This window comes from Mycobacterium sp. 4858 (genome assembly GCF_900240975.1).
Classification (GTDB): domain Bacteria; phylum Actinomycetota; class Actinomycetes; order Mycobacteriales; family Mycobacteriaceae; genus Mycobacterium.
This window is the reverse complement of sequence record NZ_LT968776.1, coordinates 2311498-2369168: the sequence shown is the minus strand read 5'-3', so window position 1 is coordinate 2369168 and position 57671 is coordinate 2311498. Positions and strand designations below refer to the sequence as shown.

The 57671-nt window shown below is 65.6% G+C and carries 54 protein-coding genes and 1 pseudogene (2 of these 55 only partly in view); 29 read left to right on the top strand and 26 right to left on the bottom strand.

Going from position 1 to position 57671, the window contains the following annotated elements; genetic code table 11:
* The 4 genes from C1737_RS19630 to C1737_RS19615 all read right to left on the bottom strand — a co-directional run.
* Positions 1–1906, bottom strand: the 5' portion of a protein-coding gene (locus C1737_RS19630) for a hydantoinase B/oxoprolinase family protein (protein ID WP_102419236.1). The gene continues 134 nt to the left of window position 1, outside the view; the window shows 1906 of its 2040 coding nt (coding positions 1–1906); the start codon lies at positions 1904–1906; its stop codon lies beyond the left edge, outside the window.
* Entirely contained in the window at positions 1903–4020 is a 2118-nt protein-coding gene (locus C1737_RS19625; RefSeq protein WP_102419235.1) for a hydantoinase/oxoprolinase family protein, read from the bottom strand. Before C1737_RS19625 ends, C1737_RS19630 begins: the two co-directional genes overlap by 4 nt.
* Before the next feature lie 118 nt (positions 4021–4138).
* Positions 4139–5296: an acyl-CoA dehydrogenase family protein gene (locus tag C1737_RS19620; RefSeq protein ID WP_067926219.1), complete on the bottom strand. Its 1158-nt coding sequence runs from the start codon at positions 5294–5296 to the stop codon at positions 4139–4141.
* A 44-nt stretch (positions 5297–5340) separates the two neighbouring features.
* Positions 5341–6909 (bottom strand): AMP-binding protein, encoded by a 1569-nt coding sequence (locus C1737_RS19615; RefSeq protein ID WP_102419234.1) that lies wholly within the window; start codon positions 6907–6909, stop codon positions 5341–5343.
* 145 nt (positions 6910–7054) lie between these two features.
* On the opposite strand from C1737_RS19615, the gene C1737_RS19610 reads away from it, so the two are divergent.
* The 7 genes from C1737_RS19610 to C1737_RS19580 all read left to right on the top strand — a co-directional run bounded on the left by C1737_RS19610 (position 7055) and on the right by C1737_RS19580 (position 14681).
* Positions 7055–8239, top strand: a complete 1185-nt coding sequence (locus C1737_RS19610; protein ID WP_102419233.1) for a thiolase family protein — start codon at positions 7055–7057, stop codon at positions 8237–8239.
* Between the two features lies 1 nt (position 8240).
* Positions 8241–9050, top strand: coding sequence for an enoyl-CoA hydratase/isomerase family protein (locus C1737_RS19605; RefSeq protein WP_068098123.1), 810 nt, complete (start codon positions 8241–8243; stop codon positions 9048–9050).
* An 18-nt stretch (positions 9051–9068) separates the two neighbouring features.
* The gene (locus tag C1737_RS19600; protein WP_067926206.1) at positions 9069–9863 is read left to right on the top strand and encodes an SDR family NAD(P)-dependent oxidoreductase; all 795 of its coding nucleotides are present in this window, start codon (positions 9069–9071) and stop codon (positions 9861–9863) included.
* Positions 9860–10993, top strand: coding sequence for a CaiB/BaiF CoA-transferase family protein (locus tag C1737_RS19595; RefSeq protein ID WP_067926204.1), 1134 nt, complete (start codon positions 9860–9862; stop codon positions 10991–10993). The genes C1737_RS19600 and C1737_RS19595 overlap by 4 nt, the downstream gene beginning before the upstream one ends.
* Positions 10994–11090: 97 nt before the next feature.
* Positions 11091–11645 carry a TetR/AcrR family transcriptional regulator gene (locus C1737_RS19590; RefSeq protein ID WP_158243983.1) on the top strand — a complete coding sequence of 185 codons (555 nt, stop codon included), beginning with the start codon at positions 11091–11093 and terminating at the stop codon, positions 11643–11645.
* 62 nt (positions 11646–11707) lie between these two features.
* Positions 11708–12928 carry an HNH endonuclease signature motif containing protein gene (locus tag C1737_RS19585; RefSeq protein WP_102419232.1) on the top strand — a complete coding sequence of 407 codons (1221 nt, stop codon included), beginning with the start codon at positions 11708–11710 and terminating at the stop codon, positions 12926–12928.
* A gap of 568 nt (positions 12929–13496) precedes the next feature.
* Positions 13497–14681, top strand: a complete 1185-nt coding sequence (locus C1737_RS19580) for an iron-containing alcohol dehydrogenase (protein ID WP_067926196.1) — start codon at positions 13497–13499, stop codon at positions 14679–14681.
* A gap of 595 nt (positions 14682–15276) precedes the next feature.
* Here C1737_RS19580 and C1737_RS19575 read toward each other — a convergent pair.
* The 14 genes and pseudogenes from C1737_RS19575 to C1737_RS19510 form a co-directional block, all read right to left on the bottom strand.
* Positions 15277–16548 (bottom strand): amidohydrolase family protein, encoded by a 1272-nt coding sequence (locus tag C1737_RS19575; RefSeq protein ID WP_199182879.1) that lies wholly within the window; start codon positions 16546–16548, stop codon positions 15277–15279.
* Between the two features lie 114 nt (positions 16549–16662).
* Positions 16663–17199 (bottom strand): twin-arginine translocation pathway signal, encoded by a 537-nt coding sequence (locus tag C1737_RS19570; protein WP_068098355.1) that lies wholly within the window; start codon positions 17197–17199, stop codon positions 16663–16665.
* Positions 17200–17294: 95 nt separating this feature from the next.
* Positions 17295–18113 carry a hypothetical protein gene (locus tag C1737_RS19565; protein WP_068098353.1) on the bottom strand — a complete coding sequence of 273 codons (819 nt, stop codon included), beginning with the start codon at positions 18111–18113 and terminating at the stop codon, positions 17295–17297.
* Between the two features lie 159 nt (positions 18114–18272).
* Positions 18273–18698 (bottom strand): hypothetical protein, encoded by a 426-nt coding sequence (locus C1737_RS19560; RefSeq protein WP_067926356.1) that lies wholly within the window; start codon positions 18696–18698, stop codon positions 18273–18275.
* Between the two features lie 28 nt (positions 18699–18726).
* Complete coding sequence (locus C1737_RS27255; RefSeq protein WP_067926187.1) at positions 18727–19077, bottom strand: hypothetical protein; 351 nt, start codon at positions 19075–19077, stop codon at positions 18727–18729.
* A gap of 100 nt (positions 19078–19177) precedes the next feature.
* A complete protein-coding gene (locus C1737_RS19550; RefSeq protein ID WP_067926184.1) occupies positions 19178–19699 on the bottom strand; it encodes a hypothetical protein in 522 nt (173 codons plus the stop codon).
* Positions 19696–21193, bottom strand: a pseudogene (locus C1737_RS19545) (MCE family protein). The gene C1737_RS19550 and the pseudogene C1737_RS19545 overlap by 4 nt, the downstream one beginning before the upstream one ends.
* Positions 21193–22440, bottom strand: coding sequence for an MCE family protein (locus C1737_RS19540; protein ID WP_067926178.1), 1248 nt, complete (start codon positions 22438–22440; stop codon positions 21193–21195). Before C1737_RS19540 ends, C1737_RS19545 begins: the two are co-directional and overlap by 1 nt.
* Positions 22437–23924 (bottom strand): MCE family protein, encoded by a 1488-nt coding sequence (locus C1737_RS19535; protein WP_102419229.1) that lies wholly within the window; start codon positions 23922–23924, stop codon positions 22437–22439. Before C1737_RS19535 ends, C1737_RS19540 begins: the two co-directional genes overlap by 4 nt.
* Positions 23924–25003, bottom strand: a complete 1080-nt coding sequence (locus tag C1737_RS19530; RefSeq protein WP_067926353.1) for an MCE family protein — start codon at positions 25001–25003, stop codon at positions 23924–23926. Before C1737_RS19530 ends, C1737_RS19535 begins: the two co-directional genes overlap by 1 nt.
* Positions 25003–26028, bottom strand: coding sequence for an MCE family protein (locus C1737_RS19525; protein ID WP_102419228.1), 1026 nt, complete (start codon positions 26026–26028; stop codon positions 25003–25005). The genes C1737_RS19530 and C1737_RS19525 overlap by 1 nt, the downstream gene beginning before the upstream one ends.
* The gene (locus C1737_RS19520) at positions 26025–27212 is read right to left on the bottom strand and encodes an MCE family protein (protein ID WP_068098580.1); all 1188 of its coding nucleotides are present in this window, start codon (positions 27210–27212) and stop codon (positions 26025–26027) included. The genes C1737_RS19525 and C1737_RS19520 overlap by 4 nt, the downstream gene beginning before the upstream one ends.
* 13 nt (positions 27213–27225) lie before the next feature.
* Complete coding sequence (locus C1737_RS19515; protein WP_067926167.1) at positions 27226–28071, bottom strand: ABC transporter permease; 846 nt, start codon at positions 28069–28071, stop codon at positions 27226–27228.
* A gap of 7 nt (positions 28072–28078) precedes the next feature.
* Entirely contained in the window at positions 28079–28927 is an 849-nt protein-coding gene (locus C1737_RS19510; RefSeq protein WP_067926164.1) for an ABC transporter permease, read from the bottom strand.
* A 237-nt stretch (positions 28928–29164) separates the two neighbouring features.
* On the opposite strand from C1737_RS19510, the gene C1737_RS19505 reads away from it, so the two are divergent.
* Positions 29165–29971, top strand: a complete 807-nt coding sequence (locus C1737_RS19505) for an SDR family NAD(P)-dependent oxidoreductase (RefSeq protein ID WP_067926161.1) — start codon at positions 29165–29167, stop codon at positions 29969–29971.
* A gap of 93 nt (positions 29972–30064) precedes the next feature.
* Positions 30065–30499 (top strand): hypothetical protein, encoded by a 435-nt coding sequence (locus C1737_RS19500; protein WP_233214794.1) that lies wholly within the window; start codon positions 30065–30067, stop codon positions 30497–30499.
* A 253-nt stretch (positions 30500–30752) separates the two neighbouring features.
* Here the strand turns inward: C1737_RS19500 and C1737_RS19495 are convergent, their stop codons facing one another.
* The gene (locus C1737_RS19495) at positions 30753–31190 is read right to left on the bottom strand and encodes an SRPBCC family protein (RefSeq protein ID WP_067926158.1); all 438 of its coding nucleotides are present in this window, start codon (positions 31188–31190) and stop codon (positions 30753–30755) included.
* A 219-nt stretch (positions 31191–31409) separates the two neighbouring features.
* Here C1737_RS19495 and C1737_RS19490 point away from each other — a divergent pair, with 219 nt between their 5' ends.
* From C1737_RS19490 to C1737_RS19470, 5 genes are all read left to right on the top strand, one after another.
* A complete protein-coding gene (locus tag C1737_RS19490) occupies positions 31410–32285 on the top strand; it encodes an enoyl-CoA hydratase (RefSeq protein WP_067926347.1) in 876 nt (291 codons plus the stop codon).
* Complete coding sequence (locus C1737_RS19485) at positions 32257–33063, top strand: 2-keto-4-pentenoate hydratase (protein WP_197509350.1); 807 nt, start codon at positions 32257–32259, stop codon at positions 33061–33063. Before C1737_RS19490 ends, C1737_RS19485 begins: the two co-directional genes overlap by 29 nt.
* A gap of 10 nt (positions 33064–33073) precedes the next feature.
* Positions 33074–34006: an acetaldehyde dehydrogenase (acetylating) gene (locus C1737_RS19480; protein ID WP_102419227.1), complete on the top strand. Its 933-nt coding sequence runs from the start codon at positions 33074–33076 to the stop codon at positions 34004–34006.
* Complete coding sequence (gene dmpG / locus C1737_RS19475) at positions 34003–35049, top strand: 4-hydroxy-2-oxovalerate aldolase (protein WP_102419226.1); 1047 nt, start codon at positions 34003–34005, stop codon at positions 35047–35049. Before C1737_RS19480 ends, dmpG begins: the two co-directional genes overlap by 4 nt.
* A 165-nt stretch (positions 35050–35214) precedes the next feature.
* Positions 35215–36105: an alpha/beta fold hydrolase gene (locus C1737_RS19470; protein WP_068094683.1), complete on the top strand. Its 891-nt coding sequence runs from the start codon at positions 35215–35217 to the stop codon at positions 36103–36105.
* Between the two features lie 21 nt (positions 36106–36126).
* Here C1737_RS19470 and C1737_RS19465 read toward each other — a convergent pair whose 3' ends face one another.
* The 3 genes from C1737_RS19465 to C1737_RS19455 are packed head-to-tail and all read right to left on the bottom strand — an operon-like array spanning position 36127 to position 37674.
* On the bottom strand, positions 36127–36450 hold the full coding sequence (locus tag C1737_RS19465) for a hypothetical protein (RefSeq protein ID WP_068094681.1): 324 nt from the start codon (positions 36448–36450) through the stop codon (positions 36127–36129).
* A gap of 12 nt (positions 36451–36462) precedes the next feature.
* On the bottom strand, positions 36463–37296 hold the full coding sequence (locus C1737_RS19460) for a mycofactocin-coupled SDR family oxidoreductase (RefSeq protein ID WP_067928430.1): 834 nt from the start codon (positions 37294–37296) through the stop codon (positions 36463–36465).
* 60 nt (positions 37297–37356) lie between these two features.
* On the bottom strand, positions 37357–37674 hold the full coding sequence (locus C1737_RS19455) for a 2Fe-2S iron-sulfur cluster binding domain-containing protein (protein ID WP_082972854.1): 318 nt from the start codon (positions 37672–37674) through the stop codon (positions 37357–37359).
* A 132-nt stretch (positions 37675–37806) separates the two neighbouring features.
* Between C1737_RS19455 and C1737_RS19450 the strand changes: the two genes are divergently transcribed.
* From C1737_RS19450 to C1737_RS19440, 3 genes are read left to right on the top strand one after another with little or no spacing between them, the layout of a single operon-like run.
* Positions 37807–39432 (top strand): NAD(P)/FAD-dependent oxidoreductase, encoded by a 1626-nt coding sequence (locus tag C1737_RS19450; RefSeq protein WP_067928427.1) that lies wholly within the window; start codon positions 37807–37809, stop codon positions 39430–39432.
* Positions 39432–40232 carry a mycofactocin-coupled SDR family oxidoreductase gene (locus C1737_RS19445; protein ID WP_082972853.1) on the top strand — a complete coding sequence of 267 codons (801 nt, stop codon included), beginning with the start codon at positions 39432–39434 and terminating at the stop codon, positions 40230–40232. Before C1737_RS19450 ends, C1737_RS19445 begins: the two co-directional genes overlap by 1 nt.
* Positions 40233–40244: 12 nt before the next feature.
* Positions 40245–41105, top strand: a complete 861-nt coding sequence (locus tag C1737_RS19440) for an SDR family oxidoreductase (RefSeq protein ID WP_068094678.1) — start codon at positions 40245–40247, stop codon at positions 41103–41105.
* A 29-nt stretch (positions 41106–41134) separates the two neighbouring features.
* Here the strand turns inward: C1737_RS19440 and C1737_RS19435 are convergent, their stop codons facing one another.
* Positions 41135–41704 carry a thioesterase family protein gene (locus C1737_RS19435; protein WP_231980296.1) on the bottom strand — a complete coding sequence of 190 codons (570 nt, stop codon included), beginning with the start codon at positions 41702–41704 and terminating at the stop codon, positions 41135–41137.
* A 223-nt stretch (positions 41705–41927) separates the two neighbouring features.
* On the opposite strand from C1737_RS19435, the gene C1737_RS19430 reads away from it, so the two are divergent.
* The 5 genes from C1737_RS19430 (at position 41928) to C1737_RS19410 (ending at position 47418) form a co-directional block, all read left to right on the top strand.
* On the top strand, positions 41928–43109 hold the full coding sequence (locus C1737_RS19430) for an acyl-CoA dehydrogenase family protein (protein WP_067928419.1): 1182 nt from the start codon (positions 41928–41930) through the stop codon (positions 43107–43109).
* Between the two features lie 33 nt (positions 43110–43142).
* Positions 43143–44051 carry a biphenyl-2,3-diol 1,2-dioxygenase gene (bphC, locus tag C1737_RS19425; protein WP_102419223.1) on the top strand — a complete coding sequence of 303 codons (909 nt, stop codon included), beginning with the start codon at positions 43143–43145 and terminating at the stop codon, positions 44049–44051.
* Entirely contained in the window at positions 44048–45514 is a 1467-nt protein-coding gene (locus tag C1737_RS19420) for an FAD-dependent oxidoreductase (protein ID WP_102419222.1), read from the top strand. Before bphC ends, C1737_RS19420 begins: the two co-directional genes overlap by 4 nt.
* A gap of 153 nt (positions 45515–45667) precedes the next feature.
* Positions 45668–46501, top strand: a complete 834-nt coding sequence (locus tag C1737_RS19415) for an IclR family transcriptional regulator (RefSeq protein WP_067928412.1) — start codon at positions 45668–45670, stop codon at positions 46499–46501.
* A complete protein-coding gene (locus C1737_RS19410; protein ID WP_068094669.1) occupies positions 46498–47418 on the top strand; it encodes an alpha/beta hydrolase in 921 nt (306 codons plus the stop codon). Before C1737_RS19415 ends, C1737_RS19410 begins: the two co-directional genes overlap by 4 nt.
* Here C1737_RS19410 and C1737_RS19405 read toward each other — a convergent pair whose 3' ends face one another.
* Positions 47419–48642 (bottom strand): NADH:flavin oxidoreductase, encoded by a 1224-nt coding sequence (locus C1737_RS19405; protein ID WP_067928408.1) that lies wholly within the window; start codon positions 48640–48642, stop codon positions 47419–47421.
* Between the two features lie 101 nt (positions 48643–48743).
* Between C1737_RS19405 and C1737_RS19400 the strand changes: the two genes are divergently transcribed.
* Positions 48744–49091, top strand: a complete 348-nt coding sequence (locus tag C1737_RS19400; RefSeq protein ID WP_067928405.1) for a hypothetical protein — start codon at positions 48744–48746, stop codon at positions 49089–49091.
* Complete coding sequence (locus C1737_RS19395; protein ID WP_067928402.1) at positions 49084–49722, top strand: Dabb family protein; 639 nt, start codon at positions 49084–49086, stop codon at positions 49720–49722. Before C1737_RS19400 ends, C1737_RS19395 begins: the two co-directional genes overlap by 8 nt.
* Positions 49723–49728: 6 nt before the next feature.
* Here the strand turns inward: C1737_RS19395 and C1737_RS19390 are convergent, their stop codons facing one another.
* Both C1737_RS19390 and C1737_RS19385 read right to left on the bottom strand, forming a co-directional pair.
* Positions 49729–50616 carry an SDR family NAD(P)-dependent oxidoreductase gene (locus tag C1737_RS19390; protein WP_102419221.1) on the bottom strand — a complete coding sequence of 296 codons (888 nt, stop codon included), beginning with the start codon at positions 50614–50616 and terminating at the stop codon, positions 49729–49731.
* A complete protein-coding gene (locus C1737_RS19385; RefSeq protein WP_067928438.1) occupies positions 50613–52541 on the bottom strand; it encodes an NAD(P)/FAD-dependent oxidoreductase in 1929 nt (642 codons plus the stop codon). Before C1737_RS19385 ends, C1737_RS19390 begins: the two co-directional genes overlap by 4 nt.
* A 101-nt stretch (positions 52542–52642) precedes the next feature.
* On the opposite strand from C1737_RS19385, the gene C1737_RS19380 reads away from it, so the two are divergent.
* The 5 genes in view from C1737_RS19380 to C1737_RS19360 are tightly spaced (at most 23 nt apart) and all read left to right on the top strand, a layout consistent with a single transcriptional unit that may run on beyond the window.
* Positions 52643–54253 carry an acyl-CoA synthetase gene (locus C1737_RS19380; RefSeq protein WP_068094663.1) on the top strand — a complete coding sequence of 537 codons (1611 nt, stop codon included), beginning with the start codon at positions 52643–52645 and terminating at the stop codon, positions 54251–54253.
* A 12-nt stretch (positions 54254–54265) separates the two neighbouring features.
* Positions 54266–55372: a zinc-binding dehydrogenase gene (locus tag C1737_RS19375; protein WP_067928392.1), complete on the top strand. Its 1107-nt coding sequence runs from the start codon at positions 54266–54268 to the stop codon at positions 55370–55372.
* Between the two features lie 23 nt (positions 55373–55395).
* Complete coding sequence (locus tag C1737_RS19370; protein WP_102419220.1) at positions 55396–56814, top strand: aldehyde dehydrogenase family protein; 1419 nt, start codon at positions 55396–55398, stop codon at positions 56812–56814.
* Entirely contained in the window at positions 56811–57587 is a 777-nt protein-coding gene (locus C1737_RS19365) for a crotonase/enoyl-CoA hydratase family protein (protein ID WP_102419219.1), read from the top strand. Before C1737_RS19370 ends, C1737_RS19365 begins: the two co-directional genes overlap by 4 nt.
* Positions 57587–57671, top strand: the beginning of a protein-coding gene (locus C1737_RS19360; RefSeq protein ID WP_067928437.1) for an acyl-CoA dehydrogenase family protein. Its footprint extends 1052 nt past the window's final position; only the first 85 of its 1137 coding nucleotides appear in the window; its start codon is at positions 57587–57589; the stop codon falls past the right edge of the window. Before C1737_RS19365 ends, C1737_RS19360 begins: the two co-directional genes overlap by 1 nt.

Sequence of the window (57671 nt, the reverse complement as noted above, 5' to 3'; positions counted from 1 at the left end):
GCCGCACCGCATGGCCGTCCTCGATGGGCCAGGACCGGCGTTCGGCGCGGATGGCGTCGCGGCGCTGCTGGGTCGCCACGCGGTCGAGTTCCCCGTCGTCGGTGAGGATCACACCGTAGGCGTTGGCCGCCGCATGCCGGTCGATCTTGCCCCACCGGGCGTCGAGGGCCACCTCGTCGGCGGGCCGCTCGAGCGGGTCACCGTAGCCGGCACCGCCCCCGGAGCGCAGACGAAGGACATCGCCGGCCTGGATCGAGAAGCCGAACTGTTTGCCGGAGAGCAACTCTGGCGCGGCGGAGAAATCGTCCAAAGACGTCGGCATTCGGCCTGCGGCCAGCATGGCATCGGCGCGTGCACCGGATACCAGCGTGAAACCGCTTGTCGAAGCGGGATATCCGCCGGCCTGGCCCGTCGGCGCGACCTGCCAGCAGGGGGTCATGACATGCTGTTGACCGCCCGGCGTGTACCAGGGGGTCCACGCCAGTTCCAGGCCGTTGCCGCCGCGGAACCTTCCCGGGCCGCCCGAGTTCTGGTACAGCTTGCGCCAAAGATACAGGATCGGATAGGCCAGCTCGTTGATCTCGATGTCAGGCAAGCTGTTTGACGGCTGGGCGAGTGCTCCAGCGACGTCCATGCCGTCGGCCACGGGCTGCGCACCGCCCCCGCCGCTGCCGCCGTTCATGTCCGGGAAAGGCACCAGTTCGCCGTCCTCGTTGGGCGCGTAGAAGAAGCCGGCATTCCACGAGTCCTGCCATTGCGCCATCAGATGTTCACGTACAAATAGGCTTTTGCTCTGGGACTGGATTTTGGCCAGCATCCGAGTCACCAGCCGGCCTAGCCGCAGCCCGGTTTCGAGATGCCCGCCGGACACCGGCGCGGGCATCTGCACGTCGCAGATCGTCCCGGGCCGGGTGATCACCTGGATCGGGCGCAGCGTGCCCTGGTTGATCGGCAGGTCGGGAAACAGCATGAACAAGGCCGGGCTGAAGGCACAGCCCAAGGTGATCGCCGCGCTGCAGTTGACGAATCCGTCTGTCTGGGGCGATGACTCGCTGAAATCCATCGTGATGTTGCCGTCATCGACGGTCATGGTGCAGCGGATCGGGTAGATGTCGTCGGTGTGGCCGTTGTGCTCTTCGTAGTCGACGTCGGTGTAGACGCCGCTGGGCAACTCGGCGATCCGGTCACGAACCGCCTTCTCCGCGAGGTCCTTTGCGATTTCGACGTAGCGCTTGAACGCGTCGGTGCCGTAGTTGTCGATCAGCACCTGGAGCCGGTCGTCGCAGCGGTTGCAGGCGGCGATGAAGCACCTGATGTCGTTCATCACCACGCTGGGCACGCGGATGTTGGTTTCGATGATCCGCCAGATGTCGTTTACCGGCCGGCCCTGGTCGACGATCTTGACCCCGGGCAGGCGCAGCGCCTCGCCGTAGGTCTCGGTCGCCATCGGCGCCATGCTCCCCGGCGCGAAGCCGCCGAAGTCGTTGACGTGCGCCTCGGCCCAGCACCAGGCGATCAGTTCGTCCCCGTAGAAGATGGGACGCACCACCCCGACGTCGACCTGGTGCGCGTTGCCGGTGGTGAAGGGGTCGTTGCAGATGAACAGGTCGCCCGGGCGGATCTGGTCGCGCGGCACCGTGGCCAGAATGTGCTTGACCGCCTGACGGGCGGTGCCGATGTAGATGGTGATGTACCCGGCGTAACAGATGATGTCGCCGTCGGCGTCGGCGATGAACGTCGAGAAGTCGACGGCTTCGGCGATCACCGGACTGCCCGAGGCGCGCATCATGACCACGCCCATCTCGTGGGCGACGTTCTCCAAGGCCTTCGAGAAGATCTCGATCGTGACCGGGTCGACGGGCAGCTCGGTTGCCGCGGCGCTGCGTTGCATGGTCGGTGTGCTCATTGCGCGTTCTCCTGAGTCGTGGATGCGGTCTGGTCGGTGAGGATGAAGTTGCCCCACTCGTCGATGCGGGCGGTCCAGCCCGGCGGGATCTGCAGGGTGGTCAGCGGATGCTCGAGAATCGCCGGTCCGGCGACCTCGTGGCCGGCCCGTGCGCTGCCGGTGTCGTAGACCGCCACATCGGCCTCCCGCCCCTCCAGGGGTAAGAAGACGCGCCGGCTTCCGGTGGGGGCCAGGACCCGTTCGGAGTCCGGGACCGCTTGCGCGGGCACGGGTTCCAGCGCCGAGACCCGTCCCGTGGCGGTGACCCGGACGGCCACCAGCACCACCGGGCTGCCCACCCACGCGCTGCCCGAGCCGTACTCGGCTTCGTACAATTCGCCGTAGCGCCTCTGGGCGTCGGTGAGGTCGGCCGCGCCGAGGTTGCGGTTGCGCGGCAGCGAGACCGGCAACTCCCACTGCTGGCCCGCGTATTTGAACTCGCCCTCCCACACCACGTCGATGGCGTCGTCGGAGTATCCGGCGGCGCGCAGCGTGGCGGTCAGTTCGTCGTCGAGCTCGCCGAGCGCCGCGGCGATGGGCCCCGCGTCCCCGCCGGCCCACATCGCCGATTGCGACCTGGTGCGCACGTCGTCGCTGTTGAGCAGGCCGGTGGCCGAGAAGACCGCGGCGTCAGCGGGGATGACGACCTGCCGGATGCCGACCTCGCGGGCGATGTCGGCGGCGAAGATGCCCAGGGCCCCGCCGTAGGCGACCATGCTGAAGATGCGCGGATCGTGCCCGCGCTCCACAGTCACCGTGCGCACCGCGTTACTCATGTTCGCGGTGACCATCCGGTAGACCGCCGCCGCGGCATGCACGGCGTCGACGTCGAGCGGCTTCCCGATTTCGCTTTCCATCGCCTGTCGGGCCGGTTCCAGCGCCAGCTCCCGGCGTCCACCCAGGAATGCCTGCGGCGCAAGCAGTCCCAGGACGGCCGAGGCGTCGGTGACCGTGGGCACCACCCCGCCTTTGCCGTAGCACACCGGCCCCGGATCGGCGCCCGCGCTGCGCGGCCCCACCTGCGGGATGCCACGCGCGTCGACCCAGGCGATGCTGCCGCCGCCGGCACCGATGGGCAGTACATCGATCTTGGGCAGGGCGGTCAGGAACTGATCGCGCAGCATGACGCGCTGGGTCACCAACGGCTTGTTGCCCTGCAACACCGAGACGTCGAAGGAAGTGCCGCCCATGTCGGCGGTGACCACATTGTGGATGCCAAGGCGGGCGGCCAGCGCCTGGGCACCGATCACTCCGCCTGCCGGCCCGCTGTCGACGAGGGTGATGGGACGTTCGCGGGCCTCGTCGGCGGTCAACGTCCCGCCGAAACCCTGCATGAATCCGATCGGGGTGCGCAGGCCGCGATCGCCGAGTTCCTTCTCGATGCGACCGGTGTACTCCGCGACCCGGATTCCGGTGAACGCGTTGAGGACGGTCGTCATGGTGCGTTCGTATTCCCGGATCACGGGGTGCAGTCGGGACGAGACGCTGACGAACAGCCCCGGCGCCTCCTCGGCGGCCGCGGCGGCGAGCAGCTCTTCGTGGTAAGGATTGGCGAAGCTCCACAGCAGCGAGATGGCGATGGCCTCCACGCCCATGTCGACCAGCCGCCGGACCGCTGCGCGGGCCTCGGCGTCGCTGAGCGGGACGACGACCGCGCCTTTGCGGTCGACGCGTTCGTTCACCTCGACGATGCGTTCGCGGGGGACGATCTGCGGGATGTTGAGCTGGCGGTGGTGATCCCGCTCGGCGCTGCGGGCCGAGCGGGCGATGAGAAGATTGTCGCCGAATCCCTGCGTGGTCAGCAGCCCGACGCGCGCGCCCCGCAGTTCGGCGATCGAATTGGTCACCGCGGTGGTGCCGTTGACGAAGCGCGTGGTGTGCGACAACACCTGGCCCAGCGGCACACCGATCCGCTCGGCGAGGTTTTCCAGCGCGGCGACCAACCCCACGCTCAGATCGGCGGGGGTGGTGTCGGACTTGTCGGAGTAGACGTTGCCGCGGCTGTCGACCGCTGTCACGTCGGTGAACGTGCCGCCGATATCGCAGCCGATCTGATACTGAACCTGCTCGGTCATTGCCGCTTCCTATCCTTCGAATTGTGTTTGAGCGCAGGCCAATCGCCTGGCCGTGGGCAGAGCGCCGCGGCGTGGTCTCGTCGGCCAGACGGGTCCGCGCCCTGGGGGCATGGTTTGGTCAGCCGGTCACGGCATCGCGGCCAATGACATCCCGGGCGATGATCATCTTCTGAATTTGCGGTGTGCCGTCGCCGATCTGGTAGCCCGACACGTCGCGCAACATGGCCTGCAGTGGCATTTCGTTCGACCAACCGACCTGCCCGTGCAGAACGACCGATTCCTGGATGGCGTTGAACGCCACCCTCGGCGCCCACCATTTGAGCATCGCCGCCTCCTTGGTGTGCGGCTGTCCGGCTGCGCGCAGACCCAGCGTGTGATAGGCCAGTGATCGCACGGCGGTGAGGTAGGTCGTGTGCTCGGCGATGGCGAACGAGACACCCTGGTGCGCCGCCAACGGCCGGCCGAAGCTGCGGCGGTCCCGCGCGTAGGCCGTCGCCATGTCGATGGCGCGCTGGGCGGTGCCGACCGTGAGCAGACCGATCAGTGTGCGGCTCAGGTCGAACTCGGCCATGATGGCGCCGAATCCCGCTCCGGGAGCGCTGATTACACAGTCGTCGGGGACGAAAGCACTATCCATCGTCACCGATCCGCGCCCGAGTGGCTTGAATCCCGGGTCGTCGAAGCTCTGCGACGACACCGCGTCGGAGGTCATGTCGACCAGGAAGCAGCCGATTCCCCTGGTGCCCTTGGACGGGTCGGTCTGGGCGAGAACGACGGCGATGCCGGCGTGAGGGGCCTGGGTCACGGACGTCTTCTCTCCGCTCAGCGACCATCCGCCGTCGACCCGCACCGCTTTGGTGGTCATTGCCGCGGCGTCGGATCCGGCGCCGGGCTCGGTGACCGCCCAGCAGCCCAGCGTCTGCCCGCTGGCGACCGCGGCGGCGTGTGCGGCGACGGCCGGGGACGGGTGCCCGGCCAGCAGGGTCACCAGGCTGTTGGTGCTGAACAGGATGTAACCGATGTTCGGGTCGGCGTAGGCGATTTCTTCGCATGCGATGCCGACGGCGAGCAGGTCTGCTCCCTGACCGCCCAACTCTTCCGAGAGCGATAGCGTGGTCAGGTTGGCCTGCGCCAGCTGGACGAGTTCGCCGTGGGGAAACTCGGTGCTATTCGCGCGGTCGAGATAGCCGGGCAGGAATTCGCGCCGGGCGAACTTGCGGACGTCTTGCTGGAAGGCGAGATGGTCCTCGTCGAGGACGAACGGCGAAGGTGACACAGGGGCTTCCTCCCGAAGCGTTGGATTGCCGGTAGCGTTGGTGGTCAATTGATTTGGCGCGAACGATCGGCCCAGTGCCGGGCACGAAGCGCCTTCTTGTCGATCTTTCCGACCGCGGTCATCGGAAGTTCGGTGACGATCTCGAGCCGTTTCGGCGCCTGATGGGGACCCTTGCGGGCCCGCACCGATGCGATCAGCTGGTCCGCATCGATCGTCGCGTCGGGCCGGGCGACGACGAAGGCGGTGATCGCCTCGCCCCACTTCTCGTCGGGCACGCCGATCACCGCGACGGCAGAGACGTTGGCGTGTGCGGCGATGGCGTCTTCGACCTCCTTGGCGAAGACGTTGAAGCCGCCGGTGACGATCATGTCCTTCTTGCGGTCGACGATGTAGATGAATCCGTCGTCGGATTTGCGGGCCATGTCGCCGGTGTGCAGCCAGCCACCGCGCAGGGCGGCGGCGGTCTCGTCGGGGCGTTTCCAGTAGCCGTTCATCACGTTTCGCGAGCGGACGGCGATCTCCCCGATCTCCCCGTCGGCTACCGGCGACCCGGCGTCGTCGAGCAGTTGGACCTCTACGCCCGGCACCGGGCGACCGCACGAGGCCAGCAATTCGGGCCGGCGGGCCGGGTCGTGTTCGTCTTTGCGCAGGCTCGTCGTCATGCCCATGCATTCGGTTTGTCCGTATACCTGCAGCAGGACCGGGCCGAAGGCTTCTTGGGCCTCCTCGATGCGAGCCGCCGACATCGGCGCCGCACCGTAGACAAGGCTCTCCAGTGAGGAGGTGTCGACCGCGGTCGGGTCGGTCTTGTCCAACAGCGTGTAGAGCATGGTCGGCACGAGGAAGGTGTAGTTGACCTTTTCGGTCTCGACGGCGCGCAGCCACGCATCCGGGTCGAAGCCCTGCTGCAGCAACACCGTCCCGCCGCGCAACAACGTCGGCAGCAACGGCAGCACCGCTGCGTGGGTGATCGGCGACGCGGCCAGGTAGCGCGGGTTCTCCGGCAGACCCCAGCCGGCGGTCAGGCTTTGAACCTCTTGAACCAGGGCGCGGTGGGACAGCATGGCCCCCTTCGGCTTGCCTGTCGTCCCGCCGGTGTACTGCAGCCAGCCGACCTCCTCCTCGTCGACCGCAAGCGCCCGCAGCGGGCTCGGTGCGATTCTGCCGGCGAGCTCCAGCAGGTCCGGGAAGCCGCTGTCGGGGCCGATCGCGAGCACGTGGCGCACCGATGCGGCCCGCTCCGCGACGGCTGCGGCGGCTTCCGCGAACTTGGGGTGCACCACCAGCAGTTCGATTTCGGCGTCGTCACAGAGGAACACGTGATCGCTGACCGACCCCATCGGATGCAGTCCGCTGTACCGGGCGCCCGACAGGAAGGCAGCGGCCTGGGTCATGAAGACTTCGGGCGCGTTGGGGCTGAGCACCCCGACACCGGATCCGCGCCGCACGCGGTGGTCGTGCATCACCCGCTGGATGCGGGCGGTGGTGTCGGCGGTTTCGGCATAGGTGACCCGACGATCGCCCAGGACGAACGCCTCCCGGGCGGGATACCGGGTCAGCGCTTCGACGATCAGGCTGCTGTAGCCCGGCCCGATAGCCGCTGTCGTGGTCACACATCGCTCCTCTGTCGTCTCGTGACGTCCACCTCACAGGTCCCTTCGCTGTGACGCGGGTCTCCGCTCAGGCAATCTTGACTTATCAGTTAGTATTTCGCAATAGTGAATGTCGACTTAATACAAACTGGCAGTTCGGAGGCCTATGGATACCGTGAGCATCGTCGGCGTGGGAATGACGTCCTTCGGCAAGTTCCCCGACAGGTCGCTGCGTGATCTCGGGACGGCGGCAATCGCCGACGCGCTCGCCGACGCCGGCGTGACGGAGGGGGACGTCGACCTTGTCGTCCACGCCAACGCCATCGGGGGTCTGATGACGGGTCAGGAAATGACCCGAGGGCAGGTCGTCGTCTCGGGTACCGGGTTGGCCGGGACGCCGCTGGTCAACGTCGAGAACGCGTGCGCCAGCAGCTCGACGGCGCTACACCTGGCCGCCACCGCGATCCTGTCAGGCATGTATCGCACCGTCCTGGTCGTCGGGAACGAGAAGATGAGCGGCCGCGGCACCCGCGCGGTGCTGGATGCGCTGGCGACGGCGGCGGACGTGGATCGGCTCGAGGAGTTCAATCGGGAGCTGACCGGCCGCACGGACGGCGCCGAGTCCTTCTTCATGGAGGTCTACGCCCAGGAGACGCGCGACTACATGGCCCGCTCCGGGGCAACCCCGTTGGACTTCGCATCGGTCGCCGCCAAGAACTCCGGTCATGCCGCGCTGAACCCGCACGCGCAGTACCGAACTCGCCGGACCCCCGAAGAGGTGCTGGGAAGCCGGCTCATCGCCGAACCACTGACAATGCTGATGTGCTCGCCGGTCGCCGACGGCGCGGCGGCGCTGGTGCTTCGCGCGACGGACGACACCAATTCGCCAGAGGCCGTGCGGGTGCGGGCGTCGGTGGTGCGCACGGGAATACCCGGTGGCGGCGGCCAGACACTGGAGCGCCGGACCGCCGAGGCCGCCTACGAGCAGGCCGGCTTCGGTCCCGACGAGCTCGACGTCGTCGAGCTGCACGACGCCGCCTCGCCGAACGAATTGATCCTCTACGAGGAGCTGGGGCTGTGCGCCCCGGGCGAAGGTCCGAAACTGGCGCGCAGCGGCGCGACCGCCCTCGGCGGGGACCTGCCGGTCAACACCAGCGGCGGGCTGGTGTCCAAGGGACATCCGGTCGGCGCCACCGGCGCGGCTCAGATCGTCGAACTCGTGACCCAGCTGCGCGGGCGTGCCGGCGACCGCCAGGTCAGCGGCGCGCGCCGGGCCCTCGCCGAAAACGCCGGCGGCTACAGCCATCCCGAAGCCGCGGCCTGCGCGGTCACCATCTTGAGCAGGGATTGACATGGCTACTGGCAGTGATGCGGTTCTGGTCGAACGGCGCGACAGCGCGCTATGGCTGCGGTTGAATCGGCCCGCCGCGATGAACGGGCTGAATCAGGAAATTCTCGACGGGTTGCACCGCGGTCTGGATCAAGCCGCCGGCGACCCCGAAACCCGCTGCATCGTCATCGCGGCAACGGGACGCGCGTTCTGCGCGGGTGCCGACCTGGCGTACGCGCAGTCCCTGGCTGCCCAAGAGCGGCCGCCCGGTCGTTACAGCCCCGGTCAACTCTTTCTGCGCCGCGTCCGTGAGCTGTTCGACCGGCTCGAGTCCGTCGACATGCCGACCATCGCGGCCATCCAGGGGATTACCGTCGGAGGTGGCCTGGAACTGGTCCTGTGCTGCGACATGGCGCTCGCCTCCCGCTCCGCACGCATTGGCGACGGCCATGCCACCTACGGCCAGATTCCCGGCGGCGGCGCCTCGGTTCGCCTGACACGTCGACTCGGGCTGTCGCGGACCAAACATCTCATGTTCACCGGGCAGCTCCATCCCGCGGAAAGGTTTGAGGGCACCGATCTGTTGGTCGCTGTCGTCGACGACGACCGGCTCGAACACGAGATCGACGCGATCGCCGCGCAGATCGCGACAAAGAGCCCCGCGGGCCTGGCCCGGATGAAGATGCTCGCCAATGCCGCCCTGCAGGTGCCACCGGACGTCGGCCTGACCTTCGAGCTCGAACAGTCCGCCTTGCACGAGACCTCCGCCGACTGGCGCGAAGGCCTTGCGGCATTCAACGAGAAGCGCGCACCGAAATACGTTGGACGATAACGGAAAGAGAGCCACATCATGACGGACGAAAACTTCCTGAGCTTGTCGGGGCGCGTCGTGCTCGTCACCGGGGCCGGACAGGGCGTCGGGCGTGCGGTCGCGCTGCACTGCGCCAAACAGGGCGCGGCGGTGGTGGTCAACGACTTCCACGAGGAACGCGCGAAGTCGGTCGCCGCGGAGATCGAGTTCGGTGGCGGCACCGCACTGCCGATCCAGTGCGACGTGACCCGATTCGACGCGGTGATGGCAATGACGCGCAGGGCCTCCGACGAGTTGGGGGCCATCGATGTCCTGGTCAACAACGCGGGAAACGCGGGGCCGGCCGAAGACCCGATGGCACCCGCGCCCCCCTTCTGGGAAACCGGCCCCGAGGACTGGGGGCCGTGGATCGGGACGAACTTCTTCGGCGTGCTCAACGCGTCCCGCGCGGTCCTGCCCGGCATGGTCGACAGGGAGTACGGGCGCATCGTCAACGTCATCTCCGACGCGGGCCGCATCGGTGAACCCAACCTCGTGGTGTACGGCGGCGCCAAGGCCGGCGCCGCGGGCTTCTCCCGCGGCCTCGCCAAGGCCGTGGGCCGCTACGGCATCACGGTGAATTGCGTTGCCCTGTCTGGAATCAATACCCCCGGTGTGGCGACCGCCCTCGAGAATCCCGACGTAACCAACAAGGCATTGCGTTCCTACGTGATCAGGCGCTTCGGCGAGCCCGACGATCCCGCGCGCCTGGTGGTGTTCCTCGCTTCGTCCGCCGGCGAATGGATCACCGGACAGACCTACCCCGTCAACGGCGGCTACGCCGTCTCGGCATGACCACCCCCGACACGCCCCTGGCGGGCATCCGCGTCGTCAGCCTCGCCGAGCAGTTTCCCGGCCCGTTCGCCACGCTGCTGCTGAGCGACCTCGGCGCTGACGTCATCCAGGTCGAACGCCCGAACGGGGGTGACCCCTCGCGCGCGTTCCCCGGGCACTACGAAGCACTCAACCGCGGCAAGCGCTCGGTAGCCTTGGATCTCAAGGACGCCGACGGCGCGGACGCATTCCGCAGGCTCATCAGTGATGCTGACGTATTACTCGAGGGCTTCCGGCCGGGTGTGCTCTCCCGGCTCGGCTTCGGACCCGACGAACTCCTGACCCGGCATCCCCGCCTGGTCTACGTCTCGGTCTCCGGTTTCGGCCAGCACAGCCCGTTGCGGAACCATCCCGCCCACGACCTGACTTTCCAGGCGATGGCCGGATTGCTCGATTCCGTTGAGGCCCAACCGCATCCGCCGGCGTTGGCACTGGCGGACCTGAGCGCTGGAATGTTCGCCGCATTCGCTGCGCTCACCGGTGTGGTCGCGGCCATGAACACCGGTCGTGGCGGCCACTACGACGTCGCGATGTTGGACACGCTGTTGACGTTGGCGGCGACACGGTTGGTTCCGGCGGCCAACGGCCATCCCCCCGACACGTTGGGCCTGGACCCGGGTTACGGCCTGTTCGCCACGGCCGACGGCGAATGGATCTCGTTGAGCATCGCCTTCGAGGACCACTTCTGGAAAGCCCTCTGTGTGACGCTGGACCTGCCTGAGATCGGTGGCATTTCAGCCGCGGAGCGCATCGAGGAACGCGAGCGCCTGCGCGGCCGGATCGCCGCACGGATCGTCACGTCACCGGCCGGGCACTGGGACAAGGTTCTGATCGGAGCCGGCGTGCCCTACGGCCGGGTGAGCACGCTAGCCGATGTGCTCGGCGACCCGAATACCCTGGCCCGGAACATGATTCAGTCCATTGCGACCCCGGACGGTGAGAAGTCTTTCGTCCGACAACCCTTGATGGTCGACGGTGTGCCCCATGGCCCCAGACGAGGGACCCCCCGCCTCGGGGAGCACACCGCCGAGGTTCTCCGGGAGGCCGGTGTGCCACCGGAAGTGATCGAGCGACTCGCCGCGACACCCTAAAGACCGATCCAAGCTCTATATTGACTGAGTAATATTACCGGTCCGATGCATCGGAGGTCCGATGGCCAGGGAACGCGCAACCGATACGCAAGCGCTGGTGTCAGCCGCTGCGAAGACATTCCGGGAAAAGGGCTATCGCAACTCCACCATCGACGACATCGCCCTGGCCGCGGGCATATCCCGGCCGACGGTCTACAAGTACACCCGCACCAAGCAGCAGCTTCTCGATCTCATGGTCGACGAGATGACCAGGAAGCTGGAAGAGGAGCTGCGCAGCGTCCAGTCCTCCGCCGACGATCCTGTGGAACGCCTCCAGAAGACGATCATGGCGCACATTCAGGCGTCGTCGGCGAACAGGACTTTCTACGCGATCGTGTTCAGCGAGGAGGCCGAACTTTCCGACGCGGCACGAAAGACGTTCCGCAGCTGGGCCCATCAGCAAACGAAGGAATTCGCCTCGCTGCTCGACGAATGCCTTGCCGCGCGCGCCGGTTCCCGACGGAAGCGCCAGGACGTCGACACCCGGATCGCGGCCAACCTGCTCGAATCGATGCTGGCGACGCTGTACCGGTGGTATGACCCGGAGGGCAGCACCTCGCCCGAACACCTGGCAGACCAGATCTGGTTACTGTTCGGGAGCGTCTTCGAATAACCGCTGCGCCTCGGGGCGATCGGCGGCCGAAAGTTGTCGTACCGGGCTGCGATGATGCAGGTATGACTTCGGCGGCCTCGGTGGATTCTGCGCCAATGCTCCCCAAGGAGCGCTTGGCGGTGTTGTTCGCCGAGTTGTCGGAGTTGGCCGGTCAGCGCAACGCCATCGATGGGCGCATCGTGGACATCGTCGCCGAGATGGAGCGTGACGAATTGTGCGGGATCACCGGCGCGCGCTCGGTGGCGCAGTTGGTGGCCTGGAAGCTGGGCACCTCCTCGACCAATGCTCACACCTTCACCACGGTGGCGCGGCGGGTCCAGGAGTTTCCGCGCTGCGCCCAGGGTCTGCGGGAGGGCCGGCTGTCGTTGGATCAGGTCGGGGTGATCGCCGCGCGCGCGAGCGACGGCTCCGATGCGCACTACGAGCAGTTGGCGCGCTCGGCCTCGGTCAGCGAGTTGCGTACCGCGGTGCGGCTCGAACCGCGTCCCGAACCCGACCCGAACCCGCGTCCGCAGCCCTCTATCACCAAAACCACAGGCGAGGAGGGCAGCTGTTGGCGGATCCGGCTGGGGGCTGTGGAGGCGGCGAAGTTCGACGCCGCGCTGGCCGCCCATCGCGACGCGCTGATCGCGCAGTGGAAACACGACCGCGGCAATAGCGACGGCGAGAATACATCCGAGACCGCGCCGCCGATGCCGGGCACCCTGGAGGCGTTTATGCGCCTGGTCGAGGCCGGCTGGGACGCCGAAACCGCCCGCCGGCCCCACGGGCAGCACACCACGGTGGTGATGCACCTCGACGTTGAAAACCGCGCGGCCGCGCTGCACCTGGGTCCGGCGCTGACCGAGGCCGAACGTCTCTACCTGAGCTGTGATGCCACCTGCGAGGTGTGGTTCGAACGCGACGGCCAACCGATCGGCGCGGGGCGCACCACCCGCATGATCAGCCGGCGGCTGCGCCGCGCCCTCGAACACCGCCACCGCACGTGCGCGGTCCCGGGCTGCGGGGCCACCCGTGGCCTGCACGCCCACCATATCCGGCACTGGGAAGACGGCGGGCCAACTGAGTTGGCCAACCTGGTGCTGGTCTGCCCGTACCACCATCGGCTGCACCACCAAGGCCACATCATCATCGCCGGACCCGCCGACCAACTCACAGTCAGCGAGAGCGACGGGCGAGAACTCAGCGCCGGATCACTCCCCCCGTACCCCGGACCCACCGGCGAACGCGCCCAATGGTGGTGGTACGACCCCTACCAACCCCAACCACCACCACCCAACTAAACCGGCCGGCGCATCGAAGCTGAAATCGCCTGAAAGACGATACTTTCAAACGCCTCCTGCCAATAGGGGATCGTTGAGGATCAACGCCGACAACCACGCTCCCACCACCGCCGACCCGACACCGACGGCCCTCACGACAACCCGTCTGACATGCGCGCACACCGATCAGAGCCAAGCCGAGCTTGATTAATACTTACTAATTAGTAAAGATGGGCGTAGCGAACGGTGACGATGGAGACAAGACATGCACGCGGTGTCGTACACGAGGACCGGTCCGGCTAGGGCGGTGCTCGGACTGGTAGATCTGCCCGTTCCGGAGCCGGGTGTCGGAGAAGTCCGTGTCCGCATTCATGCTTCCGTCTGGTTCCACATATCAAGGTCGAGCCGCTGCCGGCGAGCACCGCGCAAGCCCACGAAGTCGTCGAGGCCGGGATAGGCGGGGAAACGTGGTCATCGACGTGGTGCCCCCGCTACCCCTGAACGCACAAATCAGACAGTCTCTATCCGCGGCACCGGCATAGCCAGTCCATACCATCGCCGCCGCAAATGGGCGGCCCAGGAGTACACCATGGCACGCACATTTACCGTTCCCAGAGTCGAGGAAATCACCTACGGCCCTGGGTCATTCGACACGCTGAGCGACATCGTCGGCGCGCACGGGGGGCGCCGGCCCGTCGCCATCATGTCGGGATCGTTGGCCGCGACAGAGCTCGGACAAGCGCTTTGGGACCAATTCGGCGCCAACCTCGTCGGCGTCTACGCCAGCGTCCCGCAGCACGTGCCCAGGGCAGCCGTTCTCGAGGCGGCCGCGATGGCACGCGACGGTGGCGCTGACAGCGTGATCAGTATCGGCGGCGGGACCCCCATCGATTGCGCCAAAGCCGTAGCGATGTGCCTGGCAACCGGCATCACGAAACCCGAGGACTTCGACAAATACCGGGTTCGTTTCACCTATCCCGATGTTTACGACGTCCCTGACATCCCCGGACGCACCATCCCGCATATCGCGGTTCCGACCACGCTGTCCGGCGGGGAACACACAGGGCTGGCCGGGGTCACCGACGAGGTCACCCGCACCAAATGTGCCTACAGCGGGCTAAGCCTCACGCCGAAAGCGGTCATCCTGGATCCCGACGTGGCGGGGCGCACTCCCGCCTGGTTGTGGGCGGCCTCCGGAATTCGTGCCGTCGACCATGCGGTCGAAGGAATCCTTTCAGCGAAGAGCATGCCTATGGCAGATGCTCTCGGCCTCGAGGCACTGCGCCTATTGGCCGCCAACCTCGAGCGCAGCACCAACAACCCCTCTGACACGCAGTCGCGAACCAACTGTCTACTCGCCAGCTGGCTATCGATATTCGGCGCCACCAACGTCGGCATGGGTCTGTCCCACGGGATTGGACACCAACTCGCCGCGCAATTCGACATCACCCACGGCATAACGTCGGCCATCATGTTGCCGCACGTCATGGAGTTCAACGCCGCGCTCACCGCGCCGCAACTGCGCCGCATCGCCGAAGCGCTGGGGCGCGACACACACGACTTAGACGAAGCTTCTGCTGCCCAGCAAGCCATCGCGGCTGTTCGAGACCTCGTTACCCGCCTCGACGTCACCAACACCATCTCGGCAGCAGGAGGCAGCCGCGACGCCCTGCCCGCTTTGGCCGAGCACATCATGGGAGATGCCGCCGTCGCAGCAAGCCGACGACCTGTCAGCAAGGAAGACGTCCTCGCCCTCCTCGACGCGGCATGGTGATGGGCGCTACCCACCGAGTGCCAGTTCTCCGCAACGAGGGGTTCGGGTTCTTCGCCGGCGGCGACCTCGTTCACTTCGCTAACGTGGCGAACTTGGCCGCCGAGCTCAACTAGGTTGCCGGATCGATCGATGAAGTCCACCGACTGCTTACGACGGCGCCGGTTCCCATTGTCACCGTCGTCGACTGCGTAGCCGCCGGCGGCGGAGCCGGACTGCGCTCGTCGGAGACATCGTCATCGGGAATGGGAACCTACAACGACGCGAGCACTTGTAGCTTCCCGGACTGACCGGCGGATTGCGAGCGTTCTACCTTCGGGTTTGCAGAATTCTCAGCAAAATGGCGGACCGGATTTCCTCATCTTGATGGCGGATCCTAGAACCGTACGGTTGCGCCGGGCTGCCCCCATCACCACCTCTGATCCATGGGTCTAAGGCGAAACAGCTGCCGCATAAGATCTGGGAAGTTGCGCTTGAGTCAAATCTTAGAGTGCCATCTGAACAGCGCGCTTTAGAAGCCCGCTTGCTCCGGTGGAGCGGGTCTAGCCCCAGGCAAGTTTTGTGCACTCGGATCCGAGACTCTCGGATGAGAGTGCGTTTACTGGCGTTGGGGAGCGAGGCGCTTCAACGCGAGTCCGCCCTCGAATGGGCGGTAGCCGAACGCGGCCGGGGCACGGTAGCCGGTGTCGTCAAGGGGCGTATGCACTTCGGCCACGGTCGGCCCGATCTCAGCTGCGATCGGCGCCAGAGCAACGAGGTCGAATCGGTAAAGCCGAGCCGCGTTGTCGGCGAGGATTTTTCGGCACTCGCTTTCTGATCTGTTGTGTAGCGCCCACCGGATGGCCAGCCTCGATTGAGGAGCGAAGCCCTCCTCGTGCGGGTAGTCGCTTCCCCACAGGATGTGGTCCGCACCCATGAAATCGATCATCACTGATTCGAAGGGCGCCAATTCGCTGGCCAGGTAGCAGTTCCGCTGAGCGTACTGACTCGGCGTGAGGGTAAGCCCGTCGACTGAGGAGCCACCGAACATGCCGTACGTGCGGTTGCCGGCTTCGGATTTCATCGTCGGCACCATCGCATCGAGCGTCATCAGTTGCTGCTGCACCCACAGTGTGCCCTGCTCGGTGGGCGCGAACCTTAGCGTGGGGTGACGCTCGAAAACCCCGGCCAGGATGAGATGTCCCAGGCTGCGCTGGGCCCACAGCGCCATTTCCGTGATGAGCACGGCGTTGGATGCCGGCTGATCCATGGGCATTGCCGGACTTCCCGGGCCGCCATGCTGCACGATCGTCAGATCCAGTTCGCTGCACAGCTGCCAAATCGGCTCATATCGAGTGTGGAACAGCGGGGCGACATTGGGGTCGCCCGGCGACACCGGGGGCAGCAGCACTCCACCGAAGCAGCCTTGCTCGTTGCCCCAACGGATTTCGTCCAGCGCGGCATCGACGTCGTTGGGGAATACCTGGATCAGTCCACGCCGGCGTGCGGGCGCCAGCGAACAAAAATCGACCTGCCATCGGTTGTGCGCCTGCACGCCTGCCCAGCGGTGTTCGAACTCTGCTCGGTTCTGGGGCAACGAGATGGTGATGTTGGGCGACGTCGGGAAGAAGGGCGGAACGGTGTTGGGCAGCAACAGCTCCGCTGCAACCCCGTCAGCGTCCATCTCGGAAATACGCAACTCGTGGTGCCAGTTCCGCTTTGCGGTGGCGATGATCAAGTCGTCGAAAGGACTGGCATACGTCTTGGCCCACGCGTCGAAGTCGTCGTGGAAAGTCTTCGGGAGATACGGCTTGTACTCGAGGAGGTCGGCGCCGGCGTGGGTATCGGCAGAAATCACGGTGTAGCGGGACGGGGTCTCAGGGGTGGCCATCAATCATCTCCTCATTGAGAATGCGACACCGGTCATTGTCTCGTGGCCGATAACTTATGCATGATGAATGTTTCGTTCAGCGGAATCAACCCCGTCCGGGGAGCAAGGGTAGTTCTAGATGGGATCGAATGCCGAGATAAGCCAGTTTCCATGGCTTTTGGTCATACTGACCATGACGCTGCTGGCGGTCTGAACCGGCTCAGGTTGATCCTTGCTCGTTGTGGTCTGATCGAGGAAGACCAGCACCCTGGCCGTTTCTGGGCGCAGTTCGCTGATGACCGCGCGCTTGACCGCTGCTTGGGTATTGACGGCTTTCTGCTTGGCTGCTGGTGCCACGATCTGATCGGCGAATTTTCCGTAGTAGGTCAAGAAGTCACCGGTCAGGTGTGACTTTGCGCCAGCCAGGTCGCTTTCCAGTTTGTCGGGTGTGTAGGACAGCAGCGCGACGGTTCCCTCGGTTGCGGCACTGATCACCGCCTTTGCCGCAGCGTCGTTGGTCTGCTGGTCGTGTCGATATTGGCCGAAGTACAGTGTGGCGGTTCCGCCGGCGGCCGCCACCAATAGCAGACCGATGATGAGTAGCGGCCAATGCGATAGTGCGCACCGTATCCGGGTGCGGGGCGTCTTGGCGTTGTGGTCTGCCGGCGGCATTTGATCGTGACCGCAAATGTCCTTGCGTTGGTCCTCGCCGACCGCTGCGGCGGTTAATTCCACGTTGAGGTCGTGGTTTTCGAGCTGCCCGATGGTCATGGGATGAACTCCATGCTTGACATCTTGATTTTCCCGCCGTCTCGGGCCAGTTTGACGCTGAGCCGCCAGGAACGCGGCTGCTCGGGGGCGCCGGCGGTATTGGAGAGCGTGGAGCTGGCGGCAACGGCCACGACTGCGGTGTCCTCGGTCATGGATTCCAGGCACGCGGCTTGCACGGTCGTCTTGGTCGAGACCTTCGCAGTCTGCGCGGCTTTGACGAACTCCGCGGCTGCGCCGCGGAAGTCATCTCTGAACTGGCCGGTCGAGCTGTCGATGATGCGCTGTACGTCGTCTTTGGCGGTGTCGGCGCTAATCGACATCAGAGTGACGACGACTTGTCGTGCGGCGGCTGTGAATTCCGCCGCGCGCTGTTGCTTGCCCAGCAGCTGATCGTGGTGTCGGACCATGACAGCGCTTGCGGCGAGAAGCGCTGCGGTGCAGAGCATCCCGACAGCGGCCACCATTGTGGTCCGTTTCGGGCGGTGGAAGTGTGTCTTCCTCTCCCGTCGGGTCTTGCTACTTCGATTGGGCAGTTCAGTGGCATCGGTGATGTCCGGATCGGCGACGTCATCCGCGGGAGTTGCCGACGTATCGTCGGCGGGGGTCTCAGCGATTTCTGCCGATGCGGTGTCGGTTGCTTCTGTCTGTTGGCGTTGCCGCATGGACTGGACGCGGGCCCGGGCAGCGGCGGCGAGCGCTTCGGCTTCGGCAGCATCTGCCTCCGCTGCCTCGATGAGCTGAGCATCGACGGGCCGCTCTGAGGTGACATCGAGAGGACTCGCGTCCCGTTTCAGGGGCGAATTAGCGGCAGGCATTGCCGTGCTCTCTCCGTTTCCGCCGTGTGCGAGCGAAGCTGGCCGGGCGATTGGTTGATACAAGCGGCTAGTAGCGCACAAGGTAGCGTCGTGCGGCGCGGTCTTGGACCGCAGTTCCCGCTGAGTGAGCATTCACCTCGGCGCCTTCCGAGCGCCGAGTTACCAGTGACGCACCGAACACAATGCGCCTTTGGCGCCGTTGTTGGTGGCCACGACTGTCCCGTCCACGGCGAGTGCGCAGTGAAAGTCCGCCGTGGCCAGCGACGATCCGCTGGTGGCCACGACCATCGCCCATTGATCGGGAGCTGCCAACCAGACGTCCCGGGTCCACCGCGTATCTGGACCCACGTCGGCCTCGACCTTTGGGCTGAAGCGGTAGGGGTCGTGGCTGTATTCGGCCCAGTCGGGTGGATCGGCGTCGCGGAAGTAGATGTCTGCGGTGACGCGGCGCTGCGCGGTAACGGTGTAGGTGACGTGGTGCAGCACCGGCTCGTCAGCGCGGGTAACCGGCGTCGCGGCTGCGACGGTCGCGACGACGATTGTCGCCGCCAGCCCGGCTAGGGACTGCGCGGGACGCCTGAGCATATTGTTCGCCACCGTCACGTGGGGTGATTTAGGTGTCGCCACGAACCCAGCGGGGTGCACCGTCGACAGACAGGCATGTGAGGAACAGGCCATCGGGGGCTTGTGCGACCGAGTTTTCGAAGCCCTCGCAGTTGGAGTTCTCGTCTTTGATTCCCCACATCGAGGGCGAACGGAAGTACCGCGGTTCATAGCGCCGCGGAGATCCGCAGAAGACCAACCGGCCCCACGAGGTGGTGCCGAACACGAAGTGGGTGGTATCCGGGCACGGCGCGCCCAGCACGACACCTCCGGTGATACCCGGGACGCAGGATGGGTTGTCACATGCGGACGGTGCGGCCCACACATGGGGTGTGCAAGCCACAAGGGCCGTCACCGCCATGGCTGCGGGCAGGATCGCTCGCACCGCAAGAGTTTTGAAACGTGGGGATGCGACAAGACCCGCGTGCTGCCGGGGTATGGACAGTTTCATTCTCGACCCCTCACCCCGCCTTGACGAGCTTGAACGGCATGCTGATGAACCACGTCTTACTTCGTCCGCAGGCGCCGCTGACGCCGGTCGTCTCGTCGGCGCCGGTGAGAACGGGCGAGGTTGGATCGACGGCATCTCCGTCGGGGTTGGTGGGAGCGAACCTGAAGACCTGGAATCCCTGAGCCGCGGTTCCGTCCGGGCAGGGCTGCCAGTTGTCGACGATGTGCTTGACGAACCAGACACCGCCGGTTTGATAGATCGGTGCCCGCCAGCCCCAGTCACTGACTACCGTGCCGGTGCATTCGGTGGGATAGCTGCACGTCGTATTGATCGTCCAGATGCTTCGGATGCTGGCCTCATTGTGAAAGATTTCGTTGGTCTTGGCCCACTCCCCGTTGGATGTTGCGGTGTAGGTGCCGTTCAGGCCCCAGTCGCCGGCCGCGCTGCCCGGGGGCGCAGTGCTTAGCGACGCGATCACGACGGCGCCGATGAGGGCTGCGGTCTGGAGACCTGGGTGTGTGCGCCTGCTCATGTGGGGAAGAGGTCTTTCCAGGACCGCGTGCCGGCGTGAGAGACCAGATCCGATTGGCGATATACGGTGCCGTCGGGGGTGGCGTACCGGCCGGTTCGCGGGTCATAGGTTGCGACGGCAACCGATGGGCCGGCCCGCTGGGGTGTGTAGGCACTCGGCGCGGCACGCGGGGCCGGCCGCTGGCGGCGGCGGGGTGCCCTCGAGTGGTCCGAAGATTTGGTCTCCGAAGGTGACGCGGTCATCGGGTGGGACGCCCTGCGCGACGAGGTTGGGATCGAGGGGGTAGGGACCCAGGACGTGTTGGCGGATCGCCAACGGCTCGAAAGGTTTGTCGCTGTTGCAGATTTCGACCGTGGGCGCGCGCTTGCCGGGATGGCCCATGCACGGGTAGTTCCGGGCGCCGCGCACCCCAATGGGTGAATCCTGCGGCAGTTTGCAGTACAGGCCGTCGGGAGTGTCGATCACCGTGGTGTCCTCTGGTGACCGCCACGACGACGGCGGCAAGAACCCGACCGTGCAGGCGGGCGGGTCACCGATGGTGAGGGTGAAGTCGCCCAGGGAGTATCCGGTGGGATTGTTCTTGGGTGCGCCGTAGGACTGAGTGGAGGCGATGGTGGGCGGCAGCAACACCAGCAGCTGCTCGAGGGAGGGGTGATACGTGACACCGACCTGGCCCAGCGTGGTGAGGTTCGCCAGGAGCATCGGCAGCGTCGGCTTGACCTGGTTGAACAGGCGTGACGCCTCATCGGCGGCGCTTGGTGCCGCCCGCAGCAGAGTCCGGGTGTGGGCGTCGTCGGTGACCAGTTGTTGGCTGATGCCGGCGAGGCTGCGTGCCCACGTGCGGATGGCGTCGCCAGATTGCGCCTGGCCGTCGAGCAGGGGCCGGCTGTCGTCGATGAGGGTGCGTGACCGCTCGGCGTTGGCGTTGGCGTCGCCGATGAGTTGTGACGAGGAGTCCAGCAGCGACCCGACGTCGTACCCGGATCCGTTGAAGGCCTTGAACGTTTCGTCGAGCAGGCCGCTGATCTTGGTCTTGGGGACGCTGTTGATCAGTGCGCTGACCTGATCCAGCATCGGTCCGACGGCCTGTGGGATCGAGGTACGTGCTGCGGGAATGACGGAGCCGTCGTGTAGGTAAGGTCCGGCCGCCGTCGCTGGCTGCAGGTCCACATATTGCTCTCCGACCGCCGACACGCTGAGCACCTCTGCGCGCAGATCCGCCGGGATTTTCGGGTTGGTGTTCAGCGACAGTGTGGCCACGGCGCCAGCGCGGGTGGGCCGCACGTCGGTGACTTTTCCGACCTCCACTCCTCGATAGGTCACGTTGGAAAACGGGTAGAGTCCGCCGGTGCCCGGCAATTCCAGCGTGACGCGCATGCGGCCGACGCCCAGCAGGGTGGGCACTTGCAGGTATTCGACGATCATCACGGTCATCCCGATGACCGACGCGATGGTGAAGATGGTCAGCTGAATTCGGACGAAGCGCGTCAACATCAGCGGTCCCCCACATCCTGTGGCACGAAGTCGGTCGGCGCCGGGATCGGTGGCTGGCTGAGCTGTTGGGTGGTCACCGGGGCGCCGGCTGGCGTTGGCGGACCGGCCATGGGCGGCGTGGCCACCGCGTTGGGCGGGGCCGTGAGGGGGGCGTTGAGCGGATCCTTGGTGAAGGTGGCATACCAGGGGTCTCCCGGAGCGGGCACCAGCGTGGCTCCTTCCTGCCCCCATCGTGTGCCCAGCAGCAGTCCCCTCTTCAGCCGCGGGATGGTGAAGTCGAAGGTGATGAACTCGTTCAAATAGTCGCCCCGGATCGCGCGGTCAATAAAGTTCTGCGGGTAGGGGTAGGCCGGCACGAAGGCCAAGACGGTGTCCAGGCTGGGGCCGACGTCGGCGAGTGCGCGCACCGTCGGCTCCAGGTTTTTCAGGTTGGCGACCAGATCGGCGTGCGTGGCATTGATCAAACCTGTGGCGGTGTTGCTGAACACCCGGAATTTCTCCAGCGCGGTCGTGATCCTGGGCCGCTCTTTGATCAGAACGTCCAGTGCGGGCGGAATCCGTTGCAGTGCTTGGGTTATGACGCCGCTCTGTCCGGCCAGGGTGCCGGCCAGGGTGTTCAACGCCGCGATGGATGCGTTGATGTCATCACGCTGGGAATCCAAAACACCGACGAAGTCGTTCAAATGCGTCAGCAGATCGCGGATCTTGTCCTCGCGCCCGCCCAGTGCCGCGTTGAACTCGTTGATGAGGCCTCCGACCTTGCCCAGTCCCCCACCGTTGACGACAACTGACAGCGAGGACAGGGTCTGCTCGGTGGACGGATAGGTCGAGGAGCGTTGCAGACCGATGGTCGCCCCGGGTGCGAGCCTGCCGGCCGCGGGCACGCCCGGTGGGGGGTTCAGTTCCAGGTGCATCGAGCCCAACAGACTTGTCTGGCCGATCCTGGCGATAGCGTTGGCCGGCACCACGGCGTCGGGACGCACCGAGATATCCACGTCGGCGTGCCAGTCGCGCAGCGTCATCTTGCCCACGCTGCCAACGACGACGTCGTTGATCATGACCGGCGAATTAGATTCCAGCGTACCGACGTTAGCGATTTGAACGTGGTAGGTCACCGCATCCTGGCCGTGTCCGACAGTGCCGGGCAGAGGCAGTGAATTGAGACCATCGAAGGCGCATCCGGTTGCCGTCAACGCCACCCATGACGCGATCGCTGCGAGACGACGCGTTGATCGCGATCCGGTCATGGTGTGCCTCCGGCGGGCTGCGGTGCGGCCGGCAGCGGTGGCTGCGGACCAGCCGGCAGCAGCATGTCCTGCAGGTTGGCCGGGCCGGGGGCCGCTGGGGCTGGCCGGGGCACTCCCGGTGGGATTGGCGCGCGGGGGAACAGCGCTGGCGAAGGGTCCGCGGGTAATCCGTTGGGGGCGTAGATTCCCGGGGGACCCGGCGGCAATTCCCATCCCGGAGGGGGTGGTATGTCGCCCGCGCCGGTGTACGCCGACACCGCGGGTGGATCGGTCGGGATGGGGGGGACTCCGCCCGGCCCGCCGGGCATCAGGTTCGGATCCGAGTAGACGAGGTTGTCCGGGCTCGGCGATTTGGCCAGATAGGCATTGAACGGGATCGGCAGGGAGTTGAAGTTGATCAAACGCAGTGCGGGGCCGAGGTATTGGGCGCACAGCTTCGCCGTCTCGGACGCGGTGGCATTCTTGACCGCGCCGATCGCCGAGCACACCAGTGCCACCGGATTGGCGAAGTTCGACATGGCGAAGGCTCCTCGTGCCGTTCCGGAGTCCGGGCTGTAGATGTTGTACCCGTTGGCGATTGCGTTGGGCGCCACGTGCAGGAGGTTTTCCACCGCCATGCGGTTGTCGGCGAGGTTTTTCGTCACGTTGGCCAGTCGTTGAATCTGCTCTGCGGTCTGGTCTCTGCTTCCGGCGATGAATCGGCGCACCTCGCCGACCGCCGAGGACAGGTTGGTAAGCGCGGCGTCCAGGTCTGACCGGTTGCCGTCCACGACGCTGCTCACCGTGGCGAGGCGGTCTTGGAATTCGACGATCTGGACGTTGCTGTCGCGCAGCGCGGTAACGAAGATCTGGAGATTTTTGATGATATCGACGATGTTGCCGCTACCGCCGGCGAGGATGCGCCCAACTTGAGACAGCTCGGTGATTGTCCGCCTGAGCTTGTCGCCGTTGCCGGCCATGGCATTGGCTGCGCTGTCGATAAAGTGCCCGAGCGAGCTGGTGGAAAGGCCGCTTGCGGGACCTAATTCGGTGGCCAGCCGCATCAGTTGCGTTTTGACCTGATCCCACTCGACGGGCACCGCGGTTCGCTCCACGCCGATCACCGCCCCATCGGCCATCGTCGGACCGCCGGTTCCCGCGGCTTCGTACGCGGGGGTCAGCTGCACATACCGTGCCGCCACCAGGTTCTGTGCCACTATTACGGCCTTGGCGTCGGCCGGGATCGGCACATCACGGTCGACGGCCAGTGTCATCTTGGCCTGGGTCCCTTGGGGTTCGATGGACTTGATGGTGCCCACCTTGACCCCCACCACGCGTACCTCGTCGCCGGGGTAGATGGCGGTCGCGGAGCTGAAGTATGCGGTAATCATCTTGGGCCCGAAGACCTCGGCATGTACCACGAAGGCCGTTCCCGCAGCGACAAGTCCCACCAATGTCACCAGTAGCGCCTTGGTGTACCACGCCTTGTTCGCCCCGGTCGCCATCATCGTCCTCCGGGAATGCCGTTGTGCGGCCAGGGGAATTCCGCGCGCGGGCCGGCATTGTCGGGTGGTTGACCCGCATTGACGCCTCGCCGGAATCCGAACGCGTAGTCCAGGAACGGTTGCAGGGCCTGCGCCGGGATCAGATTGCCGACGAATGCGTTGTAATAGAAGCCGTTGTTGACCGATTCACCTTGGGTTACTTGGTATTTGGCGAGTCCGACGATCGCCTTGGCGATGTTGTCGCGGTTTTTCTCCAGCATCGCGGTGACCGAGTTGAGTTTGGTCAGCGTGGGCGCCAGTTCTTTCTCGTTGTCTGCCACCATGCCCGAGAGTTGCTGGGCCAGCGCCGAGGTGTTGGCCAGCAGGTTGACGATCGCGTAGCGACGCTGGTTCAGAACTCCGAGCAGGTCGTTGGCATTGAGCAACATGGTGTTGACCTGCTGGCTGCGTTCCGACAGGATGCCGGTGACGTCGGCGGCGCTTTTGAGCAGATGGGCCAGCGATTCATTCCTGCTGTTCAACGATTGCGACAGTCTGCTCAGGCCGTCGAACGTGGGCCCCAGTCGTGGTGTGATCCGCTCGATCGTCTCGGCCAAGGTGTCCAGGGATGCGTTGAGCGCGCCGGTGTCGGTCGCGGCGGTGTTGGCGGTGAAGTCGCTGACGGCGTCGGTCAGGGAGTATGGGGAGGACGTCCGATGTACCGGGATGACATCGGAGGCGTGCATGCGGCCGGTGCCTGCGGGCTCCAAGGCCAGCATCCGCGCACCCAGCAGGGTACCCGTCCTGATGTGGGCCGTCGTGCTCGATCCCAGGTGCACCTTGGCGTCGAGGCTAAACGTCACCAATGCTTTGCCATGGCTGAGCGTGACGTCGGAGACCGTTCCCATTTTCACGCCCGACACTCGGACGTCGTTGCCTGCAGTTAGGCCTCCGGCCTCGGTGAACAGCGCCTGGTACCGAATGGAGGTGGCCATCGACAACAGCTGTTGGGGGTGCAGGCCGATGATGATGACTAGCGTGACCAGCACGAACGCGATGAATCCGGCCCGGATAAGTTGTGCGCCGCGATATTTCAGCATCAGGGTTCCCCGCATCGTCCGGTGTTTTGGGTGATCCACGGGAAGACGGCCGTGCGGCCCTGAAGGTCGGTGACGCGAATGGAGATGCCGCACAGGTACTGGTTGATGAAGCTTCCGTAGGCGCCCAGCCGCACGAGCTTGCGGTAGTTTTCTGGAGCCTTCTGCAGCGCGAGGTCCAGCCGCGCCTTGTCATTGTCGAGCAGCGGAGCGAGCCGATTGAGTTGGTCGACGGTGCCGGCCAGCGGCGGACGGGCCTGGGTAAGCAGGTCGGCTAATGATGCGGTTCCCTTGTCGAGCGCGGTGATGGCGTCTCCGATCGGATCGCGGTCGGCCGACAAGTCGGTGATGAGCCGCTCGAGGCGCTCGACCGTCGCCGAGAATTTGCTGCCGTCCTTGGCCACCGTGGCGACCACCTCGTTGAGATTGTCGATCAATCGCTGCACCACTTGCCCGTTGTCGGCCAGGGCGTTGGAGAACGATGCGGTCTTGGTGAACAACGACTCCACATCGCCGCTGCTGCCTTGCAGAATCTGGATCAATGAGTTGGTCAGCGCGTTCACCGATTGAGGGTTAAGGCCCTGAATCACCGGTTTGAGCCCACCCAACAACAAATCGAGATCCAGCGCCGGCTCGGTGCGGCTTATCGGAATCCGCGAGCCGGGCGGCTGGATCCCGGCGGAACCGGGCGCGTCGAGCAGGTCAAGGTAGCGATCCCCGACCAGGTTGAGGTAACGCACGGCGACCCGCGTGCTGGTAGTGAGCCTGACCTCGCGGTTCGCGTCGAAACTCACCAGCACCGCGTTATTCGATTGCAGCGCAACATTGTTGACTGTGCCGACCCGGATCCCGGCGGCACGCACCGAATCACCGGTCTTCAGGCTGGAGGCGTCGCTGAACACCGCGGAATAGCCATATGTCGAACCTGTGCGGTACTGCCCGAGGATGGCGAACAGGGCGGCCGTCAGCACAATGGTCACCACCGCGAACACCCCCAACTTGACGGTCGTCCCAACCGAGCCCGTCATCCCGGCATCCCGATCTGTGGGGTGTTGCGCGGCGGCCCGTCGATCGGTCCGAACAGCCATTGCTTAAGGCGATTGGAGTTCAACAGGATTCCCTGATTTCCGTACTGCGCCTGGTTGGCATCAATGTCGGTGACCAGGTAGGGCGGGCGGTGCCCGAAGCCCACGTCCGGTAGTCCCATGCATTGCGGACCGCCCGTCGCCGCGACCTTGGGGAGGTTCTGCGGGTAACGGTAGCGTTCGGTGCCCAGCAGAAATGAATCCAGCAAAAGGACACCCGGCACGGGCAGGGGCGGACCGGTGGCCAGCGGCTTGAGGCCAGCCAGGGCGCAGGTGATGGCCTGGTTGTATTTGTTGGTCAGGTTCGTGGTGGGGACCAGCAGGTGAAGGACGGCAGTGAACGCCTGCGCGTTGCCGGCCAGGACGTCGTTTCCGATGTCGGCCAGCGCGATCGCGCTGATGAGCGCGGTGTCCAGATCACGCTGCCGGTCGACCACGGTGTCGCTCAGCCGGGTCGCATTTTGCGTTGTCTTGACCAGGTCGGGGGCCGCGTCGGCGTAGGCGTTGAGCACCTGTGGGGCCACCGAGAGTTCGTGGCTCAGGGAGGTCAGGCTCGGGTCGATTTTGGTCAACAGGGTGTCCAGATCGGCCAAGGTGTGTCCGAGTTTGTCACCGCGGCCGCTGAACGCTTGCGCGAGGGCGCCAAGGGTCTCATTGAGCTTCTCGGGTTCGATCTGCGACAACACCGACACCAATTGCTCGAATACGGTGTCGATTTCGACGGTGACATGCTCGGAGTCAAGGATTTGGCCCGCCTTCAGCGACTGGGGGGAGGGATCGGGCGGCGGAATGAGTTGCACGAATTTCGACCCGAAGACGGTCGTGGATTCGATGTCGACGCCGGTATTGGCGGGAATCAGATGCAGCCAGGATGGGTTGATCGCCAGGTGAATCGCGGCCCGGCCGTCGGGCAGGTTGTCGATCGAGGAGACCTTGCCCACTTGTGCACCATGCAGCTTCACCTTGGCGTCGGGGTTCATCACCAGTCCCGCCCGGGGCGACAGCACCGTGACCGGCACCGACTCGATGGCACCGCCTTCGAACAACACGATGGTGGCCGCGACGATCGCGCCGATCACACCGACGGTGGCCAGCCCCAGCAAGGGGCGAACAGCGTTGTTCCACATCAGCCTTCTTCCCCTAGCCCGACAAGTTGAAATTGCCGTTGGCGCCGTAAATGGCCAGCGAAACCAGCAGGGTGACCGACACGATGATGATCAGGGAAGTGCGCACCGCAGTGCCCACTGCGACCCCGACACCCGAGGGTCCCCCGCTGGCGAAGTAGCCGTAGTAGGTGTGGGTGAACAGGATGGCCAAGGCCATCAGGATCGCCTGCAGAAATGACCACAAGAGGTCGGTTGGGTTCAGAAACGTCGAGAAGTAGTGACCATAGAGCCCCCCGGATTGCCCCAGCACGACCACGGTGGTGAATTGGCTGGCCACAAACGACAAGATGACCGCGATCGAGTACAGCGGCGTGATCGCCAGCATCCCGGCGACGATCCGTGTGCTCACTAGGTACGAAACGGGGCGGATCCCCATACTTTCGAGCGCATCGATTTCCTCATTGATGCGCATGGCGCCCAGTTGGGCGGTCACGCCGGCGCCGAAGGTGGCTGCCAAGCCGATGCCGGCGACAATCGGCGCCGAGATACGGACGTTGATGAACGCGGCCAAAAAGCCGGTCAACGCCTCGATGCCAATATTGCCCAGCGAGCTGTATCCCTGGATGGCCAGCGTCCCACCCGTCGCCAAGGTGAGGAACCCGACGATGACCACTGTCCCGCCGATCATCGCCAGGGTGCCAGCGCCCATGCTGATTTCGGCGATCAAGCGGATGATTTCTCGCCGATAGCGGGTGGCCGCAAACGGTGCCCCGGCGATCGCTTTCCCGTAGAACGCGACGTGGTCACCGATGCCGGCCAGCGCGGTGACCGGTCTGTTGATTTCTCGGGTCAGGCCCGGATATGCCGCTCGCAGTGTCACCGTCTGCCTACTTCGCCGTCATCTGGATACCGATAGCCGTCACCACGACGTTGATGACAAACAGCGACATGAACGCGTATACCACAGTCTCGTTGACGGCGTTGCCCACAGCTTTGGCGCCGCCACCGGTGATCGTCAGCCCGCGGTAGCAGGCCACCAGGCCGGCGATCAGACCGAACAGCAGCGCTTTGACCGAGGAAATGATCAATTCGGGCACCCCGGTCAGCAGCGTGATGCCCGCTGCGAATGCACCCGGGTTGACGTCCTGGACGAACACCGAGAACGTGTAGCCACCCAGAATGCCGATGATGCAGACGACGCTGTTGAGCAGCAGTGCCACCAGTCCCGACGCCAGCATGCGCGGGGTCACCAAGCGCTGAACGGGATTGATTCCCAACACTTCCAAAGCGTCGATCTCTTCACGGATGGTGCGCGAGCCCAGATCGGCGCACATCGCCGTGGCGCCGGCGCCGGCCACTATCAGCACAGTGACCAGGGGACCGACCTGGGTGACCGCCCCGAAGGCCGCACCCGCCCCCGAAAGGTCGGCCGCACCCAGCTCGCGCAGCAAGATATTGAGCGTGAAGCTGACCAGCACGGTAAACGGAATGGCTACCAGCAGCGTCGGCATCAGCGAGACGCGCGCGACGAACCACGACTGGTCCAAGAACTCTCGTCCCTGAAACGGCCTGCGGACAGCGAACTTCGCGGCATCGGCCGCCATCGCGGCCAGCCCCCCGATGGCCTGCATGGGCCCGGCCAGCTTGGCGCCAAACGACGAAAGCCCCGGCGACCAACGGTCGGGCGCCTTCGTGATCACCGGCTGTGGCTCCTTCACCTCGTCGACAGCAGACATCGCAGCTCGGGTCACGCCTTGCACCACATCGGTCCGGGCTGCGTCGAGCAGAACCCTCCCAGTCGGGTGAGACGTGGACCACACGATGTCCCGCTTACCGGGACGCCTATCCATCGCTGCGGATCCCGCGCGAGGGCACCCGAGCCGGGTCCATACCGGGCCGTTCCCGCCGAGGAGAGGACCACCCACCGGGACATGCGGCTGACATTGCCGCTTCCGCGGAGCACCATCCCCGTTGTGAACAGTCCTCAGAGATATGCGAATCGCCGCGTCTTGATCAGCGGGGGTGGCTCAGGCATCGGACAGGCAACTGCGCTGCGCGTGCTGGAGGAAGGCGGACGAGTTGTGGCCGCCGACATCAGCGAGTCCGGGTTGAAGGACACGGTGGCCAAGGCCGACACGCATGCGGACCGACTCACCACGGTGACATTGGACGTCGGAGACGAGCAGTCCGTCCGCGACGGTGTCGGCCGGGCGCTCGCAGCGCTGGGAGGTCTCGACACGTTGGTCAACGCGGCGGGGATTCTGCGCTCAGCCCATTTCCTGGACACCACCGCGGCCGATTTTGAGCAGGTACTCCGCATCAACCTGGTCGGCACCTTCCTGATGACCCGCGAGGCGATCCCGGCCCTACGCGAGGGCGTCGGTCCAGCGGTGGTCAACTTCAGCTCCACCTCGGCGGCCTTTGCTCACCCGTATATGTCGGCCTACGCCGCTTCCAAGGGCGGAATTCAGGCGATGACACATGCGTTGGCCATGGAGTTCAGCAAAGAGGGAATCCGGTTCAACTCGGTGCAGCCGGGATCGATTTCCTCCGGAATGACTGATGGCACAGGAGAATCGAAGCAGAGCATCGGTCCGGGCCTGCCCGCTGACGTCGACTTCTCCCTGTTCGGCAAGGTTCAGCCTGTGCTTCCACTGGCCGACGGCGCGATCTTCGCCAGACCGGACGCCGTAGCCGCCGTGGTGGCCATGCTGGGCTCTCCCGACGCCTATTTCATCACCGGTACCGAAGTCCGTGTCGACGGCGGCTCGCATATGTGAGCCGAACCCAGCGGCCCCGCCGAGAGCAGTCCGCGATTGCGGTGGGTAACGGCGTGTTGTCTGATCCTCGGCCCCAAGCAGAATGGAACGAACGTGAAGGCGCTCATACTGGGCATCTGCCTGGCGCCGGCGGCCTTAGGGCTCGCGCCCGTGGCCCACGCGGAGATGCGAACCGGCAATTACCAGCTTTTGATCACCGGCAGGTACGACTTCCATACCTGGATCTGGGCGATTTCGTCGTGCAGCGGTGACTGTGTCAGCGTGAGCACGATACCCCAACCGGTAGCCAAGGCATTCGAGTACAACGGCAGCGCTCGATTCGCCGATGGCCGCTATACCTTGAGTGTCGACGTTCCCGACGGTCTGCGCTGTGGTGACATCTACTACGGGCCCGTGATACCCACGCACGACGTCTACGCATGGGATGCGTCCACGCTTGCTGGCTCGTTGGACTCCTCGTTTTCCTCGGGCTGTAACGGGTCGCCGGCGGGAACTTACACGTACCCGTTCACCCTGGTGCGCATGTAGATCGTGCAGCCTAATGTTTTCCCGTGCGCGGCGAGTGGCTAACATCAACGACTCTCGGTCACCGGTCCGCAGGTGTCGGTAGCGGTGATCGGCGATGCGAAGACAACGGCCTGGATCCGGCCGCCAGTGGGGCACCGAACCCAGCCCGTCATCGGGCCGCGTGTAACGACCAAGGAAGCTGGCGGTACACGGCTTTGGGCCATCTTGATCCTGTAGACGAGACAGTTGCAATCCATGATCACCGGCACGGTGGCTACGTCGGCTGCGCTTCGGCTCCCCGGGCGAGAGCGGTCACCATCGTGGGCATGCTCGCGCGCAGCATCAGCCAGATCAGCGGTCCCGTGAGCGGGAACCGTGGGCGAAACGTTGCCTTCCACACGATGCGAGATCCGCTAGAGGTCGTGGATATGTGGACATCGGCGCGGTGATCGGTGACGGGGATTCCCGACAGGATGGCATAGGCGTGGTGGTGCGGCCGATCGGCAATGAGGACCTTCTCCCGCATGGTTAAGCCTCTCAACATGATTCGGCGGATAGCCCCTATCCGGGAGCCGGCCGTTCCTGGGTACTCCCAGTCGGCGGTCCGTACACCGTCTAACCACTGCGGCCATCGCGCGACGTCAGTGAGCAAGTCGTAGACGACCGGCGCTGGCGCCGCGCATGTCCGCTCGAAGCGGCATGAGTAGCGCATAGCGTTGAAGCTACGGGATCAGGGTGCTTGTACCGGATCGGCCGTCCCGACAGTCGGGACGTTCCGAGTTGCGTGGACAGCCCTGCACTGAGCGGCCGGCTTGGATCTATCAGCTGTGAGCGAGATGACTCCCGGTGTATGGACACCGACCACCTGTCTGCGGGCCGACTGCGCTGATGATGGTCAGAACCGGAATGCGTGATGACGGAAGGCATCAACATGGACACGCCTGATGTAGACGAGGTGGTCACCTATGCAGTGACCTCCGGAGTCGCTGTGGTCACCATGAACCGTCCGCGCTACCGCAATGCGCAGAATTCGGCGATGACCTACGCCCTGGATGCTGCGTTTAGGCGCGCAGTGAACGATGACGAAATCAAGGTGATCGTGTTAGCGGGTGCCGGCGAGCACTTCAGCGCCGGTCACGATATCGGCACCCCCGAACGTGACCACAACGTGCGCTATGAAAATCGGGCGGTGTTGTGGTGGGACCACGTCGACAAGCCAGGCGGCGACCAACGTTTTGCGCGGGAGACAGAGGTTTATCTTGGGATGTGCCGAAGGTGGCGCGAAATCCCGAAGCCCACTATTGCGATGGTGCAAGGCGCGTGTGTGGCCGGTGGTCTGATGCTCGCCTGGGCCTGTGACCTGATCGTGGCCGCCGATGATGCCTTCTTCAGCGATCCCGTTGTGCGCATGGGTATTCCGGGCGTCGAATACTTCGCACACCCTTGGGTGCTCGGGCCCAGGTTTGCCAAGGAGATCCTCTACACAGGTGAGAGGTTCAGCGCGCAGCGCGCCTACGAAATCGGTATGGTCAATCGGGTCGTCGCACGGTCGCAGCTACGCGGTGAAACCTTCGGCCTTGCAACGCGTATCGCGGCGATGCCCCAATTCGGGCTCGCGCTGGCCAAGCGGGCGGTCAACCAATGCGAAGACCACATGGGATTACGCAATGGCATGGACGCTGTCTTCGGTCTTCACCACTTCGCGCATGCCCATAACGCCGAGATCGGGACCGGCCCACTCGGCGGGATGGACGCCAAGGCAATGACTTCACCTGCAAATGCTGAGGGAACCAGTTCTCGTGCTTAGCAGGGAATTACGCCACCAGCTGGCTGTCCAGTTGGCGCAGGCTGAGCGGAGCCGCTCACCGATCGCTCCGCTGACCGCTGTTCACCCGGACATTGATGTTGTGGACGCGTATGAGATTCAGCTGATCAATATCCGTCAGCGGGTCGCGGAGGGGGCTCGGGTGTTGGGGCACAAGGTGGGCCTGTCGTCGAAGGCGATCCAGCAGATGATGGGGGTTGACGAGCCGGATTACGGGCATTTGCTGGACGAGATGCAGTTGTTCGAAGACACCCCGGTCAGGGCGAGCCGGTATCTGTGGCCGCGGGTGGAGGTGGAGGTGGGTTTCCTGCTGAACGCCGACCTGCCGGGGGCCGACTGCACCGAGGAGGACGTGCTGGCGGCCACCGAGGCGCTGGTGCCCTCGATCGAGTTGATCGACACGCGGATCACCGACTGGAAGATCGAGTTGTGCGACACCATCGCCGACAACGCGTCGTCGGCGGGCTTCGTGCTGGGCCAGGCGCGTGTCTCCCCGTGCGAGGTCGACGTCAAGGGCATCGATGCGGTGCTGCACTGCAACGGTGAGGTCGTCGCGAAGGGCCGCACCGATGCGGTGCTGGGCAACCCGGTCACCGCGGTGGCCTGGCTAGCGCGCAAGGTGGAGGGCTTCGGCGTGCGGTTGCGCAAAGGGGACCTGGTGCTGCCGGGATCGTGCACGCGCGCGATCGACGCGCACGCCGGCGACGAGTTCGTGGCCGAGTTCACCGGGCTGGGTTCTGTTCGTTTGTCGTTCGAATAAGAGGAGCGTCATGCCGGCTAAGGCGAGTGTGGCCATTGTCGGGTCGGGAAACATCAGTACTGACCTGTTGTATAAGTTGTTGCGGTCGGACTGGTTGGAGCCGCGGTGGATGGTGGGCATCGACCCCGACAGTGAGGGGCTGGCCCGGGCGCGCAAGTTGGGGTTGCAGACCACCCACGAGGGGGTGGACTGGTTGTTGGCTCAGTCGGAGAAGCCCGATCTGGTGTTCGAGGCGACGAGTGCCTACGTGCACCGCGATGCCGCACCGAGGTACGAGGCGGCGGGTATTCGGGCGATCGATTTGACCCCGGCGGCGGTGGGCCCGGCGGTGATCCCGCCGGCGAACCTGCGTCAGCACTTGGACGCGCCGAATGTCAACATGATCACCTGCGGGGGGCAGGCGACCATTCCGATCGTCTATGCGGTTAGCCGGGTCGTCGAGGTGCCGTATGCCGAGATCGTGGCGTCGGTGGCGTCGGTGTCGGCGGGTCCGGGGACGCGGGCCAACATCGATGAGTTCACCAAGACCACCAGCCGGGGCGTGGAAACCATCGGCGGCGCCGCGCGTGGCAAGGCGATCATCATCTTGAATCCGGCTGATCCGCCGATGATCATGCGTGACACCATCTTCTGCGCGATTCCCGAGGACGCCGACCGCGACGCGATCGCCAAGTCGATTCACGATGTGGTGGCCGAGGTGCAGACCTATGTGCCGGGCTATCGGCTGCTCAACGAGCCGCAGTTCGACGAGCCCTCGCTCAACTCGGGCGGGCAGGCGGTGGTGACCACGTTCGTCGAGGTCGAGGGCGCCGGCGATTACCTGCCCCCCTATGCGGGCAACCTGGACATCATGACCGCCGCGGCGACCAAGGTCGGCGAGGAGATCGCCAAGGAATCCTTGGCGGCGGCCGCTGGAGGGACGGCGGGAGGAGCGCAGGCATGAGCACGCAGGAGATTTTCTTCAACCCGATCTGGGATGTCCGGCTGACCGACACGTCGCTGCGCGACGGCTCGCACCACAAGCGCCACCAGTTCACCAAAGACGAGGTGGGGGCGATCGTGGCCGCCCTGGACACCGCCGGGGTGCCGGTCATCGAGGTCACCCACGGCGACGGGCTGGGCGGGTCGAGCTTCAACTACGGGTTCTCCAAGACCCCGGAGCAGGAGCTGATCAAGCTGGCCGCCCAGACCGCCAAAGAGGCCAAGATCGCGTTTTTGATGCTGCCCGGGGTGGGCACCAAGGAGGACATCAAGGAGGCCCAGAACAACGGCGGGTCGATCTGCCGGATCGCCACCCATTGCACCGAGGCCGACGTGTCGATTCAGCACTTCGGCCTGGCCCGCGAACTGGGCCTAGAAACCGTCGGGTTCTTGATGATGAGCCACACCATTTCCCCGGAGAAACTCGCGCAACAGGCCCGCATCATGGCCGATGCGGGCTGCCAATGCGTCTACGTGGTCGACTCGGCCGGGGCGCTGGTGCTCGAAGGGGTGCGCGACCGGGTGGCCGCGCTGGTCGCCGAGCTCGGCGAGGACGCCCAGGTCGGTTTTCATGGGCATGAGAACCTCGGCCTCGGGGTGGCCAACAGCGTCGAGGCCGTCCGCGCGGGCGCCAAGCAGATCGACGGCTCGTGCCGCCGGTTCGGCGCCGGGGCGGGCAACGCCCCCGTAGAGGCGCTCATCGGGGTGTTCGACAAGATCGGCGTCAAAACCGGCATCGACTTCTTCGACATCGCCGACGCCGCCGAAGAAGTCGTCGCCCCGGCCATGCCCGCCGAGTGCCTGCTGGACCGCAACGCCCTGATCATGGGCTACTCCGGGGTCTACTCCAGCTTCCTCAAACACGCCATCCGCCAATCCGAACGCTACGGCGTGCCCGCCCACCAACTCCTACACCGCGCCGGCCAACGCAAACTCATCGGCGGCCAAGAAGACCAACTCATCGACATCGCACTCGAAATCAAACGCGAGCAGCACACGGTGTAACACACCTGGTGGACAGCAAGTTGGCTGTGCAGCAACAGGTGTCGCCGACCGCGTCGTATGACCCGCGGTCCGCCGTGACGGTACTATCCGAGCGCCAGTCATAACACCACCCGGTCAGCGGAACAACGCGGCGTGCCACCCGCAACGCCGTGGCACGCTGACACCGTGACAGACACTTCCGAACGGGTCTTCCTAGGCGAGCAGGACGTACGCGAAATCCGCCTACCGGAAGGGGTTTTGCGCTATTACGACACAGGTCCGAAAGCCACGTCGGTGGCGCCGCTGCTCTTCCTGCATGGCTCGGGTCCCGGAGTCACCGGATGGCGCAACTTCCGCGGCATACTGCCCACCTTCGCCGAGCACTTCCGGTGCATCATCCTGGAATTTCCCGGTTTCGGCGTCAGCGATGACTTCGGCGGCCACCCAATGCTCATGGCATTCGGCACCGTATCGCCGTTCCTGGATGCGCTTGGCGTCGAAAAGGCGCACATCGTCGGCAACTCGATGGGCGGGGGTGTGGGCATTAACTTCGCTATCCACAACCCCGATCGTGTCGACCGGCTGGTCACGATCGGCGGAATTGGCATCAACATCTTCAGCCCCAGCCCGAGTGAGGGCATCCGGCTGTTGCAGGAGTTCGTCGAAGACCCGACTCGGCAGCGGCTGGTCGACTGGCTCAAATCGATGGTGTACGACCAGTCCCTGATAACTGACGAACTGGTCGAGGAACGCTGGCAATTGGCGACCGATCCGGACACCCTGGCCGCGGCGCGCCGCATGTACGGCAAAGCGGCGTTTGCCGCGATGAACGCCGCGATGGCCGCCTCCGAAAAGCCGATGCCGTGGGCAGTCCTGCACAAGTTGACCGTCCCCACGCTGCTTACATGGGGTCGCGACGACCGTGTGAGCCCACCCGACATGGCGCTGATCCCGATGCGCACCATCCAAGACGCCGAACTTCACGTATTTCCCAAGTCCGGGCACTGGGCGATGATCGAAGCGAAGCAAGCCTTCGAAAGCACCGTGCTGGCGTTCCTCTCACGGCAGCATTCATGAAGCGGCGACGGGAACGCCACGTCACCAGTCCTGCCAAGGGATGATCGTACACAGCGGCGTACTGATCACGGTCTGCCCCAATGTTGAGGCCGGCAGCCGGGTTTCGGCTGCCGCGACGCAGTCACGCACGCGCCTCGCGGTAGCGATCGATTCACCGTCAAGGTAGAGCACGCGAACACGCAATGCTCCCCGGGCAGCAGTGGCGCCAACTCGCCGCAGACCGAGACCGTCATCCTGATGACGGTCCAGCGAGAAGGTCCACGCCCCGGCCACTCCCGGCAGATTTAGCAGCTCCGGATTGTCCAACGCGACAAGGGAAAAGAAAGCCAGCGGACAGTCTTTCATGTCGCACCCTCCCTATCGTTGAGTCGCACCGGCGTCGACGGGGAGTGTGACCGCGGTGATATAGCGCGCCTCGTCGGAAGCGAGAAACAAAGCGGCGTTGGCGACATCCACCGGTTGTACCCACGGCACCGCGAGCATGTTCATGCGAAGGGCCGCTTCGGCGAACTCGGCACGCGTCGGCGTCCGTTCGAGGTCGGGACGAAACGCGCCGCGCACTGCGTCGTTTTGGATCAGCGGAGTGTCGACATTGGTCGGATGGACGCAATTGACTCGGACGTTGTGCGGTGCAAGTTCTTTGGCCAGGCTTTGCATTAGGCCGACCACGCCGTGCTTAGCCGCGGTGTAATGGGCGACGCCCACCAATCCGCGAAGTCCTGCGATCGAATTGGTCAGGACGATCGCGCCTCCACCTTGCGCAATCAGGTGCGGCGCCGCGGCCCGACACGTGTGCCACACGCCGGTGAGGTTGATATCCAACATGGTGCGCCAGGCCGTTTCGGTGAGGTCGAGCGCCAGTGCACGTGAGGTGATCCCAGCGGTCGCACACACCACGTCCAATCTTCCCAGCCGTCGCACACCGCGATCGGTGGCCGCCTGGACGCCGTCGAGGTCGCGCACGTCGACGATCTCGGTATGTATTTTGGCGCCAGTGTCGCGCACTTGGGCGGCGGTGTGCTCGAGGTCGTCGAGTGTGCTGTGCGGGACCACCACCGTGTCGACCGGGGCGCACACGTCAAGGGCTACGATATCGGCTCCCTCCTGGGCTAACCGCACCGCCTGCGCACGCCCGATTCCCCGCGCCGCGCCCGTGATCAGAGCCACCTTCCCGGTGACCCTGCCGCTCACGTCGCAACCCGCGTCATGTCGGCACGCCCGGGTTCGAGTTCCGCAGCGCCGTTCATGCGGCTAGAACTCGATGTGGATGTTGTCGGTCACCGGCCGGGCTTGACAGCCGAGGATCAAGCCATCGGCGCGGTCCTCGGGCCCCAGCACATCTCCACCGGCCATATCGACCTCGCCAGAAATCAGGGTCGCCACGCAGGAGCCGCAATGTCCTTCTCGGCACGAGTGCGGCACATCGATCCCGGCGTCAAGCAACATGTCGACCAGGGTCTGGTCGCGTCGCCATTGCAGTCGATGTAGAGCACCGTCCAACTCGACGTCTACGGTGGCCACCTCGACGTCGGTGCACATCGCGGCGCCTTGTTCTTCGACATCTGCCATGCGGCTGATCCTTGCCAGATCGGTGCGCGATGTCGTGGTCGGATTCCGATGGACGGGAGGTCGCTATCCCGGCGTCCAGTGACCGGGACATCTCCTGCGATTCCGGGCACTGCGGCTCTACCGTCGCTGTTCGTGACCAGTAGCACGAATGACGGGTTGGACCAGGGCATCGACGTGGTGGTCGTGGGTGCCGGCTTTGCCGGGCTTTACGCCCTGTACAAGCTGCGCGCCGACGGGCTGAGGGTCAAGGTGTTCGAGGCCGGTCCCGACGTGGGTGGCACGTGGTATTTCAACCGGTATCCCGGCGCCCGCTGCGACGTCGAGAGCGTCGACTACTGCTATTCGTTCTCCGATGACCTGCAACAGGAGTGGGACTGGTCGGAAAAGTACGCCACCCAAGAGGAGATCCTGCGCTACATCAACTGGGTGGCCGACAGGTTGGATCTGCGTCGCGACATTGCCTTCGACACCCGTGTCACGTCGGCCGTTCTCGACGAGCAGCGGCTGCGGTGGACGGTGACCACGGATACCGGGCAACGGGTGAGCGCGCGGTTTTGTGTGATGGCGACGGGCCCATTGTCCGCGGCGATGACCCCACCTTTTGCCGGCCTGGACAGTTTCGCCGGTGAGATCTACCACACCGCGGCATGGCCACACGAGACGGTCGACTTCACGGGTAAGCGGGTCGCGGTCATCGGGACGGGATCTTCGGGCATTCAGTCGATTCCGATCATCGCCGAACAAGCCTCGCAACTCTACGTCTTTCAGCGCACCCCGAATTACAGTGTCCCCGCGGGCAATCGGCCTCTCACCGACGAAGACCGGGCCCGAGTCAAGGCCAATTACGCCGAACGCAGGCGCTTATCTTGGCGCAGCGGCGGCGGCTCACCACACATCGCCCATCCGAAACTGACGATGCAAGCCAGCCCCGAAGAGCGAAGAGCGGCGTTCGAAGAGCGCTGGGATCTCGGCGGGGTGCTGTTCTCCAAGACCTTCTCCGATCAGATGATCGACCCGGACGCCAACGAGGAGGCCCGCAAGTTCTACGAGGAGAAGGTGCGGGCCATCATTGATGACCCTGCGCTGGCCGAACTGCTGATCCCCACGGATCACCCGATCGGGACCAAGCGAATCTGCACCGACAGCAATTACTTTCAGACGTTCAACCGTCCCAACGTGACGCTGGTCAGTGTACGAAACACGCCGATCGAATCTGTCGATGCGACCGGCATCAACACCAGCAACGCCCATTACGACCTCGACATGATCGTGTTGGCTACCGGATTCGACGCGATGACGGGGGCATTGGCCAAAATCGACATCGTCGGCCGCGGCGGCAAACGGCTGCGCGATGACTGGAGCAATGGGCCGCGAAGCTATCTGGGTCTGAGCATTGACGGCTTTCCCAACATGTTCGTCGTGTGCGGCCCCGGGGCGCCGGCGGTGCTGGCCAACATGGTGCTGCACGCCGAGGCGAATGTGAATTGGATCGCCGACTCGATCAGATATCTCGACGATCACGGCTACACGGCGATCGAGGCGACTGCCGATGCGGTGGACAACTGGGTCGCCGAATGCGCGCGCCGAGCCGAGGCCACCCTGTTCACCAAGGCCAACTCCTGGTACATGGGCGCCAACGTGCCCGGCAAGCCGCGGGTGTTCATGCTGTTTCTCGGCGGGTTTGGGACCTACCTCGACATCTGCAACGAAGTCGCCGAGGCTGGGTACAAGGGGTTTTCGCTGACCAAGGCGCCATGATGTCGAGCCTGCCTGGTCGTGTGGCGCTGGTGACCGGCGCTGGGCGCGGCACCGGACGCGCCGTCTGCGAGCGACTCGCCGACGAAGGCGCCGACGTCATCGCGGTGGACGTGCCGGCGGCAGCAGAAGACCTCGAACAGACCGCCGCCGCGGTGGCGCAGCGCGGCCGACGCGCGGTGACCGGTCTGGCCGATGTCAGCGACCTTGGCGGACTGACCGGCGCGGTGGATGCCGCCGTCGACGACCTGGGATGCCTTGACATCATCGTCGCCAACGCCGGAATCCATACCACCCACGCTCCGACGTGGGAGATCACTGCCCAGAGTTGGCAACAAGCCCTCGACGTCAACGTGACCGGCGTCTGGCATACCGTCAAAGCCGCCGTCGCGCACCTTGGCAAGGACGGCGGGTCGATCGTGATCATCGGCTCTACCAACGCTCTTCGCGGTACGGCCAACACCGCTCCTTACACCGCGAGCAAGCATGCCGTGGTTGGGCTGGCGCGCACGCTCGCCAACGAGCTCGGCCCCCGCGGCATTCGTGTCAATACTGTTCATCCGGGAGCCGTCGGGACCTCGACAATGCTCAATGAGGCGACGTTTAAACGTCTTCGTCCTGACCTGGCTAGCCCGACGGCGGCCGACGCCGCCGAGGTGCTCACAGCTCGCCACCTGCTCCCGGTGCCGTGGGTGGAACCCGGCGACGTGGCCAATGCCGTGGTGTTCCTGGCCTCCGAGCATGCCCGCTACATCACCGGCACCGAGCTCGTCGTTGACGCGGGCCTCATGGCCAAGGCCTAACGGGCAACGCAGATGGGTGTCTACGCCGTCACCGGATCGGCATCGGGCATGGGCCAAGCCGTCGTCCGCAAACTGCGGGGCGCGGGTCACCGCGTGATCGGCGTCGACATCAAAGACGCCGACGTCCTCGCCGATCTGTCCACTCCCGACGGACGCAGAGCGGCCGCCGCTGCCGTGTCCGCTGCCAGCGAGGGTCGGCTCGACGGTGCAGTGCTGGCCGCTGGTGTAGGCCCCACCCCGGGTGCCGGTAGTGCCAGCCGGATCCTGGCGGTGAACTTCTTTGGTGTGGTCGAGCTTCTAGAGGCATGGCACCCGGCGTTGGCGGCGGCTGGCAGCGCCAAGGTTGTTGTAGTGAGCAGCAATTCGACGACGACAATGCCGTTGGTGCCCCGGCGTGCCGTGCGGGCGTTACTAGGCCGCGATCTCGAGAAGGCCCAGCGTGCACTACGAGTGTTCCGATCGGCCGCCCCCTCTATGGCCTACGGGGCATCGAAGATCGCGGTGGCGCGTTGGGTGCGGCGCACCGCGGTCACGTCGGCGTGGGCGGGTGCCGGTATCCGGCTCAATGCGATCGCCCCGGGCGCGGTGATGACCCCGCTGCTCGACCGACAGCTGGCCACACCGCGTGAAGCCAAGGCCATCCGCGCGTTCCCGGTCCCGGTCGGTAGGTTCGGTGACCCCACGCACCTCGCGGACTGGATGGTGTTCATGTTGTCGGATGCCGCCGCCTTTCTCTGCGGCAGTGTGCTTTTCGTCGACGGCGGGTCTGATGCCTACTTCCGCGCCGACCACTGGCCGGCCCGCGTCCCCACTCCGCGACTGCCGCGGTATATGTGGCGGTTACTGAGGTTTGGACGCCGGCAATCCGTTTGACCGCGGTAATCACCGGGCCGCTGGCCGTTTCATGGTTGGCGTCGCACGCCCATCGCGCCGCAGACGGGCGCGGACCACTCCAGGGTCGACGAGTACCTGACATGCTTGTCGAAAGCAGCGGCGATGTCGACCGGCATCGCCACGGGCAGTCGGCGGGTCAGATCGACGTGGACAAGGACCATCTCGAGTGTTGCCGATAAACGTTTCCGGTGCCGATCCACGGCGAATGAGATCATGTGCACCACCTTGGGTGAGCGGTCGAGGACGCGGGCGTAGAGATCGGCCGTGTCATCTTCGATCAGCTCGCTGTAGTAGCGCAGGTGGTGCTCGACGGTGAAGAGGCCGAGCTGTCGATCAGCCCGGTAGGCGTCGTCGATCCCGATTTCACGCACCACCGCATCTGCGGCCGCCGATCCGAAATCCAGATAGTGCAACACGTTCATGTGCCCGTTCCCATCGATCAAGTCACGGGACACATTCCGTGTGATGGCACAGGGCAATTGGGCTATCTGGGCGGCCAACGGCAGGATTTGTTTTTCCGGCATCGGTGCCTGCTGGCCGCGGCTGCATCCAGAGGCTGGTCGCTGCGCCTTGTCCATAGACACTGAGGCTAGGCCTATCGACAGGTTCTAGTTGCCGCGCCTCCCGGCTACCGGACGATGCCAGAAGACTGTCCGGTGGTGTCGGACCGCTCGCAACCTCGGTTAGGCGCGTAAGGCACCTCACGTTCTGATGTCGGCGTCCGCTCACCGGGAACGGCGTCCGATGCGGTGCAGACGTCGATAGATCATTACTACGCCCCCAGACGTAAAGGACAACGATATGAGCGAGCGGGTAATCGACCGGGTCGTGGCGATGGCCGACCAGTTGCGCGAGCAGGCCGTCGAGGCCGAGCGGATCGGCCGGCTCACCGATGACACGGTCAAGCTGATGAAGTCGGCCGGGTTGATCCGGCTGCTGCAGCCCAAGAGCCACGGCGGCCTTGAGGTCCACCCGCGCGAGTTCGCCGAGACCGTGATGGCGACGGCGGCGCTGGATCCGGCGGCGGGCTGGATCGTCGGTGTGGTGGGTGTGCACCCCTACCAGTTGGCCTACGCGGACCCGAGGGTCGCCGCCGAGGTATGGGCCGACGACGTCGACACGTGGATGGCCTCGCCGTACGCCCCGCAGGGGGTGGCCAGGCCGGTCGACGGTGGCTATCTGTTCAACGGCCGCTGGCAGTTCAGTTCGGGCACCGACCACTGCGACTGGATCATTCTGGGCGCGATGTTGGGTGACGGCGAGGGAAAGCCGTTGATGCCGCCGCAGATGCTGCACATGATCCTGCCGCGCCAGGATTACGAGATTGTCGAGGACTCGTGGAACGTGGTGGGGCTGCGCGGGACCGGGTCGAAGGACGTGATCGTCTCCGATGCGTTCGTCCCGTCTTACCGGACGATGGATGCGACGAAGGTGATGGACGGGACCGCGCAGCGTGAGGCCGGCATGACCGAGCCGCTGTATCTGATGCCGTGGTCGACGATGTTCCCGCTGGGGATCTCCGCGGCGACCATCGGCATCGCCGAGGGGGCGCTGGCCGCGCACCTGGACTATCAGCGTGAGCGGGTCGGCGCGACCGGAACCGCGATCAAGGACGACCCGTACGTGATGTTCGCGGTCGGCGAGGCGGCCGCCGACATCAACGCTGCCCGCCAGGAGCTGCTGGCCAACGCCGACCGCATCTACGACATGGTGGCCGCGGGCAAGGAGGTGTCGTTCGCCGACCGCGCGGCGGGGCGGCGCACCCAGGTGCGCGCGGTGTGGCGCGCGGTGGCGGCGGTCGACGAGATCTTCGCCCGCTCGGGCGGCAACGCATCGCGGATGGACAAGCCGCTGCAACGGTATTGGCGCGACGTCCATGTGGGGCAGATGCACGCGATCCATGTCCCCGGCACCATCTATCACGCGTCGGCGCTGAGTTCGCTGGGCGTCGACCCGCAGGGTCCACTCCGGGCGATGATTTAACAGGGCCGAGACAGCCAGAGGAGGCGCATCACGTTGACCGACTTGAAGAGCCTGGGCTACATCACGATTTCGACGAACGACGTCGACCGCTGGCGGCAATTCGCCTTCGGGGTATTGGGTTTCGCCGAGGGGAAGGGCCCCGACCCGTCGGCGCTGTACCTGCGGATGGACGAGCGCGCCGCCCGGCTGATCGTGGTGCCCGGCGAGACCGACCGGGTGCTCACGGTCGGCTGGGAGGTGCGTGACAGCCCGGCGCTGCAGCGGGTCAAGGCCACCCTGGACGCCGCGGGAACCGCGTTCAAGCAGCTGTCCACCGACGAGGCCGAGGCCCGCCGCGTGGAAGAGGTGATCACCTTCGAGGACCCGGCCGGCACCACGCTCGAGGTGTTCCACGGTGCGGTGCTCGACCACAGCCCGGTCGTCACCCCGTTCGGCGCGAGATTCGTCACCGGCGACCAGGGCCTGGGCCACGTCGTCATACCCGCCACCGACCCCGGCGCGCTGTTCGACTTCTACACCGAGGTGCTGGGTTTCCGGTCCCGCGGCGCGTTCCGGGTGCCGTTACCGAAAGAGTTCGGCCCGGTGCGGGTTCGGTTCCTGGGCATCAACGAACGCCACCACAGCCTGGCGATCGTGCCGGCCGCACACCAGCGCGACCCGCGCCTGGTGCACATCATGGTCGAGGTCGACAGCCTCGACGCCGTCGGCCAGGCCTTGGACCGCGTGAACGCCGAAGGCTTCCAGCTGTCCTCCACCCTGGGCCGGCACACCAACGACAAGATGGTGTCGTTCTACGTCCGCGCGCCCGGCGACTGGGACATCGAATTCGGCACCGACGGCATGCGCGTCGACGAAAGCTATTACACCGCAGAGGAAATCACCGCCGACAGCTACTGGGGCCACCAGTGGATCGGCGACATGCCCGCGGCCATGCGGCTATGACGCCGGACACCGATATCACGCCGATCCCGGCCTCCTCGATCACCTCCTGGGATGACGAGGCCGACGTGGTCATCGCCGGCTACGGCGTGGCCGGCGCCGCCGCGGCGGTAGAGGCGGCACGCTCCGGCGCCGACGTGCTGGTACTGGAACGCACCGGGTCCTGGGGCGGCGCGGCGGCGATGGCCGGCGGGTTCATCTACCTCGGCGGCGGCACCCCCCTGCAAAAGGCCTGCGGCTTCGAGGATTCCGTGGACAACATGGCGGCGTTCCTCAACGTCGCGATGGGACCCGGCGCAGACGCGAACCGCATCGCCGACTACTGCGCCGGCAGCGTCGCCCACTACGAATGGCTGGTCGGCTGCGGCGTGCCGTTCAAGGCCGAATTCTTCGCCGAACCCGGCTGGGAACCGATGGGCGACCAGGGCCTGATGTACAGCGGCGGGGAAAACGCCTACCCCTTCAACACCATCGCCTCCCCCGCCCCCCGCGGGCACGTCCCACAAATGCAGAACAAGAAGCAGGGCGAGGCCAGCGCGGGCTACATGCTGATGAAGCCGCTCGTCGAGACCGCCACCGCCGCCGGCGCCCGCGCGCGCTACGACGTGCGGGTGCAACGCCTCATCGTCGAAGCCGACGGCCGCGTGGTCGGGATCCGGGCGCGCCAGTACGGCACCGACACTGCGGTCCGGGCCCGCAGGGGCGTGGTGCTCGCGACCGGCAGCTTCGCCTACAACGACACCATGATCGCCCGCTACGCCCCGCGCATCGCGGGCCGCCCGGCCGCCTCCATCGAACAGCACGACGGCCAGGCCATCCGGATGGCCCAGGCGTTGGGCGCCGATCTGGCGCACATGGACGCCACCGAGGTCGCCATCTTCATCGACCCCCAACAACTGGTGCGCGGCATCCTGGTCAACGGCCGCGGCCAGCGCTACGTCCCCGAGGACACCTACCCGGGCCGCATCGGCCAACTCACCCTCTACCAGCAGGACAACACCGCCTACCTGATCATCGACGACGACGCCCAACAAGAAGCCAAAGCGTCCTGGTCACCCAAATTCATGCTGCGAGAGGCGACCTGGGTGGCCGACACCATCGCCGACCTCGAACGCGACATCGGCCTGGCACCCGGCTGCCTGCAGGCCACCGTCGCCGCCTACAACGCGGGCGCCGCCCGCGGTGAGGACCCGCTGCTGCACAAGAAGCCGGAGTGGTGCAAGCCCATCGGTTCCCCGGTCGGCGCCATCGACCTGCGGGAGAACACCGGCGGTTTCACCCTCGGCGGCCTGGCCACCACGCTGGACGCCGAGGTACTCCACGTCAACGGCGAACCCATACCCGGCCTCTTCGCCGCCGGCCGCTGCACAGCCGGACTCGCCGCCTGGGGCTACGCCAGCGGCATCTCCCTCGGCGACGGCAGCTTCTACGGCCGCCGCGCCGGCCGATCCGCCGCCAAGGGCTAGCCGACTGCACTGATCGCTACACCCCGGCCGCCACAGCTGTGGCCGGTGGCGCTTTTCGCATGCCATGTGACAGCGAGCACAAGCCTATGGTACAAACTGGGGTATCTCTAATAGAGATATCGCAGCCAGATGCAATGGAGCTTTGGAGGACCGATGTCAGCGCCCCTGGAACCAGCAACTCCCACCGCCGTCATCGACCGCGTCTCCTTGGTGCTGGACGCCTTCGAAGGGCCGGGACGACTAACGCTGGCCCAGATCGTGCGTCGCACGGGCCTGCCGCGTTCGTCGGCGCACCGGATGCTCGAGCGATTGGTTCAGCTGCGCTGGCTACGCCGCAACGGCCGCGACTACGAGCTCGGCATGCGGCTGGTGGAGTTGGGCTCACTGGCCGTGCACCAAGACCGCCTGGTGCGCGCGGCCGCGCCCTTGCTGGGTGAATTGCACCGCGCCACCGGGCTTGTCGTTCATCTGGCGGTGCTGGACGGGCCGGACGTTGTCTACCTCGACAAGATCGGTGACCGACTGATCAACGCGATCCCCACCAGGGTCGGGGGTCGGCAACCCGCGCACTGTACCGCGGTCGGCAAGGCGATCCTGGCCTATGGCGACCAGCAGGCCGACGTTGATCTGCAGGTCCGCAAGACCAAGTTTTCCATTTGCACCGGCTCGCAACTTGCCGCTGAGTTAGCCAAGGTGCGCGCCCACGGCGTCGCCTTCGAGCGCGAGGAGTCGCTGCTGGGCTTTGGCTGCGTGGCGGCCCCGATCGGCAACCCCGGTGAGGCGATTGCCGCGGTGTCGGTATGCGCGCCGATGAATCGCATGATGTTCGATCAGCGACTGACCACCCCGGTCCGCATGACCGCGGTGAACATCTGGCGCAACATCGAAGACGGCGCCCACCGGGTGGCGCCCACGCTGCAAACAACGCGACCGCTGCTGCCCCACCGCCCGATGCCGGCGCCGCAGCCCACCTTGCAGTACGCGTGAACCTCGACCCCCAGGTCGCCGCGCTGATTGAGGGGCTGGACGCGGGCTTCCCGCCGGTGCACACCATGACGGGCGCCCAGGCCAGGGCGGCCATCCGCGAGCGGCTGGTACCGCCCGCCCAGCCCGAGCCGGTCGCCGCAGTCCGAGATCACACCATTTCGGGCGCCGGTGCTGACATCCCGATACGGATCTACCGGCCACGCGGCCATGCCGACGACGGTGGCCTGCCGATCCTGGTATACGCGCACGGCGGCGGATTCGTGTTTTGCGACCTCGACAGCCACGACGGCCTGTGCCGCAGTCTGGCCAACCTCGTTCCCGCCGTGGTGGTCTCCGTGGGATACCGGCTGGCTCCAGAAAATCCGTGGCCCGCCGCGGCCGAGGACGTGTACGCCGCCACCCGATGGGCCGCCGACATCGCCGGCGGAGATTCGCGCGCGGTCGTGGTGGGCGGTGACAGCGCGGGCGGCAACCTGGCCGCCGTCGTGGCGTTGATGGCGCGCGATCGCGGTGGCCCGGCGATTGCCGCGCAATTGCTGCTCTACCCGATGCTCGCGGCCGGCTTCGACACTGAGTCATATCGACTGTTCGGCAACGGTTTCTACAACCCGACGGCCGCGCTGCAATGGTATTGGGACCAGTATGTGCCCACACCCGCCGACCGCGACCATCCCTACGCCTCACCGCTGCGAGCGGACCTACACGGGCTGCCGCCCGCGGTGATGGTCACCGCGGGGCATGATCCGCTTCGGGACGAAGCCATCGCCTACGCCGACGCGCTGCAGTCCGCAGGGGTAGTCACCGTGCGGTGCGGCTTCGAGGGAGGCATCCATGGGTTCATGACGATGCCGATGCTCGACATCGCTCACCAAGCCCGGCGGCAGGCGTGCCGCGAGTTGGCCGCGCTGCTGGGGTGATTACCGTGCTGCAGGCTGGGCGGGCTGCTCCTCGATCTTGGTAGGTGGCCCGTAGCGTTGGTCGGGATCGAGCACGCAGTGGGTGCGACCGAAAACGGTGACCATGCACTTGTTGTTGTGGTTGCATCGGCTGCGACTGGCCGGGTCGGCGATCATCTTGTTGACCAGGTCGGGTTCCCGCAGCAGCGCCCGACCCATCGCCACGAAGTCAAATCCCTCCTCTCGTGCGGTCTCGACGTGGTCGCGGCGGGTGATGCCGCCCAGCAGGATCAGTTTGGTGTTGCGCATCACCGGCACGAATTGGCGAGCGGCTTCGAGCATGTAGAGGTCGCGGTACGGGTAGCTGCCCATCACGCGCTTGCCGGCCAGCCTGATGGCGGGCCGCAGTGCGGCCGGCATGACGCGGGCGAATTCGCGCACCGGGACGTCGCCCCGGAACAGGTACATCGGCTTGAAGACCGAGGACCCTTGGGTCAGTTCGAGCGCGTCGAGTGTGCCGTCGGTGTCGAGGAGCTGCGCGGTGCGCAACGCCTCATCGATCCAGATACCGCCGGGCAGTCCGTCGTCCATATTCAGTTTGGCGATGACCGCTACCTGTCCGGCGGCCACCTCGCGGACGCGTTCGGCGATCTCCCGTGACAGGCGGGAACGGTTGTCGATGGAGCCGCCGTACTCGTCCGTCCGGCGGTTGATGAGTGGGCTCAAAAACGAGCTCGGCAGATACAGGTGTCCGAAATGCAGTTCAACGGCGTCGAATCCGGCATCGATGGCTACCTGCGTCGCCGCGCCGAACTGGTCGATGACGGTCGCTATCTCGTCGCGGGTGATCGCCCGGCAGTAGGCCAGCGACGTCGGGTTGACGAAGCGGCTCGGCGACAGGGCGGTTACCCCGGTCAGCGCCCTGGGGGCTACCACCCCGGCGTGGCCCAGCTGGGCCGAGATGGCCGCGCCCGCCCCGTGTACGGCATCGGTAAGTCTGCGCAGGCCGGGCAGCGCTTGTGAGCTCATGACGATCTGACCCGGGGCGCTGGCGCCCTCGGGCGCGACACAGCAGTAGGCCACCGTCGTCATGCCCACTCCCCCGTCGGCGAACGCCCGGTGAAACGCGATGAGATCATCGGTGACCAGCCCGTGGGGCGATCGGCCTTCGGAGGTCGCGGCCTTGATGATCGGGTTGCGTAAGGTGGCCGGACCGAGCTGCACGGGGCTGAAGGAAGCGCTCATCCTCCCACCGTGGTGCCCAGCCGGATGGGGGGCAATGAGGTCCTCCCGATGGCCGGGACTGAACCTGTCCGGGTTGCAACACTGTCGGTACGGTCACGCCCATGGCCGACGGTCGGATTTTCGTGATCGACAGGGTGGTGACGCGGCCGGGCCGCGCACGGAAGTTCGTGGAGACCTACCTCGCCGAGTACGCGCCCGGTGCCCGCTCCCGCGGAATGACACTGCGCGATGTCCTGGTCAGCCCCCCGATCTGGTTCACGGACCAATCCAACACCGTCACCATCACCTGGGCCCTGCCCAGCGCCCAGGCGTGGTGGGAGATGACCTGGAAGGGCCGCCCCGACCCGACGCTGGGCCAGTGGTGGGACCGGATCGAGGAACTCATCGCCGAGCGGTCCCGCTCGGTCGCTGCGGCCGCCGACGACGTCGATCCGCTCTGCGATGTATAACGTCACCCGCCTCCTCGACGTCGCAGACGAGCACCGCGACCGGATACTCGCGCTGGTGCGCGCGAGCGCTGAGGCGACCGGCGCCCGTCACCGGCTCGTCGAACCGACGCTGCCCGGGGCGCGCAACGGCGGTGACGTCCTCGTCCACTTGAGGTTCGATTCCCCGAGTCAATGGTTCACCGCCGCAGACGATTTCACCGCGATTTTGGGCGATCCCGCGATCACCCATGTCAACGGGGTCACCTACAGGGGTACTCCAACGCCCAATGGTGGCCGCCCGGGCGCGGTCTACCGGGCCCTGCTTTTGCGCGTGCAGCCCGACACCGATGTCGACACCGTCGCGCGTTTCGAGGACGAGTTGGCCTCGATGCCGCGCTTCATACCGACGATCAGGGCATGGCAGCTCAGCCGGGTCGACGATGCGGTCGGGGCATCACGATGGACCCACGTGTTCGAGCAAGAGTTCAGCGACATCGATGCGCTGATGGGGCCCTACCTGATGCATCCGATCCACTGGGCGGTCGTGGACCGCTGGTTTGATCCCGAATGCCCCGACGTCATCATCCGAGACCGGGTGTGCCACAGCTTCTGTCGATGCGATCACCCCGTCTTGACCGCGTCGCCCACCTAGTCGATCTCACATCCCGGCGGGCAGGATGTTCGGATTAGCGTTCGCCGGCGGTTCGAGTGGCGGCAGTGCGGTTTTTCCGTCCAGGCTGTGCACCCGTAGCCGTTGTGACCACGAGTAGTGCAAGCTAAACGCCACCAGGCCGGTGCGTTCAGCCGCCGGGAGATGACACATTGCCAGCACGGGTTCGGCCAGATACTCCACCGGCTCGGTCGGAAAGCCCTCTGGGATAAGCGAGGATGCGCCGGGGGTGCGCACAGCGGTCGACGGGCCAACGCAATTCACCGCGATGTTCGCGTCGAGCAGCTCGGCGGCCACCCCCTGGGTGAACCGGTGCAGTGCGGCCTTGCACGCCGCGTAAATCACATCGCCGGAGGTCTTGTTGTAATCGCGGTACGGCCGCACCGGTGCCACACCGGTGACCGAGCCGATGTTCACGATCCACCCGCCGCGCAGTTTGCGCATGTGCGGAACCGCGGCCTTGGTCAACACGAACGGCGTGCGCAGATAGTGCTCGACGGTGCGGTCGAAGGTCTGCAGCGGCATGTCCTCGATGACCGAGTAGTCAGCGAAGCCGGCGTTGTTGACCAAGATGTCGATGCGGCCCGTGCGGTCGAGCACCTGGTCGACCAGGGTCTCGCGCGCCTGGGCGTCTTCGAGGTCTGCGACCACCCCGAAGGCCGACCCGCCGGCATCTTCGATCAGGGCGATGGTCTCCTCGATCGTGCCGGGTAGCGTGCGATCGGACCCGGCGCGCTGCGAGCGTGAGGGCGCGTGAGCGCGCGCCGTCACCGCGACGGTGGCGCCCTCGGCCGCCAGCCGTTGGGCCACCGCGCGACCGATGCCGCGGCTGCTTCCCGTTACCAATGCCGTCTTGCCAGTGAGCAACTCGTTCACCGCAGCGTAAAGTCCTGCTCGATCGGCGCTCGGTGCTGATGCCAGACGTCGACCAGTCGGTACGGGGTGGCCACCACTACCCGGCCCGAGCCGGACCGGTAGTAGGTGTGGGCATTGGGTGTGTGGCACCATACCGTGCCGAGCATCGCCTCATCGATCGCGGCAACGTAATCCTCGTACGCCTGCTGGGTGACCTCGATCGTGCTGGCGCCGCGCAGCGCCATCAACTGCAAGCACTCGATGATGTAGTGCGCGAGCACCTCCATCGAGAAGTTCGCTCCCGCACCGTGTCCCGGGCTGTAGTTGGGCGCCGACATGATGAACAGGTTGGGAAAGCCGGGCACTGTGCCACCACGGTACGCACGGGGGTTGTCACCCCATTCGTCAGCCAGCTTCTTGCCGCCGCGTCCACGTATGTCCACTGTGGATAAGAAGTCCAAGTAGTAGCCGGTCGCGTAGATGATGACGTCAAGGTCGATCTGCCGGCCGTCTTGGGTGACAATGCCTTTGGGGTTGACCTCGGCCGGTTCGCTGGCCTCCACGTCGACGTGGTCGCGGGTCAGCGCCGCGTAATAGCCGCCCGGGTCGCGGATGATCCGCTTGCCGTAGGGGGCGAAGTCCGGGGTGACCTTCTTGGCCAGCTCGGTGTCTTTTCCAAAGGTGTCCTCGATGTAGCGCAAGCACATCTGCAAAAGGACGTCGTTGGCCGGCGAGATCGACAGGTGGTCTTTGTTCCAGTCGGGGTCTTGCAGGATGATCGGGTAGTTGTTGTCCGCGGTGCCCCAATAGGACTTGAGCCGGTGCCACTTCGCGTAGTAGGGCAGGTGCCGTCCTAGGTAACGCCGGAACGCGGGCACCTCATCGGTCAGCCGCTTACGCGGCGCCACCCAGTGTGGTTGCCGCTGGAACACCGTCAGGTGCTCGACCTGGTCAACGCACGCATCGACGATCTGTACGGCGGTGCAGCCCGCCCCGATCACGGCCACCTTCTTGCCGGTGAGATCGAGTGAAGAATCCCACAGTGCCGAGTGAATGCTGGTGCCCGCGAAGGTGTCTCGCCCCTTGACGTCCGGCCAGCGCGGGCGGTTGAGGTAGCCCGCCGCGGCGACCACGACGCTGGCATAGCTGACCGTGCGACGGCCCTGGGCGTCGACCGCATGGAGTTGCCATTGGTTGCGTTCGTCGTCCCACCACAACGCCTCGATCTCGGTGCCGAACCGAATGTGGTCGCGCAGCTTGTGCTTATCGGCCAGCGTCACCAAATAGTTCTGATATTCGCCACCCTGCGGGTAGTAGCTGCTCCAGTCCGGGTTCACCTCCCACGACAGCGAGTAATAGGCCGACGGCGTATCGACACCGATGCCCGGGTAGGTGGTGGTCAGCCAGGTGCCGCCGACCTCGTCGTAGCGGTCAAAGATCTCAAACGCCACTCCCTCAGCGGCGGCGGCCAACGCCATGCTGATCCCGGCCAGACCAGCACCGATGATGGCGATAGTGGTCGTCTCGGGGATCGGCACGGTGCGTGGCAAGGTTGGCTGCGACCGCTGGAAGCCGCCCTGTTCGAGCAACAGGTCGACCTGCTCGTCGTCGACCTGCGAACCCAGCGCTACAGGTAGCAGCCGAGCGAAGAAGTCCCGGTCCACAGGTGCTGGCGCATCGGCGCACCGTGGCCGTCCCAGCGCCTCGACGAGGGCCTCCACCAGCGAATCGGCCGTGTCGGCGTCTGTGACGCCGGCCCGCTCGGGCGGGTCGGCAACATAGGAGATCCTGGGCGCGTAGGTGTCGATCACCGACAGGTCGCCGGTAAGCTGCGCCAGCACCGCCAGCAGCACACCCGGGTCAGCCTGACGCAGGTTGGTGCGCAGCTCGTCGGGGTCAGGAGCGGCCGGTCCGGTGGGCGACGTCGATTCGGTAGCGGCGGTCATGCCATCGAGTCTGAGGCCCGCGGTCACCCCGAGCACCGCTGTTGTCTACTCAGCGGGAGGCCACGATCACGGAAACGACATCGGGACCTAGTGTTCGTCGCATGCAACCGGCGCACCACGACGACCGACTGACACGGGAACTTGACGCCGCCGTCGCCCGGGCGCGCAGTCAGTCGCTCGGCGACATCCCCCGCCGGTCAGCCCGCCGGCAGCCGGAGAAAACCGCGATCATCGACGGTGATGTGGTGCTGACGTTCGCCGAGTTCGACCAGCTGGTGGACAAAGCCGCAGCCGCGCTGCGCGACAACGGCTTTGCCCCCGGCGATCGCGTGGCGCTGCTGTCCCACAACTGCTGGCAGTTCGCGGTCTTGGCATTCGCAACCGCGCGCGCGGGGGTAGTCCTGGTGCCCATCAATTTCATGCTCACGGCCGAGGAGATCGCCTATATCCTCGGGCACAGCAGGGTCCGGGGATTCATCGTCGAATCCGCCCTGACGGCGATAGCCGAACAGGCGATGCGCCTGGGCGGGACGGTCACGACAAAGGTTGCGCTGATGACCGACGGGGCCATCCCTCCTGCCGGCTGGCACGACTTTGCTCAGTGGCTCACGACGACCACAGCCGCACCGAACCCGCCCATCGGCGATGAGCAACTCGTGCGGCTGATGTACACCAGTGGCACCGAATCACGGCCCAAGGCCGTCATGCACACCAGTCGCAGCCTGATGTGGCAGTACGTCAGCACCATCGTGGCCGGGGCGATGTCGCCGGACGACGTCGAAATCCACTCACTGCCGCTCTATCACTGCGCGCAGTTGGACAACTTCTTGGCCACCGACCTCTATCTGGGAGCGACCAGCATTATCCTGTCGCGGCCGGAACCCGAATTGGTCCTGCGCACCATCGCGCGGTACGGCGTGACGAATTACTTTGCGCCCCCGACGGTATGGATTTCACTGCTGCGTTGCCCGATCTTCGACGACGTCGACCTGTCCAGCCTGCGCAAGGGCTACTACGGCGCCTCACCGATGCCCGCCGAGGTCCTGCACGAAATACGGCGACGGCTGCCGAATCTGAGGCTGTGGAACTTCTACGGTCAAACCGAGATGGCGCCGCTGGCCTCGGCGCTGGGACCCGACGAGCAGGACACCCACGCCGGCGCGGCCGGACGCCCAGTGGTCAACGTCGAAACCACCATCCTCGATGACCATGACTCCCCCGTAGCACCCGGCATCGTGGGTGAAATCGCCCACCGCAGCCCGCATCTGATGGTCGGCTATCTGGACGACCCTGCTAAAACGGCGGAGGCCTTCCGCGGCGGCTGGTTTCATTCCGGCGACCTGGGCTACTACGACGAACACGGGCTGTTGCACGTCGTGGACCGCAAAAAAGACATGATAAAGACCGGCGGCGAGAACGTCGCCAGCCGCGAAGTCGAAGAAATCCTCTACCGCCACAACGGGATCCAGGAGGCCGCCGTATTCGGTTTGGCGCATCCGGTCTGGGTGGAGGCCGTGGTCGCCGCAGTAGTACCCCGAAACGGCGTCAGCCTCACCGAAGACGACGTCCTCGTGCACTGCCGCCAGCACCTCGCGGGCTTCAAGACGCCCAAACGGGTCTTCTTCGTCGATTCACTGCCGAAAAACCCCAGCGGCAAACTTCTCAAACGTGCCCTGCGGGACGCTTTCACCCTCGAATTCGCCAGCCAATGAAGGGACCGCTCTGTGTTTAAAGGCCGAATCGCGCGATTCGACGAACCCCGTAAGCCGTTCGACATCGAAACGGTGAGCCTTCCGGAGGTGGGGCCTGGTCAGATCCTGATCAAAGTGAGTCGCGCCAACATCTGCGGCTCTGACCTCCATGCCTGGCACGGCACGTTCGCCACCGGCGGCCTGGGAGGTCAACTACCCACCGTGTTGGGCCATGAAATGGTCGGCGCGATCGAAGCGCTCGGCGCTGGGGTCACCACCGATTCCGATGGCGCGCCGCTGACGGTGGGCACGCGAGTGGTCTTTCCCTACTTCTTCTCGTGTCACACGTGCCGAAACTGCCTGGCGGGCAGGCGCAACGCCTGTCTGAAGCTGACGATGGCCATGCTCGGCCGCGCCGACGAGCCACCCTATTTCGTGGGCGGCTACGCCGACTACTTCCTGCTGCCCGCCGGGGCGGTGGTCTACACGGTGCCCGATTCGGTATCCGATGACATCGCCGCGGGCGCGAATTGCGCTCTGTCACAGGTCATCTACGGTCTGGAGCGTGTCGACTTGCAGCTCGGCGAATCGGTGGTGGTGCAGGGTGCGGGGGCGCTGGGCCTGTATGCAGTGGCGGTGGCAAAAGCGCGCGGGGCTGCCCACGTGATCGCCATCGACGGTGTGGCCGAGCGCCTAGAGCTGGCGACCGCCTTCGGCGCCGACACGGTCGTCGACATCAACGACGTTGCGACGGTCAAAGACCGGACCAAGCTCGTGCGACAACTGACTGACGGCCAGGGCGCCGATGTCGTGGTCGAGGTGGTCGGCCACCCCTCGGCCATCGACGAAGGCCTCAAGATGCTCGGCCAGTTCGGCCGCTACGTGGAGATCGGAAACATCAACATTGGCAAGACCCTCGAATTCGACCCGTCCCGTTTTGTCTTCGGCAACAAGATGATGGTCGGCGTCTCGTTGTACGACCCCATCGTGTTGTCGCGGGCGCTGACGTTTCTCGAACAGCATCAGGCCAGGCTGCCGTTGCACCGACTGGCCGCGGCCTGTTACCCACTCGACCACATCAACGACGCCTTCGCCGCGGCCGAGAGCAAGCGCGACGTTCGCGCGAGCATCGTGCCCTAACGACAGAAAGCAGACCACAACCAATGCATGACTACGCCAGGAAGACATTGTTCATCGGCGGCGAGTGGATCACGCCGGCCGGCAGGGACCTCATCGAGGTGATCGACCCCTCGACAGAACAGGTCATCGGCACGGTTCCGGCAGGCACCGAAGCCGACGTCGATGCGGCGGTTTCCGCAGCACGGCGCGCCTTTGACCCGCTGATCAGTGTCGCCGAGCGCCGCCAGCGCGTCGCGGCGGGGGTCGCCGCCCTGGGAAAGCGTCTGCCGGGCATCGCCGAGACGATCACCCGGGGAATGGGTGCGCCGGGGCGCATCGCGCAGACCGTGCAGACGCAGGTCCCGCTGGCGGTGGCCCGCGGCTTCGCTGCCGTCCTTGATGGTTTCGAATTCGAAGAACGAGTGGGGAACTCGCTGATCCTGCGCGAACCCTATGGCGTGGTCGGCGCAATCACCCCGTGGAACTATCCGCTGTATCAGGTGGTCGCCAAGGTGGTCCCGGCGATCGCGGCCGGTTGCACGGTCGTTCTCAAACCCAGCAATGAAGCACCGCTGTCGGTGTTCGAGTTCGTCGAGGCCCTCGAGGAGGCCGGTCTGCCCGCCGGTGTGGTGAACCTGGTTTCGGGGCGCGGAGCGCTGATCGGCGAGCGCATCGCCGCCCATCCCGAAATCGACTTCGTCTCGTTCACCGGTTCCACGGGCGTCGGAGCCCGCGTCGGGGAGTTGGCCGGGCGCTCGGTGAAGAAGGTCGCACTTGAACTTGGCGGCAAGTCAGCCAACGTCATCCTCGACGGCGCCGACCTGGAGACCGCGGTCAAGGTCGGAGTCGGCAACGCCTTCCTCAACGGCGGCCAGACCTGCATGGCGTGGACACGAATGCTCGTGCCCCAGCCCCGCTACGGCGAGGCCCTGGAACTGATCGAGGCCGCCGTGTCGAAATCCACCGTGGGCGATCCGCTCGACCCGGCGACCCGAATCGGACCCTCGGCTTCGGCGGGCCAGTTCGAAACCGTGCGGGGTTTCATCGAACGCGCCCAACGCGACGGTGCGCGCCTGCTCACCGGGGGCGCCGAGCCGATCCGCGCGGTCGGCTACTACGTCGCACCCACGGTGTTCGCCGACGTCGACCCGGATTCCGAACTCGGCCAAGAAGAGGTCTTCGGTCCCGTCCTGGCGGTCATCCCATTTACCGACGAGACCGACGCCCTGCGCATCGCCAACGGCACCCCATACGGCCTCTCGGGCGCGGTGTGGGCGGCCGACACCGACCGGGCCATCGCCTTCGCGCGCGGCGTGCAGACCGGCCAGCTCGACATCAACGGCGGCAAGTACAACCCGGTGGCACCGTTCGGCGGCTACAAGAAATCCGGCATCGGACGTGAACTCGGCCGCGCCGGATTCGAAGAGTACTTGCAGACCAAGTCCCTGCAGCTGCCGGCATGAGCGGGCCTCTCGATATCGCGACCAGCGGACCCATGCAGGTATGGACGATCGACCTGCCGCACCTCGGCAACGCGATCACCGACAAAGCGTTCATCTCCGCGTTCGATGCCGCAGTCGATAATGCCAACGCCGACACCGATATTCGGGCGGTGATCCTCACCGGGCGCGGCAAAATCTTCTCCGCCGGCGGCAACGTCAAAGAGATGGCCGACCGAGACGGCATGTTCGGCTTGGACGCTCGGGCCCAACGGTACGCCTACATCGACGGCATCCAACGGATTCCGCGGGCACTGGCCCGACTCGAGGTTCCGCTGATCGCAGCGGTCAATGGGCCGGCCATCGGCGCCGGTTGCGATCTGGCGATGATGTGCGACATCCGAGTGGCTTCTGAGCGGGCGTCCTTCGCCGAGAGCTTCGTACAGCTCGGCCTGATCCCGGGCGACGGGGGCACCTGGTTTCTGCCGCGGGCGGTGGGCTACGAGCGCGCCGCCGAGATGACCTTCACCGGTGACCGCATCGATGCTGCGACCGCCCTGCAGTGGGGCATGGTCAGCCGGGTGGTGCCACACGACGACCTGCTCTCCCACGCGCACGCGTTGGCCGAGCGCATCGCTGCCAACCCTGCGCACGCGCTGCGGATGGCCAAACGGCTGCTGCGGGAATCGCAGACGGCGTCGCTGGAAACCACGCTGGGGATGGCCGCGGCCATGCAGCCGCTGGCACACCGCGACCCCGAACATGAACGGCGTATCGCCAAGTGGAAGACGACCTGATGGCGCTGCCCCGGATGGTGCCACCGGCCGCCGTCGACCCATCGACCCAGGCGCTACGCGCGGAGGTCCGCCAGTTTCTCGCCG

Excerpts from the sequence above, each read along its gene's own strand:
- C1737_RS19625 (WP_102419235.1), bottom strand. The coding sequence starts at position 4,020 with ATGACCGAGCAGGTTCAGTATCAGATCGGCTGCGATATCGGCGGCACG.
- C1737_RS19610 (WP_102419233.1), top strand. The coding sequence starts at position 7,055 with ATGGATACCGTGAGCATCGTCGGCGTGGGAATGACGTCCTTCGGCAAG.
- C1737_RS19605 (WP_068098123.1), top strand. The coding sequence starts at position 8,241 with ATGGCTACTGGCAGTGATGCGGTTCTGGTCGAACGGCGCGACAGCGCG.
- C1737_RS19600 (WP_067926206.1), top strand. The coding sequence starts at position 9,069 with ATGACGGACGAAAACTTCCTGAGCTTGTCGGGGCGCGTCGTGCTCGTC.
- C1737_RS19595 (WP_067926204.1), top strand. The coding sequence starts at position 9,860 with ATGACCACCCCCGACACGCCCCTGGCGGGCATCCGCGTCGTCAGCCTC.
- C1737_RS19585 (WP_102419232.1), top strand. The coding sequence starts at position 11,708 with ATGACTTCGGCGGCCTCGGTGGATTCTGCGCCAATGCTCCCCAAGGAG.
- C1737_RS19580 (WP_067926196.1), top strand. The coding sequence starts at position 13,497 with ATGGCACGCACATTTACCGTTCCCAGAGTCGAGGAAATCACCTACGGC.
- C1737_RS19575 (WP_199182879.1), bottom strand. The coding sequence starts at position 16,548 with ATGGCCACCCCTGAGACCCCGTCCCGCTACACCGTGATTTCTGCCGAT.
- C1737_RS19570 (WP_068098355.1), bottom strand. The coding sequence starts at position 17,199 with ATGCCGCCGGCAGACCACAACGCCAAGACGCCCCGCACCCGGATACGG.
- C1737_RS19565 (WP_068098353.1), bottom strand. The coding sequence starts at position 18,113 with ATGCCTGCCGCTAATTCGCCCCTGAAACGGGACGCGAGTCCTCTCGAT.
- C1737_RS19560 (WP_067926356.1), bottom strand. The coding sequence starts at position 18,698 with ATGCTCAGGCGTCCCGCGCAGTCCCTAGCCGGGCTGGCGGCGACAATC.
- C1737_RS27255 (WP_067926187.1), bottom strand. The coding sequence starts at position 19,077 with ATGGCGGTGACGGCCCTTGTGGCTTGCACACCCCATGTGTGGGCCGCA.
- C1737_RS19550 (WP_067926184.1), bottom strand. The coding sequence starts at position 19,699 with ATGAGCAGGCGCACACACCCAGGTCTCCAGACCGCAGCCCTCATCGGC.
- C1737_RS19540 (WP_067926178.1), bottom strand. The coding sequence starts at position 22,440 with ATGACCGGATCGCGATCAACGCGTCGTCTCGCAGCGATCGCGTCATGG.
- C1737_RS19535 (WP_102419229.1), bottom strand. The coding sequence starts at position 23,924 with ATGGCGACCGGGGCGAACAAGGCGTGGTACACCAAGGCGCTACTGGTG.
- C1737_RS19530 (WP_067926353.1), bottom strand. The coding sequence starts at position 25,003 with ATGCTGAAATATCGCGGCGCACAACTTATCCGGGCCGGATTCATCGCG.
- C1737_RS19525 (WP_102419228.1), bottom strand. The coding sequence starts at position 26,028 with ATGACGGGCTCGGTTGGGACGACCGTCAAGTTGGGGGTGTTCGCGGTG.
- C1737_RS19520 (WP_068098580.1), bottom strand. The coding sequence starts at position 27,212 with ATGTGGAACAACGCTGTTCGCCCCTTGCTGGGGCTGGCCACCGTCGGT.
- C1737_RS19510 (WP_067926164.1), bottom strand. The coding sequence starts at position 28,927 with ATGTCTGCTGTCGACGAGGTGAAGGAGCCACAGCCGGTGATCACGAAG.
- C1737_RS19495 (WP_067926158.1), bottom strand. The coding sequence starts at position 31,190 with ATGCGCTACTCATGCCGCTTCGAGCGGACATGCGCGGCGCCAGCGCCG.
- C1737_RS19490 (WP_067926347.1), top strand. The coding sequence starts at position 31,410 with ATGGACACGCCTGATGTAGACGAGGTGGTCACCTATGCAGTGACCTCC.
- C1737_RS19485 (WP_197509350.1), top strand. The coding sequence starts at position 32,257 with ATGCTGAGGGAACCAGTTCTCGTGCTTAGCAGGGAATTACGCCACCAG.
- C1737_RS19480 (WP_102419227.1), top strand. The coding sequence starts at position 33,074 with ATGCCGGCTAAGGCGAGTGTGGCCATTGTCGGGTCGGGAAACATCAGT.
- dmpG (WP_102419226.1), top strand. The coding sequence starts at position 34,003 with ATGAGCACGCAGGAGATTTTCTTCAACCCGATCTGGGATGTCCGGCTG.
- C1737_RS19465 (WP_068094681.1), bottom strand. The coding sequence starts at position 36,450 with ATGAAAGACTGTCCGCTGGCTTTCTTTTCCCTTGTCGCGTTGGACAAT.
- C1737_RS19455 (WP_082972854.1), bottom strand. The coding sequence starts at position 37,674 with ATGGCAGATGTCGAAGAACAAGGCGCCGCGATGTGCACCGACGTCGAG.
- C1737_RS19445 (WP_082972853.1), top strand. The coding sequence starts at position 39,432 with ATGTCGAGCCTGCCTGGTCGTGTGGCGCTGGTGACCGGCGCTGGGCGC.
- C1737_RS19440 (WP_068094678.1), top strand. The coding sequence starts at position 40,245 with ATGGGTGTCTACGCCGTCACCGGATCGGCATCGGGCATGGGCCAAGCC.
- C1737_RS19435 (WP_231980296.1), bottom strand. The coding sequence starts at position 41,704 with ATGGACAAGGCGCAGCGACCAGCCTCTGGATGCAGCCGCGGCCAGCAG.
- C1737_RS19430 (WP_067928419.1), top strand. The coding sequence starts at position 41,928 with ATGAGCGAGCGGGTAATCGACCGGGTCGTGGCGATGGCCGACCAGTTG.
- C1737_RS19420 (WP_102419222.1), top strand. The coding sequence starts at position 44,048 with ATGACGCCGGACACCGATATCACGCCGATCCCGGCCTCCTCGATCACC.
- C1737_RS19415 (WP_067928412.1), top strand. The coding sequence starts at position 45,668 with ATGTCAGCGCCCCTGGAACCAGCAACTCCCACCGCCGTCATCGACCGC.
- C1737_RS19405 (WP_067928408.1), bottom strand. The coding sequence starts at position 48,642 with ATGAGCGCTTCCTTCAGCCCCGTGCAGCTCGGTCCGGCCACCTTACGC.
- C1737_RS19400 (WP_067928405.1), top strand. The coding sequence starts at position 48,744 with ATGGCCGACGGTCGGATTTTCGTGATCGACAGGGTGGTGACGCGGCCG.
- C1737_RS19395 (WP_067928402.1), top strand. The coding sequence starts at position 49,084 with ATGTATAACGTCACCCGCCTCCTCGACGTCGCAGACGAGCACCGCGAC.
- C1737_RS19385 (WP_067928438.1), bottom strand. The coding sequence starts at position 52,541 with ATGACCGCCGCTACCGAATCGACGTCGCCCACCGGACCGGCCGCTCCT.
- C1737_RS19380 (WP_068094663.1), top strand. The coding sequence starts at position 52,643 with ATGCAACCGGCGCACCACGACGACCGACTGACACGGGAACTTGACGCC.
- C1737_RS19370 (WP_102419220.1), top strand. The coding sequence starts at position 55,396 with ATGCATGACTACGCCAGGAAGACATTGTTCATCGGCGGCGAGTGGATC.
- C1737_RS19365 (WP_102419219.1), top strand. The coding sequence starts at position 56,811 with ATGAGCGGGCCTCTCGATATCGCGACCAGCGGACCCATGCAGGTATGG.